The organism is Pseudomonas sp. ACM7 (assembly GCF_004136015.1).
In the GTDB taxonomy this organism is placed as follows: Bacteria; Pseudomonadota; Gammaproteobacteria; order Pseudomonadales; family Pseudomonadaceae; genus Aquipseudomonas; species Aquipseudomonas frigoris.
On sequence record NZ_CP024866.1, the window covers coordinates 4824705 to 4880512 of the forward strand.

Sequence of the window (55808 nt, forward strand, 5' to 3'; positions counted from 1 at the left end):
CGGGCTCCTCTGGAAGCCGCCCTTTTTTGTGCAAGAGCATTATGCAAAGCAGCAGCAACCTATTTCCTGTCGCCCTGATCAGCGCCGAGCGGCGCGGCGATCTGAGCGAAGACGTCTATCGTCTGAAACCCGGCAACAGCCCTGACGGCACCGTCGAACTGGCTGTGACGCGCCTGGGCATGGCGGATGGCTCAGACGCGCGTGGCGTTCCGGTTATTTTGCTTCACGGCAGCTTTTCCAATCGCCGGTTCTGGTTTTCCCCGAAGGGGCTTGGACTGGGCGCCTATCTGACGCGTCTGGGATTCGATGTATGGATTCCCGAAATGCGTGGCCACGGCCTGTCCCAGCGTAACCAGAACTACCGCAAGAACCGCGTCGCCGACTACGCCCGTTACGATTTGCCGGCCATTGGCGCGTTCGTGCGCGAGCAGAGCGGCCAGATCCCGCACTGGATCGGTCACTCGCTGGGCGGGATTACCCTGGCGGCGGCGCTGGGTGGTGAGTACATCGGCGAGCCGGTGGTGGCCTCTGCGGCGTTTTTCGGTACGCAAGTCAGCCGCACCTACTGGCCGCTGAAGATTCCACCGGTGGAGTGGAGCGGGCGCTTCATTCTCAAACGTTTTGCCCAGCTGTCCGGTTCACGGCTCAAGCGCGGTCCGGAGGACGAGCCCATTGGCCTGGCCCTGGAAAGCATGCGCTGGTATGGCCTGTTCGGGCGCTTCGGCGATGCCGACAAGGATTGGTGGGCCGGATTGGCCGACGTTCAGTTACCGGTATTGGCCGTGAGTGCCGCAGGTGACCATCAGGACCCGACCTGGGCTTGTCGCAAGCTGTTCGATCAGGTGGGTTCCGAGCATAAGCAATTCATCAGCCTGGGTCGTGAGCAGGGTTTCGCGGATAATTTCGGTCACGTTGAAATGCTGGTCAGCAAAGCCGCGCAGGTTGAAGTCTGGCCGTTGGTGGCGCGCTGGTTGGCAGATCAGCAAACGCCATTGCTGGGTGAAAAACCGGATCTGGCTGCGGCGGTCTGAGCCTGATGCTCTAACAAGGGCATTTCGCTCTGTTCGGCTTGCGGCTAAGATATGACGCATTGAGCTGTTCTGGTCACGTTTCGACACCCTCGATTGTCTTCCTCTTTACAGGAGTTTCTCGATGAATCATTACCTCACGCCTGACCTGTGCGACGCCTATCCGGAGCTGGTGCAGGTGCTGGAACCGATGTTCAGCAATTTCGGTGGCCGTGATTCTTTCGGCGGGGAAATCGTGACCATCAAGTGCTTCGAAGATAACTCGCTGGTCAAGGAACAAGCCGAGCTCAAGGGCAATGGCAAGGTGTTGGTGGTCGACGGTGGCGGTTCCCTGCGTCGTGCGCTGCTGGGCGACATGATCGCCGAGAAAGCCGCGAAAAATGGTTGGGAAGGGCTGGTGATCTACGGTTGCATCCGCGACGTCGACGTCATCGCGCAAACCGATTTGGGGGTTCAGGCCCTGGCCAGCCACCCGATGAAAACCGACAAGCGTGGCATCGGCGATCTCAACGTAGCGGTGACCTTTGCCGGCGTGACGTTCCATCCTGGCCATTACATCTATGCGGACAACAACGGCGTGATCATCTCGCCAAGCCCGCTGAAAATGCCTGAATAAACAGAAACCAACAAAGGGATGCGGATGTTCGAGGAAGAAAACGCGCAGTGGGGGCTGGTGCATGCCCTGGTGCTGGACGGTAAAGGCGGTGCGCGTTCGATAGCCCGGACTGAACTCGATGACTTGCAGCTGCAGGCCCATGAAAGCCTGTGGCTGCACTGGGATCGCAGTCACCCGCAAACCCAGACCTGGTTGCGAACATCCAGCGGTCTGAGCGAATTCAGCTGTGATCTGTTACTTGAAGAAAACACCCGGCCGCGTCTTTTACAGCTTTCGGACAGCGAACTGCTGCTATTTTTGCGTGGGGTCAACCTGAACCCGGGCGCCGAGCCGGAAGACATGGTCTCGGTGCGGATTTTTGCGTCGGCCCAGCGTGTTATTTCTCTGCGTTTACGTCCGTTGCGCGCCACCGATGATTTGCTGGTGCAGCTCGCCGAAGGCAAAGGACCGAAAACTGCGTCAGAACTCATCCTTTATATGGCGCAATACCTCACCAATAAGGTGCAGGATCTGGTCAGTTGCCTCTCGGAAGTGGTCGATGAGGAAGAAGAAAAGCTGGATGCCGACGAACGGTATACACCCGAGCACGGAGCCGTTTTGCAGATCCGTCGCAGGGCCGCTGCGCTGAAACGTTTTCTTGCGCCGCAGCGGGAAATATTCGGTCAGCTGACACGGATAAAACTGCCTTGGTTCGTCGAAGGCGACGGTGATTACTGGAACGAATTGAACAACAGCCTGACCCGGTATCTCGAGGAGCTGGAATTGACCCGGGAGCGGGTGGGGTTGGTCCTTGAGGCCGAAGATAGACGTTTGAGCGTGCGAATGAACCGCACGATGTACCGTTTCGGGATCATCACCGGGATCTTTTTGCCGATGAGTTTTCTGACGGGTCTTTTAGGTATCAATGTCGGCGGGATTCCGTTTTCTGCAAGCCCCTATGGCTTCCTGATTGCGTGCGTGATGATGATCTCGGTGGCGTTGGGGCAGTGGTGGTTATTCCGACGTTTGCGCTGGGTCTGAGGGTGAAGCATGTGACCCGAGCAAATTTGATCGCGTCTTTCACTGACATCACGAGAGGTGCGTATGCACGATCCGTTTGAACAGTCTTTGCGTGACATGCTCAATGCATCACCGTCCACCCGGGACGACGATGCGTGCCTTGGGCGTGTACTGAAAACCGCCAACCGCCAGGTCGGCGCCGGTGATCTGTTCAGCCTGCTGGGCCGCTGGCTGCCCGCGCTGATGATCGCCCTGAATAACGGATCGGCCCATGTCGCTCCGGTTTCCCGTCACCGTAAACCTACCGTTCGCACTGCTGATAAGGCTGATTGAATATGGAACTTGATCTCTGGACTCAGAGCCTCGTCACTGCAATGACTGCGTTATGGACCAAGGTTGCAAATTTCATCCCGAACCTGTTCGGCGCACTGGTTGTGTTGCTGTTGGGTTTCGTCGTTGCGAAACTTTTGGATACTTTGTTGTCCAAGTTGCTCGCCAAGCTGGGGCTCGATCGCCTGATGGGCGGCACCGGACTGACCAAATTGCTGTCCCGGGCCGGCCTTCAAGTACCGATCTCGACCTTGATCGGCAAGATCGTCTATTGGTTCGTTCTGCTGATTTTTCTGGTTTCTGCCGCAGAATCCCTTGGACTTGAGCGAGTTTCGGCTACGCTGGACATGCTTGCGCTGTATTTGCCGAAGGTATTCGGCGCCGCGCTGGTGCTGCTGGTGGGTGTATTGCTCGCGCAACTGGCCAATGGGCTGGTGCGGGGTGCGGCAGAGGGCGTAGGGCTGGATTACGCTGCGGGCCTGGGGCGAATTGCCCAGGGCCTGGTGATTATCATCAGTATTTCGGTCGCAATCAGCCAGTTGGAGGTCAAGACTGACCTGCTCAACCATGTGATTGTGATCGTATTGATTACCGTTGGTCTGGCGGTTGCGCTGGCCATGGGGTTGGGAAGCCGGGAAATTGCCGGTCAGATTCTTGCGGGAATCTATGTGCGTGAGTTGTATCAGGTTGGGCAACAAGTGCGTGTTGGCGAGGTCGAAGGCCAGATCGAAGAGATCGGCACGGTTAAAACCACATTGCTGACCGATGAGGGTGAGCTAGTCTCTCTCTCCAATCGGATTCTCCTGGAGCAGCATGTGAGTAGCCGCTAACCCGGCAAACCCTGCTAATGTATGCCGCCGCAAAATGCCCTGTAAGGGCTGCGGCGGACATTGACCTGACTGTCGGCCCGACTTGTTTTGAATAAAGCTCAATCGCTGTCCACGCGCTACGACCCCCGCGAGCTCTCTGATGAGGAGTTGGTCGCGCGCTCGCATACCGAGCTGTTTCACGTAACTCGCGCCTATGAAGAACTGATGCGGCGTTACCAGCGAACATTATTTAACGTCTGTGCACGGTATCTTGGGAACGATCGAGACGCAGACGATGTCTGTCAGGAAGTGATGTTGAAGGTGCTGTATGGCCTGAAGAACTTCGAGGGCAAATCGAAGTTCAAGACATGGCTATATAGCATCACGTACAACGAGTGCATCACGCAGTATCGGAAAGAACGGCGAAAGCGTCGCTTGATGGATGCTTTGAGTCTGGACCCCCTCGAGGAAGCGTCTGAAGAAAAGGCGCCGAAACCTGAAGATAAGGGTGGACTCGATCGCTGGTTAGTGTATGTGAACCCGATTGACCGTGAAATTCTGGTGCTACGATTTGTCGCAGAGCTGGAATTTCAAGAGATCGCGGATATCATGCACATGGGTTTGAGTGCGACAAAAATGCGTTACAAACGTGCTCTAGATAAATTGCGTGAGAAATTTGCAGGCATTGCTGAAACTTAGTTCGGCGCAAATATCTCTTACGTGTAGGCAAGTTCTGATAGACTTGCCGCCGAGTTGTCCCCCGGTTTGCGGGACTGCTTCACAATCACCAGATGGGGATTTAACGGATGAAACTGAAAAACACCTTGGGCTTGGCCATTGGTTCTTTGATTGCCGCCACTTCGTTCGGCGCTCTGGCACAAGGCCAAGGCGCAGTTGAAATCGAAGGCTTCGCGAAGAAAGAGCAGTACGACAGCGATCGTAACTTCAAGAACAACGGCAACCTGTTCGGCGGTTCGGTTGGTTACTTCCTGACCGACGACGTTGAACTGCGTCTGGCTTACGACGAAGTGCACAACGTACGTTCCGATGACGGTCGTAACGTTAAGGGCGCTGATACCGCTCTGGACGCTCTGTACCACTTCAACAACCCAGGCGACATGCTCCGTCCATACGTTTCTGCCGGTTTCTCGGACCAGAGCATTGGCCAGAACGGCGGTGGCGGTCGTAACCGTTCCACTTTCGCCAACGTTGGCGGCGGTGCCAAGCTGTACTTCACCGAGAACTTCTACGCCCGTGCTGGCGTTGAAGCTCAATACAATATCGACCAGGGCGACACCGAGTGGGCTCCAAGCGTCGGTATCGGTGTGAACTTCGGTGGCGGCTCCAAGCCTGCTGCTGCTCCAGTTCAAGCACCCGCTGAAGTCTGCTCCGACAGCGACAACGATGGCGTTTGCGACAACGTTGACAAGTGCCCGGACACTCCAGCCAACGTAACTGTTGACGCTGATGGCTGCCCAGCAGTTGCTGAAGTTGTTCGTGTTGAGCTGGACGTGAAATTCGACTTCGACAAGTCGGTAGTCAAGCCTAACAGCTACGGCGACATCAAAAACCTCGCTGACTTCATGAAGCAGTACCCATCCACCAGCACTACTGTTGAAGGTCACACTGACTCCGTCGGTCCTGACGCTTACAACCAGAAACTGTCCGAGCGTCGTGCAAGCGCCGTTAAGCAAGTTCTGACCAACCAGTACGGTGTTGAATCGTCCCGCGTTCAGTCTGTTGGCTACGGCGAATCCCGCCCAGTTGCTGACAACAAAACTGAAGCTGGTCGCGCTGTAAACCGTCGCGTAGAAGCGCAGGTTGAAGCTAAAGCTAAGTAATTAGCTCGTAGCTCTGAAAAGCCCGGCTCAGGCCGGGCTTTTCTTTGTCTGCGATTTGGGTTTTAGCGGGAGATTTGCGTTGCGGCGAAAAGATCGTCCGAACGCGGCCCGAGCCTTCGGCAGCTCCTACGGGATTGGATTTGCACACGGTCAATATAGGAGCTGCCGAAGGCTCGGGCCGCGTTCGGACGATCTTTTGATCTCATCACACCCCGCGACGGCACCGATCACCAGGATCGCCGGGCTTTTGAGCTCGAAGCTGCAGGCGTCTTCTTCCATTGCCGTCAGGTCGCTCCGACATTCCCGCTGGTGTGGCAGGGAAGCGTTTTCAATCATTGCCACCGGTGTATCCGCCGCCATTCCTCCGGCGAGCAACTGCTCACGAATCTCGCTCAGTTTTGCGACCCCCATATACACCACCAGCGTCGTGCCACCTTGGGCCAGGGCTTGCCAGTTCAGACTGCTGCCATCCTGAGTGTGGGCGGTGACCAGCGTCACGCCACGAGCAATACCCCGCAGGGTCAACGGAATATCGCATTGCGTTGCGCCAGCAAGCCCGGCAGTGATGCCGTTGACCAGTTCCACTTCGACCCCATGTTCACGTAGCCACTGCGCCTCTTCGCCGCCCCGGCCAAAAATGCACGGGTCGCCACCCTTGAGCCGCACCACGCATTTACCGTGGCGGGAATAACGCAGCATCAGCCGATGAATGAACGCCTGAGGTGTGGAGCGACAGCCGCCGCGTTTGCCCACGGGAATGATCCGCGCCTGCGGGCAATGTTCCAGCACCGCGTCGTTGACCAGGTCATCGATCAGCACCACATCCGCTTCGCTCAGCGCCCGCACGGCCTTGAGGGTCAACAATTCCGGATCGCCAGGACCCGCACCCACCAGCCAGACTTTTGCGCTCATAGTGTTTTTCCTCACGAGGTGACGGCGACCGGCTGCGCAGTGGCGGCCAGCAAGCGCTTGATTTCCGGGACGCAGGAGCCGCATTGCGTGCCGCAGCCCAATTCTTGTTTCAAACCCTGCAGGTCCAGGCCGCGGCTAATGCCGGCGCAGACCGCGCTTTGGCTGACGTTTTTGCAGTTGCACAGGGTTTTGTTACCGATAGCCGGCGTACTGGTGTTGCCCGGCGGTGCGCTCAGCGGTGCCAGTAACCAGCGCCGCAGCTGTTCGTCAGCGCGACCTTCCAGCCACAGGCTTTGCAGCCAGTGTTGGGCAAGGGTTTCACCGGCCAGGCGAATTGCAGTGATCCGGCCGTTCTCGATCCGCACCCGTTTACCGATGGAGCGCCGTGGGTCGTCGTAGGCCAAAACCGGGCCATCGTTGAGTCCCAGGCATTGATCGATATCACGCAGCAATTGCGGGTCGGGCGCGACGGCGCTGGCAGCGCGTATCAGCAGCGCGGGGCGTTCGCGGCCGGCCAGGCTGAGGCTGACGTAGGAAAACGCCTCACAGAGCGGTCGTAGCGTCTCAAAATTCTGTTGAACATTGCCCTCGATCAGGGCGAACAGGTTCCACGGCAGTTGCACCGGTTCCAGGCGTACGCCGCTGTGCTTGAGTTCGGGTTGTTTCGACAAAGGGTCGAAAGCCGGTTGGGTGAGCGCATTTACGCCGCCCTTGAGGAAGCGGTCACCCCAATGCATGGGCAGAAAGGCCTGACCAGGTCGCACGCTGTCGTCACTGCCAACGGCGACAATCACTGCGCCACGGCGACTTTTCAGACTGACCAGGTCGCCCGATTGCAGCCGATGCCGACGCAGTTCATCCGGGTGCAAACTCAACACGGCTTCGCTGACGTGGCCGAATAGTTGTGCGGCAGTGCCGGTGCGGCTCATGCCATGCCATTGATCCCGCAGGCGGCCGGTGATCAGAGTCAGCGGGAAGCGCGCGTCGCGCTGTTCCTTGGCGGCGCGATACGGGTCGGCCACGAATTGCGCACGTCCGCTGGCCGTCGGGAAAATTCCGTCCAGGTACAGCCGGGCCGTGCCTTGGCTGGCGCCAGTGGGGAAGGGCCATTGCTGCGGGCCGAGGCGGTCGATCAGTGCATGACTGATGCCGGACAAGTCCAGATCACGCCCGCGGGTCAATTGCTTGTATTCGTCGAAGACCTGCGCCGGGTTTTCAAAGGCAAACAGGCTGGTTTGCCCGGGACGCAGATATTTTTCCAGACGCTGTGCGAAATCCACCGTGATCGCCCAGTCAGAGCGGGCTTCACCGGGTGCGATGATCGCCCGGCGAACGTGGGAAATGCGACGTTCAGAGTTGGTCACCGTGCCGTCCTTTTCGCCCCAACTGGCTGCAGGCAGCAGCAGGTCAGCGAAGGCCGCGGTTTCTGTGGTCCGGAACGCTTCCTGCAACACCACGAACGGGCAGGCTTCCAGTGCCGCGCGCACGGCGGTTTGATCCGGCATTGATTGCGCCGGGTTGGTGCAGGCGATCCACAGCGCCTTGATCTTGCCGCTGCGCACCTGCTCAAACAACTCGATAGCGGTGAGCCCGGTGTTTGCAGGCAGTTGATCCACGCCCCAATACGCCGCCACTTCCGCGCGATGTTCGGCATTGGCGGCTTCGCGATGGCCGGGCAGCAGGTTCGACAAGCTGCCGGTTTCGCGGCCACCCATGGCATTTGGCTGACCGGTCAGGGAGAAAGGTCCTGCACCGGGGCGGCCGATTTGCCCGGTGGCCAGGTGCAGGTTGATCAGTGCGCTGTTTTTCGCGCTGCCGGCGGTGGACTGGTTCAAGCCCATGCACCACAGCGATAGGAAGCTGGGTGAAGTGCCAACCCATTCGGCGCATTGCTGCAGTTGCTCGACACTGATCCCGCAGAGCTGCGAAACCATCTGCGGCGTGTAATCACGCACCAGGTTTTTCAGTTCGGCCAAGCCTTCGGTGTGGGCCTTGATGAAGTCGCGGTCAACCCAGTCTTCCCACAGCAGCAGGTGCAAAATCCCATGGAACAAGGCGACATCGGTGCCTGGCAGAATCGCCAGGTGCAGGTCGGCCAGATCGCAGGTGTCGGTACGACGCGGGTCGATGACGATGACTTTCATCTGCGGCCGGCGGGATTTCGCTTCCTCCAGGCGACGGAAAAGTATCGGGTGGGCGTAGGCCATGTTGCTGCCGACGATCATCACGCAGTCGCTCAATTCCAGGTCTTCGTAGTTGCACGGCGGTGCGTCGGCGCCCAGGCTGCGCTTGTAACCGACCACTGCCGAAGACATGCACAGGCGCGAATTGCTGTCGATGTTGTTGGTGCCCACCAGCGCTCGCGCCAGTTTGTTGAAGGCGTAGTAATCCTCGGTCAGCAATTGTCCGGAAATGTAGAACGCCACGCTGTCCGGGCCGTGTTCGGCGATGGTCTCGGCAAAAACGCTGGCGGCGTGATCAAGGGCGGTGTCCCAGTCGGTGCGACTGCGGGCCAGGCCTTTGCCCAGGCGCAGTTCGGGATACAACGCCCTGGCTGCGAGATCGCCGGTCAGGTGCAAGGTAGAGCCTTTGCTGCACAGTTTGCCGAAGTTGGCCGGGTGGGCCGGATCGCCGCTGACGCCGAGAATGCGCTCGCCGTCATGCTCGATCAGCACGCCGCAGCCGACCCCGCAATAGCAGCAGGTGGAAGCGGTGATCTGGTTCATCAGCTTGCTTCCCGCAGGGCCAGCAACACCCGGCCATTCTCGACCCGTGCTGAATGGTGGTGAGCGCAACCGATGTCCGGGGCCTGGGCTTCGCCGGTCTCCAGGTCGATCTGCCAGTTATGCAGCGGGCAGGCGACCCGTTTGCCGTAGATCAAACCTTGGGACAGCGGCCCGCCCTTGTGCGGGCAACGGTCGTCGAGTGCGAAAACCTCATCGTCGCTGGTACGAAAAATCGCGATGTCACCTTTCGGGCCGGCGATGATCCGCGAGCCCAGGGCATTGATTTCTTCCAGTGCGCAGATATCCAGCCAGTTCATGCCGGCACCTCCAGGTTCTTCACTGTGATGACGTCGAATTCTTTCTTCAGCAGCGGTTGTTCCAGGCGTTCCTTCCACGGGTCCTGTTCGAACGACAAGGAGAATTGCAAGCGATCGTTGAGCGCCTTGCGCCGCTCCGGGTCCTCCAGCACGGCTTTCTTGATGTGTTCCATGCCGACCCGTTGCAGGTAGTGCACGGTGCGTTCGAGGTAGAAAGCTTCTTCGCGATAGAGCTGCAGGAACGCGCCGTTGTATTCACGCACTTCTTCGGCGGTCTTGAGCTTGACGAAGAATTCCGCGACTTCGGTTTTGATCCCGCCGTTGCCACCGATGTACATCTCCCAGCCCGAATCCACGCCGATAATTCCGACGTCCTTGATGCCCGCTTCCGAACAGTTGCGAGGGCAACCGGAGACGGCCAGTTTCACTTTGTGCGGCGACCACATGTTGAACAGGTCGTGCTCAAGCTCAATGCCCAGTTGCGTGGAATTCTGGGTGCCGAAGCGGCAGAACTCGCTGCCGACACAGGTCTTCACGGTGCGGATGGATTTGCCGTAGGCGTGGCCGGACGGCATGTCGAGGTCCTTCCAGACGCCCGGCAGGTCCTGCTTCTTGATCCCCAGCAAATCGATACGCTGGCCGCCGGTAACCTTGACCATGGGCACGTTGTATTTGTCGGCTACATCGGCAATGCGCCGCAGCTCCGAAGGATTGGTCACACCGCCCCACATCCGTGGGACTACAGAGTAAGTGCCATCTTTCTGAATGTTGGCGTGGGCACGTTCGTTGATCAGGCGCGATTGCGGATCGTCCTTGGCTTCGCCCGGCCAGGTGGAAATCAGGTAGTAGTTGAGCGCCGGGCGGCACGTGGCGCAGCCGTTCGGCGTGCGCCAGTTCAAATAGCTCTGGGTGCCTGCGATGGTCAGCTGATGCTGCTCGCGGATGGCCTGGCGGATTTGCCCATGATTCAAGTCGCTGCAACCGCAAATGGCTTTCTCGCTTTTCGGTTTGACGTCTGCTGCGCCGCCCACGGTGTTGATCAGGATCTGTTCCACCAACCCTGCGCAGGAGCCGCAAGAGCTGGCAGCCTTGGTGTGTTTCTTGACGTCGTCGACGCTGAACAACCCGTGTTCCTGAATCGCCTTGACGATGGTGCCTTTGCACACGCCGTTGCAACCGCAGACTTCGGCGGTGTCGGCCATGCTCATGGCTTTGTCCTGGCCCTGATGTCCTACATCGCCGAGAGCCAGCTCCATGGATGAAGAGCCGCCGAACATCAGGTGATCGCGGATCTGCGCGATGTCGTGATTCTCACGTATCTGCCGGAAATACCAGCCACCGTCTGCCGTATCGCCGTACAGACAGGCCCCGACCAGCACGTCATCCTTGATCACCAGTTTTTTGTAGACCCCGCCGATAGGGTCGGAGAGGGTGATGGTTTCGGTACCTTCGCCGCCCATAAAGTCGCCGGCGGAGAACAGGTCGATGCCGGTCACTTTCAATTTGGTCGACGTCACCGAACCTTTGTAGGTGGCGAAGCCCAATTGAGCGAGGTGATTGGCGCAGACCTTGGCCTGTTCGAACAGCGGTGCTACTAGGCCGTAAGCGATACCTCGGTGGCTGGCGCATTCGCCGATGGCGTAGATGCGTGGGTCGTAGGTTTGCAGGGTGTCGTTGACCAGGATCCCGCGGTTACAGGGAATGCCGGATTTTTCCGCGAGCTCGGTGTTAGGTCGAATACCGGCGGCCATCACCACCAGGTCGGCGGGGATGATGTCGCCGTTCTTGAACTCAACCGAGCCGACCCGGCCATTGCCTGCATCGTGCAGGGCCTGGGTTTGCTCGCAAAGACGAAAGTGCAAGCCGCGGGCTTCCAGGGCAGTTTGCAGCAACTGGCCGCTGGTTTTATCCAGTTGCCGTTCCAGCAGCCATTCCCCGATGTGCACCACGGTGACGTGCATGCCGCGCAGCATCAGGCCGTTGGCGGCTTCCAGGCCGAGCAGGCCGCCACCGATCACCACGGCGTGCTTGTGGGTTTTCGCGGTGTCGATCATTGCCTGGGTGTCGGCGATGTCGCGGTAGCCGATCACGCCGTGCAAGGTGTTGCCGGGGATCGGCAGGATGAACGGAGTCGAGCCGGTGGCGATCAGCAGGCGATCGTATTCGGCCTCGCTGCCGTCTTCGGCGATCACGCGGCGTTTGACCCGGTCAATCTCCACCACTTTGCGGTTGAGCAGCAGCTTGATGTTGTTGTCCAGGTACCAGTCCAGATCGTTGAGCACGATCTCTTCGAAGGTCTGTTCACCGGCCAGCACCGGTGACAGCAGGATGCGGTTGTAGTTGGTATGGGGTTCGGCGCCGAAGACCGTGATGTCGTACAGCTCATTGCTCAGCTTGAGCAGTTCTTCCAGGGTGCGAACCCCGGCCATGCCGTTGCCGATCATCACCAGTTTTAGTTTTTTCATCAGGTTCTCCGGGGAGCTCGGACCCGCCTCATCAGGGCTTACAGGTCTTGCTCGACAAAATTTGCGCAAACAAAAAAAGGCGTCCCGCTAGTTGCCTAGCGAGGACGCCTTTGTCCTGGTCCCGTTCTCTCGGGCAGCGCATCCTTCGTCGTTGAAGGCTGGGCTTTATGTATGGTGAGAAAGGTAATGCAGTGGTTGTGCCAAGTCGCACAAATGCCGAATTTATGGGCTCTTGTCATGGGAGGAGGTATTTCCGTGCACCGGTTCAATGCGCGATGCCCGGTTTTGAAGCAGAAAAGTCAAAAGATCGCAGCCTACGGCAGCTCCACAGGAGATCGTGGGCACCCGTAGGAGCTGCCGCAGGCTGCGATCTTTTGATCTTTTGGGTGCAGTGAAAAACTCAGCCATGAAACAGTAAAAACAGCAGCACCAGATTCACCAGCAACGACACCAGCGCCAAGGTTCGCCAGACCTTCAACGGTTCGCGCTCCAGCAACGGTCTGGGTCGCACGCTCAAACTGCGCCGCTCGCCCTGTTCCACTAGCAGCAACCATTCTTCCGCCGTTTCAAAACGTTGACCCGGATCCGCCGCCACGGCGCGCTCCAGACTTTGCGCAATCCATTCCGGCAGGTCGGGTCGATAGCGACTGGCGCTGACAGAAACCCCGAACCGTGGGCGCTGGAAGGCTTCGATTTCGCCGTAGGGATAATGCCCGGTGAGCAGGAAATACAGGGTCACGCCGACGGCATACAAATCCTGTTGCGGTGTCGGTGCTTCCCCGCGAAAGGCTTCCGGCGCGATATAGCTGGGCGTTCCGGGCAAGGCAGAAGGTTGGTCTTCGGACAGGCCTGGGCAGTAGGCGAGTCCGAAGTCCAGCAGGCGTAATTCGCCGTCGTCCCCCAGTAGCAGGTTCTCCGGTTTGATGTCTCGATGGAGAATCTGCCGTCGATGCAGCATGCCAACGGCTCGCAGCAGGCGTTCGGCCAGATCCTGCCATTGAGGCAGAGGCAGCGGTCCGACATCGGCGTGCAGCTCCGCCAACGTAGATCCGGAATATTCCCGCATCACGTAGTACAAATGCTGACGCTGACTGCTGGCATGGACTTCAGGGAAATGCCGCCCGGCCACGCGCTTGAGAAACCATTCTTCCGACAGCAACGCCTGCCCGGCCAAGTGATCGTCGCGCAGCGCGCCTGGCAAGGTTTTCAGCAGCCAGGGTTGTTGTTGCCCATCGCGTACCCGATAAAGCAACGACTGCTGGCTCTGACCGAGTATCCCTTCGACCTGCCAACCTTCGAAAGTCTGGCCTGGTTTCAAGGCTGGCGGCAGCGGCCATTGCTGCAAATGAATCAATGCATCGCCGATGCTCGTTTCACCGAGGGCATCGACCCGCACCAACAAGGCGCTGGCGTTGTCCTGGCTGCCGGCCAGATGCGCCGCGTTGACCAAGGTCTGCGCAGCGCTGTTCAAATCCGGTTGATCGCGCAGAATTGCCGCAATCGCGGTGTCGCCCAGCACGGCCCAAATGCCGTCGCTGAGCAGTACGAAACTTTCGTTCAACCGCAGTTCGCCATCGAGAAAATCCAGCACCAAATGCTGATCGAGCCCAAGTGCCCGTTTGAGCACATGCTGCATGCCCGGCTGGTCCCAGACGTGATCTTCGCTGACCCGTTGCAAGGTGTCAGCGTGCCAGCGATAAACACGGCAATCGCCGACATGGGCCAAGGTAAATCGCCTACCGCGCATGACCAAAGCACTGACAGTGGTGAGCAACGGTTGCCCACCGCCATTGGCCTGCAACCAGCGATTTTGTGCCAGTAGCAGGCGATCCAGTGCCTGCGCGACGCCCCAGGTTTCCGGCGTGGCGTAGTAATCCAGCGCCAGAGCCTGCAGCGTCGAGCGGGCGGCGAGGCCACCATCGGCGCACTGGCTGACGCCATCGGCGATGGCGAACAGGTAACCCTTGCTCGCCGCCAGCGCCGGGGCTGGAGTCACCAGACGCAGGGCGTCCTGATTCTCCTCGCGAGGGCCAATGGCGCTCGCTTCGGCAAAACTCAGTTGCAGGCTCATTGAGGCCTCAGACTCGAGCAGCGGTCACGGCTGCCGAACCCCAAGTGGTTCTCCAGCGACGTTTCACGCCGTGCAGACCGAACCAGGCCAGAACGCCAAGACTGGCGAACAACCACAAGGCCAGTTGATAACTGCCGGTGCTTTGCTTGATCGCGCCCATGCCTGCTGCCAGCGCAAACCCACCGATACCGCCGGCCATGCCGATCAAACCGGTCATCACACCGATCTCCCGACGAAAACGCTGCGGCACCAATTGGAAAACAGCGCCGTTACCGGCACCCAAACCGAGCATGGTGCAGACGAAAAGTGCCAGCGCCGCGTAGGAGCTCGGCAGATTGAAACCCACCGCAGCGATGCAGACTGCCGCCACCGTGTACATCCCCAAGAGGGTGCGAATGCCACCGAAACGGTCGGCCAGAGCGCCGCCCAACGGACGCATCAAGCTGCCACCGAACACGCAGGCCGCCGTGTAGTAACCGGCGGTCACCGGGCTCAGGCCATATTGGTCGTTGAAATAGCCAGGCAGGGCGCTGGCCAGGCCGATGAAGCCGCCGAAGGTCACGCTGTAGAAAAACATGAACCACCAGCTGTCGCGGTCGCCCAGGGCCTTGAAGTAGTCGGACACGGACTTGGCTTTCGGCCGCTCAGGCGCGTTTTTGGCCAACCAGGCGAAGACGATGATGGTCAGAATCAGCGGGATCAGGGCGAAGCCGAACACGTTGCTCCAGCCAAACGCAGCCGCCAGCACCGGGGCGATCAGTGCCGCGAGCACGGTGCCCGAGTTACCGGCACCGGCGATACCCATGGCTTTGCCTTGGTGTTGGGGTGGATACCATTGCGACGCCAGCGGCAGGGCGACGGCGAAGGATGCGCCGGCCATGCCGAGGAACAGGCCCAGCACCAACGCTTGTTCATAACTGTGGATGCCGAGCTTCCAGGCACCAAACAGTGCGCAGATGACGATCACCTGGCCAATCAGCCCGGCGGTTTTCGGCGACAGGCGATCAGCCAGCAAGCCCATTACAAAGCGCAATACCGCCCCGGCCAGAATCGGCGTGGCCACCACCAGCCCGCGCTGCTGGGTGGTCAGGTGCAGGTCGGCGGCGATTTGCACTGCCAGTGGGCCGAGCAGGTACCAGACCATGAAACTCAGGTCGAAATAGAGGAAGGCCGCGAACAATGTCGGGGTATGGCCAGATTTCCAGAAGCTTGATTTCATCGCGCACCTCAGCTGTTAGGAGTCTCGAGAAGGAGTCATGAGCTTGCAGGTGGGGCGCCGCATCGGCCGCACCACCGGCCCCGGTCTGTGGGGCCAAAACAAAAAAACGCCGCCACCGGATTCGCCAAAGGGCAAATGAGGTGAGCGACGTCTTTGTCGTAGGTGGGGCAACCGCCGTTGGTTACCTGTAGTGATTACCTAGCGAGATCTGTGCCACATCTAGAGTTTGTGCCGAGACGAAAAGATCGCAGCCTTCGGCAGCTCCACAGGTGTACGCGATACCAAGTAGGAGCTGCCGAAGGCTGCGATCTTTTTGCTCTTCAGCCCAACAACTCACTCATGGCGATGATCTGCTCCGCCACCTGAATCAGCTTCTGCTGACGGCTCATGGCCTGGCGGCGCATCAGGGTGTAGGCCTCTTCCTCGTTGCAGTCCTTCATTTTCATCAGCAGCCCTTTGGCCAGCTCGATGCGTTTGCGCTCGGCCAGTTGCTGGTCGCGGGCATTGAGTTGGGCGCGCAGGGCCTGGTCGCTTTCAAAGCGCGCCATGGCCACGTCGAGAATCGGCTGCAAGCGCTGTGCGTGGATGCCTTCGACGATGTAGGCACTGACGCCGGACTTGATCGCCTGACGCATCACATCGGGGTCATGTTCATCGGTAAACATCACGATTGGCCGCGGTTGATCGCGGCTCACCAGCACCACTTGTTCCATCACATCGCGGCTCGGTGACTCGGTATCGATCAAAATCACGTCTGGACGCACCGTTTCGACGCGCGCGGGCAGGTCGATGGTCAGGCCCGACTCGTCGATCACCTCGAACCCGGCTTCGGTCAGGGCCGCCTTCAGGCGACCGACTTTCTTCGCGGTGTCGTTGATCAGCAGGATACGCAACATATTCGCAGTCTCCTGTCAGCGGCTGGCGAGAAGGGGCGAGCTGTCGCTCATGGCGTGCAGCTTGAAACTGCGGGCATAGCCGGCGGGGTCCAGGGCATCCCAGACCTTGCCGTCGATCAACTGGCTGCTGCGCATTGGCTGATCACTCGCGGCCACACCGACAGCGGTGGCGGCCTCTCGATACAAGTCTAGTTGCTGGACCTGACGGGCCACGCCCAGGTAGTCCGGGTCGTCGCGCAACAAACCCCAACGGCGGAACTGGGTCATGAACCACATGCCATCGGACAGATACGGCAGATTGACCTCGCCTTCACCATGGAAGCGCAGCGCGTGCGGATCTTGCCAGCGATTACCCAGCCCATCGGCGTAGTCACCGAGCAATCGCGGCTCGATGCAGTCGAGCGGTGCGTCGAGATATTCGGGCGCGCTCAAGAGCTTCGCGGTGCTGCGGCGATTCTCGGTGCTTTCTTCGATGAAGCGGCTGGCCTCCAGAATCGCCATCACCAGCGCCCTTGCGGTGTTGGGGTATTGCTCGACAAAGGCGCGGGTGCAACCGAGGACTTTTTCCGGATGATCGGGCCAGATGGTCTGGGTGGTTGCCATCGTGAACCCCAGATTTTGCTGCACCGCGCTGGCGGACCATGGCTCGCCGACGCAGAAACCATCGATGCGTCCGGCTTGCAGGTGCGCGACCATTTGTGGCGGCGGCACCACCACACTGTCGACGTCCTGCAACGGATGAATACCCTGACTCGCGAGCCAGTAATACAGCCACATGGCGTGGGTGCCGGTAGGAAATGTCTGGGCGAAGGTGAGTTTTGGGCGACTTTGGTGCACGTGCCGGTCCAGTGCTTCAGGACTGGTCACGCTCAGCGCCTGTAAGCCATGGGAGAGGTTGATGCTCTGGCCATTCTGATTCAGGCCCATGAGCACCGCCATGTCGGTCGACGCGACACCGCCGATGCCCAAATGCACGGCGTAGATCAAACCGTACAGACTGTGGGCGGCGTCGAGTTCGCCACTGACCAGTTTGTCCCGCAGGTTGGCCCAGGACGACTGGCGCTTGAGGTTCAGCGTCAGGCCATAAGGTTGGGCAAAGCCCTGCGTGGCCGCGACAACCACGGAGGCGCAGTCACTCAGGGCCATGAAGCCGAGGTTGATTTCGGTCTTTTCCGGGGCATCGCTGCCGTTGACCCAGGCCAGAGGGTTGGCTGGAACTTCAATCATCAGTAAACACCTTCCATAAAAAAGCGCCGGACCGGCTGCTTGCCAGGGCAAGGCCAAGTGACGACGCCTTTGTCTTTCGACTCATCCCGCCGTTGGCATGAGTGCTGATGTCAGTGACGGTGCAAGGCATATGCCATCGCTCGCTGATTTTGTCGTGCGCCTCGCCTGCAACCCCGATGCCCGGCTATAATCGCCGCCACTTTTCGTAGCCCAGAGTCAAACCCGCCCATGTACACCCTGGCCCGTCAGCTGTTGTTCAAACTTTCCCCGGAAACCTCCCACGATCTGTCCCTGGACCTGATCGGCGCGGGCGGGCGTTTGGGCCTCAACGGCTTGCTGTGCAAGGCCCCGGCGAAAATGCCGGTGACCGTCATGGGCCTGGACTTCCCGAATCCGGTGGGTCTGGCGGCCGGTCTGGACAAGAACGGCGCGGCCATCGACGGTTTTGCGCAACTGGGTTTTGGTTTTGTCGAAATCGGCACCATCACCCCGCGTCCGCAGCCGGGCAACCCGAAACCACGCATTTTCCGTCTGCCGGAAGCCGAGGCGATCATCAATCGCATGGGGTTCAACAACCTCGGCATCGATCACCTGCTGGCTCGAGTGGCGGCGGCCAAGTTCAAGGGCGTGCTGGGTATCAATATCGGCAAAAACTTCGATACCCCGGTTGAGCGGGCGGTCGACGACTACCTGATCTGCCTGGACAAGGTCTACGCCCACGCCAGCTATGTGACGGTCAACGTCAGCTCGCCGAACACCCCGGGCCTGCGCAGCCTGCAATTCGGCGATTCGCTGAAGCAATTGTTGGCCGACCTGGCGACGCGCCGCGCAGAACTGGCGCTGCGCCATGGCAAACATGTACCACTGGCGATCAAGATTGCGCCGGACATGACCGACGAAGAAACCGCTCAGGTCGCGCAAGCGCTGATCGAAACCGGGATGGACGCGGTGATCGCTACCAACACCACCCTGAGCCGCGTCGGCGTAGAAGGCATGGAGCACGGCGACGAGGCGGGCGGTCTGTCCGGCGCACCGGTTCGTGACAAGAGCACCCACACCGTGAAGGTGCTGGCGGCCGAGTTGGCCGGTCGCTTGCCGATCATCGCCGTGGGCGGCATCACCGAAGGCAAGCACGCGGCTGAGAAAATCGCTGCGGGTGCCAGCCTGGTGCAGCTCTATTCCGGCTTCATCTATAAAGGCCCGGCGCTGATTCGTGAATCCGTAGACGCCATCGCCGCCCTGCGCTGATCCCCCGTAGGAGCTGCCGAAGGCTGCGATCTTTTGATATTGATCTGATTACCAGGAAGCAAGATCAAAAGATCGCAGCCTTCGGCAGCTCCTACAGTGAGAGGGTGTTTAGTCAGTGCCGCAGGCATGAAGTTGTGTTTAGCCAGAGAGCAGGCATAAAAAAGGGCTCCTCGAAGGAGCCCCTGGGCCGAAGCCCGCCGCCCGGATGGGGCGTGCGTGGTAAGTCGTTACGTAATCAGATTGTCGTGTCGGAGTGTGTGCCCTGTGTTAGCCGACGGCGTGAAGTTCGTTGAGTCTATGGATTCCCGCAGTGCCGGTCATACCGTCCCAGTTGTCGCCGCGTCCTTCTCGCCAGCCGTTAATCCAGGCTTGGCGTACCGACGGTAGAGTAAATGGGCAAAGCTCACGGGATTTGCCACCAACGCCATATTGATATCCGCGCAAAAATGCTCTTTCCAACGGATCACGCTTAAGTCTTCTCATAGGGTGTTGCCCTCACTTGTTGACTGTATTAATCGTGTCGACCTCAATCGAGGTCTGGCAGAAAAACTCCTGCCGTTGGGGCTCGCTGCCGGCGTCGCGAGCCAAGGTGTTGACGTCATTGCGGCGTCAACCTGTATTGAGTTCTAACCAATGCGTCACATCGAGGGAATGATCGTTTTGTCATAAGGACGTAACGAAAAAGATGGTATGGCGATAAGTAACACGATGTTGTCCCGTGTCTATTGGCAAAACCCCGGTATGATCAGCCCCGCGCTGCATGATGGGGTTAATCCTTTAGTGAGAATGTCTCCTGTTGAGCAGGGGGACTATTCGACGAAGGGTCGACTTATGACATTTTGTTGCATCAACTTTTTTATCTGTCTTTGCATCTAAGCTCTTTTAACCCGAGCTTGCAGGGGTGGGACGGCACACCTTCGTGCCACGCGGGCGCTCTTTTAGAAAAGCGCCTGATTGAAAACCGGGCCGGCAATGCGTTGCCGGTTCACTTAGCTAAAGGCTCTGGAATTACCATGTCCGATCGTTTCGAACTCTTCCTCACTTGCCCCAAAGGCCTTGAAGGCCTGCTCATCGAGGAAGCCATCGGGCTTGGCCTTGAGGAAGCGCGTGAGCACACCTCTGCCGTGCGCGGCATGGCCACCATGGAAACCGCTTATCGCCTGTGCCTGTGGTCGCGTTTGGCGAACCGGGTGCTGCTGGTGCTCAAGCGTTTTCCGATGAAGGACGCCGAAGACCTTTATCACGGCGTGCTGGATATCGAGTGGCAAGACCACATGCTCAACGATGGCACCTTGGCCGTTGAGTTCAGCGGTCACGGCTCGGGCATCGACAACACCCACTTCGGCGCCTTGAAGGTCAAGGACGCCATCGTCGACAAACTGCGCACGCCGCAGGGCGATCGTCCTTCCATCGACAAGCTCAACCCGGATCTGCGCATTCACCTGCGCCTGGACCGTGGCGAAGCCATCCTGTCCCTCGACCTGTCCGGCCACAGCCTGCACCAGCGCGGTTATCGCTTGCAGCAAGGCGCGGCGCCGCTGAAGGAAAACCTCGCGGCAGCGATCCTGATCCGTTCCGGCTGGCCACGCATTGCGGCCGATGGCGGCGCGCTGGCTGACCCGATGTGCGGTGTCGGTACGTTCCTCGTCGAAGCCGCGATGATCGCCGCCGACATGGCGCCGAACCTGCGTCGCGAGCAGTGGGGCTTCACCGCCTGGCTCGGTCACGTCCCGGCGCTGTGGAAAAAACTTCACGAAGAAGCCACCGAGCGTTGCGCGGCCGGCCTGGCCAAGCCACCGCTGTGGATTCGCGGCTACGAAGCCGACCCGCGCTTGATTCAACCGGGCCGCAACAACGTCGAGCGTGCCGGCCTGAGCGAGTGGATCAAGATCTACCAGGGCGAAGTCGGTACGTTCGAGCCGCGTCCGGACCAGAACCAGAAAGGCCTGGTGATCTGCAACCCTCCGTACGGCGAGCGTCTGGGCGACGAGGCGAGCTTGCTCTACCTCTACCAGAACCTCGGCGAGCGTCTGCGTCAGGCCTGCCTGAACTGGGAAGCCGCGGTGTTCACTGGTGCCCCGGACCTGGGCAAGCGCATGGGCATCCGCAGCCACAAACAGTATTCGTTCTGGAACGGCGCGTTGCCGTGCAAGTTGCTGCTGATCAAGGTCACGCCAGATCAGTTCGTCACTGGCGAACGCCGCACCCCGGAACAGCGTCAGGTCGAGCGTGAACAAGTTCAAGCCGAAGTCGAAGTCGCAGACAACGACGTAGCACCCGGCAAGTACGAGAAGTACAACAAGAACGGCAACCCGATCAAACCGGCGCCGGTGGTGATCGAGCAGCCGCGCTTGAGCGAAGGCGGGCAGATGTTTGCCAACCGTCTGCAAAAGAACCTCAAGGCCCTCGGCAAGTGGGTCAAGCGTGAAGGCATCGACTGCTACCGCGTCTACGATGCCGACATGCCGGAATACTCGATGGCCATCGACCTGTATCAGGATTGGGTCCACGTCCAGGAATACGCCGCGCCGAAGTCCATCGACCCGGAAAAAGCCTCGGCGCGTATGTTCGATGCCCTGGCGGCCATTCCGCAGGCCTTGAACATCGACAAGAGCCGCGTGGTGGTCAAGCGTCGCGAGCGTCAGAGCGGCACCAAGCAGTACGAGCGCCAAGCGGCACAGGGCAAGTTCGTCGAGGTCAACGAAGGCGGTGTGAAGCTGCTGGTGAACCTCACGGATTACCTCGACACCGGGCTGTTCCTCGATCACCGGCCGATGCGCATGCGGATCCAGAAAGAGGCGGCCGGCAAGCGCTTCCTCAACCTGTATAGCTACACCGCAACCGCCAGTGTTCACGCAGCCAAGGGCGGCGCGCGCAGCACCACCAGCGTCGACCTGTCGAAAACCTATCTGGACTGGGCGCGTCGCAACTTGTCGCTGAACGGTTTCTCCGAGAAGAACCGTCTGGAGCAGGGCGACGTGATGGCTTGGCTCGATGCCTGCCGTGACGAGTACGACCTGATCTTCATCGATCCGCCGACGTTCTCCAACTCCAAGCGCATGGAAGGGATCTTCGACGTGCAGCGTGACCAGGTGCAATTGATCGACCTGGCCATGGCGCGTCTGGCCCCGGGCGGCGTGTTGTACTTCTCCAACAACTTCCGCAAGTTCCAGCTTGAGGAAAACCTCACCGAGCGTTATGCGGTCGAGGAAATCACCGCCCAGACCATCGATCCGGATTTCGCTCGTAATGGCAAAATCCACCGTGCCTGGAAAATCACGGCTCGTTGACGCTCGAAGGGATTGGATCCACAGAGCCTTGATTTTTAAAGGCTCTTGGCTTCTTTCTGTGCTGGTCAAATTGATGGCTAATAGCTATAACTCAACGCATGGCCAATGGGCTTTCCCGCACCTGGCGATGTGAGTTGCGTCTATGTCGTTGCACGCCGTGCGCCCGAAGATCCTGGGTTTTATCAGTGAAGATGTCTCGGCCTGGCTGGTCGCACTGCTGGTATTGGTCGTCGGCGGGATTCTCACGGGATTGCTGGCGTGGTCGACGCTGAATCTGTTCCACCATCAATTGCGGCAACGTTTCCAACTGCTGGCCAGTGAACGTTACAGCCGTATCGAAGAACGCTTCGAAGATCAGGAGCAGCGCCTCGATGGCCTGCGCCGGTTCTTTGCCAATTCCGATTCGGTCTCCCGAGCGCAGTTCGACGGTTACACCCAACCGCTGCTGCACCGGACTCAGGCCTACTCCTTCGCCAAGCGGGTAACCGGTGCCGAGCGGGCGGTATTTGAACGCCAGGTGCGTGCAGAGGGTTTACCCGAGTTCACCCTGCGCGAAATCAATGCCGACGGCCAACTGCAACTGGCGGCCGAACGGGATGAGTACGTGGCGGTGCTGTATAGCCAGACCCAAAGCAAACTGGGTTCGCCGCTGGGCTACGACTTGTGGGCTCAACCCTTGCGCCGTTCCACCCTTGAACGGGCCGATCAGCACGGCGGCATGGCGGTATCGCAGCCGATGCATCTGGTCAGTATCGAACCGGCCTATGCGCGCGGCGTGCTGTTGGTCGCACCGGTGTTGCTGCGCAATAGTCCGGCTACGGCGGGGGTGAAATCGTACGGTTATGTCATGGCCGTGATCAGCATGCATCAGTTGCTGGCGGACGGGCTGCCGGACGCTGGCCGTGACTATCTTTCGGTGCGCATCCTCGACTTATCCACAGACGATCAGCACGAAGTGCTTTATGAGTCCCCCAACACGCCGGCGCCCAGTGAGTTGTCCGCGACCCAGCTGTTGCGGCTTGCCGACCATGACTATCAAGTCGACATTCAGCCCAGCGATGCCTTCCTGCGAGCCAATCACTCTTCGGTGACCACCTTGGTGGTGCTGGGCGGCTTGCTCAGTCTGTTGCTCAGTGCCTTGCTCTATGTGCTGGTCAGTCAGCGTCGACGGGCGCTGAAAATGGTCGAGCAACGGACCCAGGAACTGCGCGCCCGTGAGCAGGAGTTGCGCGGCACCCATGGTCAGTTGCGCGGCGTGCTGAATGCCGCGACCCAAGTGGCGATCATCGCCACTGACCTGCGCGGGGTTATCCGCACTTTTAATGCCGGTGCCGAGCAAATGCTCGGTTATGCCGGCGCTGAGGTGGTGGGCCACATGACCCTGGAAAACCTGCACCTGCCCCGAGAGCTCCTGGCACGTTCGGCGGAGTTGAGCGCGCGTTATGGCAAACCGATTCCGACCTGCCAGGCGATGTTGGTCGAGGGCGGCGAGGAGGGCGGTCACGAAGCGCGGGAATGGACGCTGCTGCGTAGCGACGGCAGCCATTTGACGGTGAACATGCTGGCGACCCCGGTCCTCGACGAGCAAGGCTTGTGGGTCGGGCACCTGGCGATCTGTATCGACATCACTGAACGTAAGCGGGTCCACGAGGCCCTGGCGGCACGGGACCTGTTGTTGAAGAAACTCAGCGCCCATGTGCCCGGCGGGATCTACCAATTCAAAATGGAATTCGATGGGCGCTTCAGTGTGATCTACGCCAGCGACGGTATTCGCGAAATCTACGAACTTGAACCGGATGTGCTGTTGTTCAACGCCGAAGCGATTTTCACGCGGATTCATCCGCAGGACACCACCCGGGTCCGCGCTTCGATCCGGGCGTCGGCGGACACCCTCAGCCCTTGGCGCGAGGAGTACCGCGTGCAGCTGCCCCTGCGCGGCCTGCGTTGGGTTCGTGGCGAGGCGACGCCGGAGGAATTGCCCGGTGGCGGCGTGCTCTGGCACGGCTATGTCTCGGACATCTCCGATTTGAAACGGGTGGAAGAAGAACTGCGGGCGCTATCGATCACCGACTCGCTGACCGGGATCCACAACCGCCGCTATTTCCAGGAACGCCTGACCACCGAAATGGTCCGGGTCGAACGCGGTGGCGGCGAGCTGTCGGTGATCATGCTCGATATCGACCATTTCAAACGCATCAATGATCAGCATGGCCACGCGGTTGGCGATCGGGTGTTGCAGATCGTGTGCGAACGCATCGGCCATCGTCTGCGCCGCACCGATGTGTTCTGTCGCCTGGGTGGCGAGGAGTTCATGGTGCTTTGCCCGGATATCAACGGCGAGCACGCCCATGTCCTGGCTTTGCAGCTGTGGCAAGGGTTGCGCAGTTCCCCGATCGAAGGCGTCGGGACAGTGACCGCCAGTTTCGGGATTGCCAGTTGGCGAGTCGGGGAGGGCGCGGATGCGCTGCTGCTGCGGGCGGATTCGGGGGTGTATGCGGCGAAACTGGCAGGACGGGATCGGGTAGAAGGGGAGATGAACTAGGCGATTCTGCGGTGAATTGAAAAGATCGCAGCCTTCGGCAGCTCCTACGGGGTCATGTGTACACCTGTAGGAGCTGCCGAAGGCTGCGATCTTTTGATTTTAAAGGTTAGAGCACCGAAGCCGTTTCCGGCAGTTTCGGCTGGCGATACAGGTCCAGCAGCACCTGATCCAGCACCGACGACGCGCCAAACGGTGCCTTGTCGTTGAGGATCGCCACTACCGCCCAGGTATTGCCGTTGATGTCACGGCTGAAACCGGCAATTGCCCGCACCGTATTCAGGGTGCCGGTCTTGATGTGCGCTTCACCGCGCATCGCCGTGGTCTTCAGGCGTTTGCGCATGGTGCCGTCGGTGCCGGCAATCGGCATCGAGCTGATGAACTCGGCTGAATACGGGCTTTTCCAGGCCGCTTGCAGCATGCCGGCCATTTCACGCGCACTCACCCGTTCGGCACGGGACAGGCCGGAACCGTTTTCCATCACCAGGTGCGGCGCGGTGATGCCTTTCTTCGCCAGCCACTGACGCACCACACGCTGTGCAGCCTTGGCATCGTCACCGTCGGCTTCGGTGCGGAACTGCGCGCCCAGGCTCAGGAACAGCTGCTGGGCCATGGTGTTATTACTGTATTTGTTGATGTCGCGGATGATTTCCGCCAGGTCTGGCGAAAAGGCCCGAGCCAGGACCTTGGCATCTTTAGGTGTTGGCGCCAGACGGTCCACGCCCTGAATGCTGCCGCCCAGTTCTTTCCAGATCGCTCGCACGGCGCCTGCGGTGTAGGTCGCGTGGTCGAGCAGCGACAGGTAAGTCTGGGAGCTGCAACCCTCGCCCAACTGGCCGCCGACCGTCACGGTCACGCTGCCATCGGCCTGGGTCACCGGGTTGTAACGCACGCCACCGGTGCATTGCTTGGAGTTGACGGCTTTGACCTGGTTTTCGATGCGAATGGTGGCAATCGGCGGTTCCACCGACACCAGCACCCGGCCGTTGTCGTTACGCGCCACAAAGCGCAAGGCCTTGAGGTTGACCATCAGCGCGTCAGGTTTGACCAGGAACGGCTTGTTATCGTCATTGCCGTCGTCGTTGAACTGCGGCAATTGCGGTTGTACGAAGAAATTGCGGTCCAGCACCAGGTCGCCGGTGATTTGCGTCACACCGTTGGCGCGCAGGTCACGCATCAGCAACCAGAGCTTTTCCATGTTCAGCTTCGGATCGCCGCCACCCTTGAGGTAGAGGTTACCGTTGAGGATGCCGCCGCTGAGGGTGCCGTCGGTGTAGAACTCGGTTTTCCACTGGTGGTTCGGGCCGAGCATTTCCAGCGCCGCGTATGTGGTGACCAGTTTCATGGTCGAGGCCGGATTGACGGAGACGTCAGCGTTGAAAATCGTCGGGGTGCCAGGGCCGTTGAGCGGGATCATCACCAGCGACAGGGCGTTGTCCTGCATCTTGCTGGCCTTGAGGGCTTTTTCAACGTTTGGCGACAGCGCGGTGTTGATCGGGGCGGCGGAAACAGAGAAGGCCAGAGGGAGCAGAAAACCGGCCAGTAACAATGGACGCAAAGATTTGATCATGTGAAATAAAACCCTACAGCCGAGGGGAAAAAGACGAGGGCATGAAGATAAATTCCCTCAGTGGTCATAAAAGTGTCGGCATTATGCCCCAAGGTGTAGCGGCTTGTGCCGTACCCTGGTCCTCTAATTCGCTATTTTTTTACCGACGGTAGGGCCTGCAACCCAGAGAGACGGGCAATCGGCGCCTTAAACTGCTAAAGTGCCGCCCGTTATTACTTATGAGGATTGTTCCAATGGCGACTAACCGTTCCCAGCGTCTGCGCAAAAAACTGTGCGTCGATGAATTTCAAGAGCTGGGTTTCGAACTGAACCTGGATTTCAAAGAAGATTTGGCTGATGAAGCCATTGATGCTTTCCTCGACGCGTTCCTGAAAGAAGCCATGGAAGCCAACGGTCTGGGTTATGTTGGCGGCGACGACTTCGGTCTGGTTTGCCTGCAGAAGCGTGGCTCGGTGTCCGAAGAGCAGCGTGCCGCTGTTGAAGCCTGGCTCAAAGGCCGCAGCGAACTGACTGAAGCAACCGTCAGCCCGCTGATCGACGTCTGGTACCCGGAAAAGCCGATCAATCCGGTAGCTTAATGTTGTAAAAAACGGCGACCCAAAGGTCGCCGTTTTTTTTGTGAAGATCAAAGGATCGCAGCCTCGTTTCACTCGACAGCTCCTACAGGATGAACGCAATCGATGCGGGAGCTGTGTAGGAGCTGTCGAGTGAAACGAGGCTGCGATCTTTTGCTTTTCAGGCTTTACGCCAGTTCAGAATCACCAGCGTCAACACCCCCGCCACAATCCCCCAGAACGCCGAACCGATGGAAAACAGTGTCAACCCCGACGCCGTGACCATAAAGGTAATCAGCGCCGCTTCACGCTCCTTCACTTCGCTCATGGCGATGCTCAAGCCATTGATGATCGAGCCGAACAACGCCAGTGCCGCAATCGACAGCACCAACTCTTTCGGCAGCGCGGCAAACAGCGCCGCCAGTGTTGCGCCGAACACCCCGGCAATCCCGTAGAAAATCCCGCACCAGACGGCCGCCGTGTAGCGCTTGTTGCGATCCTCATGGGCATGCGGCCCGGTGCAAATCGCTGCGCTGATGGCTGCCAGGTTGATCCCGTGGGAACCGAACGGCGCCAGCAGCAACGAAGCGATGCCGGTGGTGGTGATCAGCGGCGAGGCCGGCACGGTGTAACCGTCGGCGCGCAGCACTGCGATGCCGGGCATGTTCTGCGAGGTCATCGCCACGACAAACAGCGGGATGCCGATGCTGATGGTCGCAGCCAGGGAGAAGTGCGGCGTGGTCCAGACCGGCGTCGCTACTTCCAGGTGGAAACCGCTGAAATCCAGCAGGCCCATGAACCCGGATAGCGCCGTCCCGATCAACAGCGCGGCCAGTACGGCATAACGCGGCGACAGACGTTTGACCACCAGATAAGTGAAGAACATGCCCAATACCAGCGCGGTGCGATGCTGCGCGGCGACGAAGATTTCGCTGCCGATCTTGAACAGAATCCCCGCCAACAGCGCCGCTGCCAATGAAGCCGGAATCTTTTTCACCAGCCGCTCAAAGCTGCCGGTCAAACCACAAATCGTCACCAGCACCGCGCAGGTAATGTAGGCGCCAATGGCTTCGCCGTAGGTCACACCGCCCAGACTGGTGATCAGCAACGCCGCGCCGGGGGTCGACCAGGCAATGGTGATCGGCGTGCGGTAACGCAAAGACAGGCCAATCGAACACACCGCCATGCCAATCGAGATCGCCCAGATCCACGACGATATCTGCCCGCTGGTCAGACCCGCCGCTTGCCCGGCCTGAAACATCAGGACCAGCGAGCTGGTGTAACCGGTCATCATCGCGATGAAGCCGGCGACGATCGCAGAAGGCGACGTATCGGCAAAAGGGCGGAGCTGCGTGTGCGTGACGTCGTTCATGACAGCGGTGTTCCTTGTTCTGATGAAGATGTCCGAAACGCCGCTGAACCCTGTGGGAGCGGGCTTGCTCGCGAAGGCGGTGTGTCAGTCAAAGCAGATGTCGACTGATACACCGCCTTCGCGAGCAAGCCCGCTCCCACAGGGCGGCGGATTCTGCGTTCAAGCCTAAACTCAAAAGTAACCAGTCGTTGCAATACAGCGGAAGTGACAAACAGCCGTACAGTCGTGTTGCCACCCTCCATTGTGTACAATCGCAGTGTTTTTTACGCGATACTTGCCAGCGACCCGCTGTGCCGTATTACAGTCACGGTCAATTCGCCGCAGTTCTTCCGACTCGAGTGCCCATGAACGAACAGTTGCAACCCCTAAAGAAACAACCGCGAGCAGGCAAAGCCGGCCGCAGCGGTACCCAGGACGATATTGTCTATGCGCATATCTTCGAGGCCATCCTCGAACAGCGTCTGGCGCCCGGTACCAAGTTGAGCGAAGAAGCGCTGGGGGAAATTTTCGGGGTCAGTCGCACCATCATTCGCCGCGCGCTGTCGCGCCTGGCCCATGAAGGCGTCGTGCTGCTGCGGCCGAACCGTGGCGCTGTCGTCGCCAGCCCGAGTGTCGAAGAGGCTCGCCAGGTGTTCATGGCCCGGCGTCTGGTGGAGCGCGCGATCACTGAATTGGCGGTGCAGCACGCCACTGCCGAGCAGATTGCCGAGTTGCGCCAGATGGTCAACGACGAGCGCGACAGCTTCTCCCGTGGCGATCGCGGCGCCGGTATTCGTCTGTCGGGCGAGTTCCACTTGAAACTGGCTGAAGCGGCGAAAAATGCGCCGCTGATCAGCTTCCAGCGCAGCCTGGTGTCCCAGACTTCGTTGATCATTGCCCAGTATGAAAGCGGCAATCGCTCCCACTGTTCCTACGACGAGCACACCCAGCTGATCGACGCCATCGAAGCGCGCAACGCTGAGCTGGCGGTGGACCTGATGATGCATCACATGGATCACATCGACAGCAAACTCAACCTCGACGAGGAAAGCGCGTCGGATGATTTGCATGCGGTGTTCTCGCATTTGTTGCAGACCAAGAAACCAGGGCGGCCAGCGGTCAAGCTCTGATTGTTGGTTGTTGGTTGTTGGTTGTTGAAAAGTTCGCAGCCTCGTTTCACTCGACAGCTCCTACAGGGGTACGTTTTCCAATGTAGGAGCTGTCGAGTGAAACGAGGCTGCGATCTTTTGATCTTCTGACAGGCAACAAAAATCCCCCGGGGCTGTAGAGCTGCGGGGGATTTTTTTGTGCCCGGAAGAACCTAGCGCTGATGCACCTGATTCCCCGCCGCATACGTCTGCAACACCGTCCGGTCATCCCCCAGCGTCATCAATACAAACAACGTCTCGGCAATGTTATTGGCCTGCTTCAAGCGATAGCTGAGCAGCGGTGTGGCGTTGTAGTCCAGCACCAGGAAGTCCGCATCTGTGCCCGGTTGCAGGGTGCCGATCTTGTCTTCCAGACGCAGCGCGCGAGCGCCACCGAGGGTGGCCAGGTACAGCGATTTGAACGGGCTCAACCGTGCGCCTTGCATCTGCATGACCTTGTACGCTTCGTTCAAGGTTTGCAGCAGTGAGAAACTGGTGCCGCCACCAACGTCCGTACCGAGGCCGACATTCAACTTGTGCTTCTCGGCCATCGGCAGGTTGAACAAACCGCTGCCGAGGAAGAAGTTCGACGTCGGGCAGAAGGCGATCGCCGAGCCGGTTTCTGCCAGTCGCGCGCATTCGTCGTCGCACAGGTGCACGCCATGGGCGAATACCGAGCGCTCGCCGAGCAGCTTGTAATGGTCGTAGACGTCCAGGTAACCCTTGCGCTCCGGGAACAGCGCCTTGACCCACTCGACTTCCTTGAGGTTTTCGCTGATGTGGGTCTGCATGTACACGTCAGGAAATTCGCTGAGCAACTGACCCGCGAGAGTCAGCTGTTCCGGGGTGCTGGTCGGGGCAAAGCGCGGGGTGACCGCGTAGTGCAGGCGACCCTTGCCGTGCCAGCGCTCGATCAGCGCCTTGCTTTCGACGTAGCTGGATTCGGCGGTGTCGGTCAGGTAGTCCGGCGCGTTGCGGTCCATCATCACCTTGCCGGCGATCATCCGCAGGTCCAGCTGTTCGGCGGCTTCGAAGAATGAGTTCACTGATTGCGGGTGCACGCTGCCGAACACCAGCGCGGTGGTGGTGCCGTTGCGCAGCAGTTCCTTGATGAAAATGCCCGCGACTTCGTCAGCGTGAGCCTTGTCGGCGAACTGGCTTTCGCACGGGAAGGTGTAGGTGTTGAGCCAGTCCAGCAGCTGCTCGCCGTAGGCGCCGACCATGCCGGTTTGCGGCAAGTGAATGTGGGTGTCGATGAAGCCTGGAGTGATCAGCGCGTCCTGATAATGGGTGATCTCGATGTCGGCCGGCAGTGTCGGCAGCAAGTCGCTGGCGTGACCAAGGGCGCTGATCTGGCCGTTATCGACCACCAGCAGGCCATCTTCGAAATACTCGTAAGAGGCTTCGATACCGACTTCGGCAGGATCGGCGATGCTGTGCAGAATGGCGGCGCGGTAGGCTTTGCGAGTCAGAGGCATAAAATTTCTCAATTCGTGGCTTGGCTGCGGCGTGAAGCAGGCAGCAGTTTGGCGATCGATGATCCGGCGCTGGCGGTGTGCTGGCCGAAATTGGCGTTATAGGTGGCGATGATTTCGCCGGCGATGGAAATGGCGATTTCCACAGGCAACTTGCCTTTGACTTCGCCGATACCCATCGGGCAGCGCATGCGTTGCAGCACGGCGCTGTCGAAACCACGATCACGCAAGCGGTGTTCGAATTTCACCCGTTTGGTCTTCGAACCGATCAGGCCGAAGTAGGCGAAGTCGTTGCGTTTGAGGATCGCTGCGGTGAGTTCGAGGTCGAGCTGGTGATTGTGGGTCATGACGATGCAGTAGCTGCCGGCGGGCAGGTCATCGATTTCGTCCACCGGTTCTTCGGCGACGATTTTACGGACGCCGTGGGGGATCTGTTCCGGGAATTCTGCTTCCCGCGAATCGATCCAGCGCACCCGGCAGGGCAGGCTGGCGAGCAGCGGCACCAGCGCCCGACCGACATGGCCGGCACCGAACACGGCAATCTGCGCCTGGACCTGGCCCATCGGTTCGAACAGCAACACCGTCACGCCGCCGCAGCACTGGCCCAGGCTGGCGCCGAGGCTGAAGCGCTCCAGGTGCGTGTCCTGCTTGCCGCTGGCCAGCATCTCGCGGCCGATTTGCATGGCCTTGTATTCCAGATGCCCGCCACCGATGGTGTCGAAGGTCTGGCTGGCGCTGATGACCATCTTCGAGCCGGCGTTACGCGGCGTCGAGCCGAGCTCTTCGATGATGGTGACCAACACGCAGGGTTCACCCTGGGATTGCAGGTCGGCGAGGGCGTCGATCCAGTTGTACATGTTTCACCTCGACATCTGTGTTGTCTGTTCGGCCGCCTTCGCGAGCAAGCCCGCTCCCACATTTTGAATGCATTTCAATGTGGGAGCGGGCTTGCTCGCGAAGGCCGCGCCTCGGTCTAAAGCGAAGCCAGCTCGGTTTCAGCTTCCACGGCTTTCGCCACCTTCAACTGGCGCATCTGCTCACAGCCCCACAACACCCGCTCCGGGGTCGCCGGTGCGTCGATTTTCGGTTGATGCTTGTAGTCGCCAAGGCTCGCCACGGCGTCCTTGATCGCACACCACGACGCGATGCCGAGCATGAACGGCGGCTCGCCCACGGCCTTGGAGTGGAACACCGTGTCTTCCGGATTTTTACGGTTTTCCACCAGCTTCACCCGCAGGTCCAGCGGCATGTCCGCCACCGCCGGGATCTTGTAGCTGGCCGGGCCGTTGGTCATCAGTTTGCCTTTGTTGTTCCACACCAGTTCTTCCATGGTCAGCCACCCCATGCCCTGAATGAAACCACCCTCGACCTGACCGATGTCGATCGCCGGGTTCAGTGAGTCGCCGACGTCGTGGAGGATGTCGGTGCGCAGCATTTTGTACTCGCCGGTCAGGGTGTCGATGATCACCTCGCAGCACGCTGCGCCGAAGGCGTAGTAATAGAACGGCCGACCACGTGCCTGGCTACGGTCGTAGAAGATTTTCGGGGTCTTGTAGAACCCGGTGCTCGACAGCGAAACCTGAGCGAAATACGCCTGTTGGATCAGCGATTCAAACGTCAGGATATGATCGCGAACCCGCACGTGTCCGTTGTGGAATTCCACGTCCTCTTCGCTGACCTTGTACTGCCGCGCGGCGAATTCAACCAAGCGCTTCTTGATAATCTCAGCTGCGTTCTGTGCGGCTTTACCGTTCAGGTCGGCACCGCTGGAAGCGGCGGTCGGCGAGGTGTTCGGCACCTTGTCAGTGTTGGTCGCGGTGATCTGCACGCGGTCCATTTCCACCTGAAACACTTCAGCCACGACCTGCGCGACTTTGGTGTTCAGGCCCTGGCCCATTTCGGTGCCGCCATGGTTCAGGTGGATGCTGCCGTCGGTGTAGATATGGATCAGCGCACCGGCCTGGTTGAGGAAGCTGGCAGTGAAGGAAATCCCGAATTTCACCGGGGTCAACGCCAGGCCTTTTTTCAGGATCGGGCTGTTGGCGTTGTAGCGCCGAATCGCTTCGCGGCGCTCGGCGTACTGGCTGCTTTCTTCGAGTTCGGCGGTCATTTCCTCGAGCATGTTGTGCTCGACGGTCTGGTAGTAATGGGTGACGTTGCGCTCGGTCTTGCCGTAGTAGTTAGCCTTGCGCACCGCCAGCGGATCGAGGGCCAGATGGCGGGCAATCGCGTCCATGACTTCTTCAATGGCGACCATGCCTTGCGGGCCACCGAAACCACGGTAAGCGGTGTTCGACGCGGTGTTGGTCTTGCAGCGGTGACCGTTGATGGTCGCGTCACCCAGGTAGTACGAGTTGTCGGCGTGGAACATTGCGCGGTCGACAATCGACGCTGACAGGTCCGGCGAGCATCCGCAGTTACCGGCCAGTTCCAGGGCGATGCCGTGCAGCCGACCGGTGCTGTCGAAGCCCACGTCGTATTCGACGTAGAACGGGTGACGCTTGCCGGTCATCAGCATGTCTTCGACGCGCGGCAGGCGCATTTTGGTCGGCTGGCCGGTGAGGTGCGCGATCACTGCGCACAGGCACGCCGGGCTCGCGGCCTGGGTTTCCTTGCCGCCGAAACCACCGCCCATGCGGCGCATGTCGACCACGATTTTGTTCATCGACACATCGAGCACTTCGGCGACGAGCTTCTGCACTTCGGTGGGGTTCTGCGTCGAGCAGTAGACGATCATCCCGCCATCTTCAGTCGGCATCACCGAAGAGATTTGGGTTTCTAGATAGAAGTGTTCCTGGCCGCCGATGTGCAACGTGCCCTGGATACGATGCTCGGCGGTTGCCAAGGCGCCGGCCGAATCGCCGCGTTGGTGAGTGTGGCTGTCGAGCACAAAGTGGCGTTTGCGAAGGGCTTCGACCACGTCCAGCACCGGCTCCAGATCTTCGTATTCGATGATCGCGGCCATGGCGGCTTTGCGTGCGGTTTCCAGATCTTTCGCAGCGACGGCGAGCACCGGTTGGCCGACGAATTGCACGTCGTCGATGGCCAGCAGCGGGTCACCCGGCAGCAATGGGCCGATGTCTTTCAGACCCGGCACGTCTTCGTGCGTAATGGCGATGCGTACGCCTTCGAAGGCGTAACAAGGCTTGGTATCGATGCTGATGATTTTCGCGTGGGCGCGGTCCGACAGCCGGGCGTAAACGTGCAACTGGTTCGGAAATTCCAGGCGGTCATCGATGTACTGCGCTTCACCGGACACGTGCTTGGTGGCGCTGTCGTGCTTGACGCTGCGGCCGACACCGGTGGTCAGGTCCTTGGCGAACAGTTCAGCCAGTTCGGCCTGGGTCTTCTCTACGGCGTGATGATTAGACATAAGCGGTCACCCGAGTCTCGATGTGCGGTGTTTGCAGTTCGATGAAGTATTTACGCAGCAGGTTTTGCGCGCTGAGCAGGCGGTATTCCTTGCTGGCGCGGAAGTCCGAGAGCGGCGTGAAATCTTCGGCCAGCGCAGCGCAGGCACGTTCGACGGTGTCGTTGTTCCAGGTGGCGCCGAGCAATACGGCTTCGCAGCTTTTGGCACGTTTTGGTGTAGCAGCCATGCCACCGAAGGCGACGCGGGCGTCGGCGATCACGCCGTTGTCGATGCGCAGGTTGAACGCGGCGCAGACGGCGGAAATGTCATCGTCCAGACGCTTGGAGACTTTGTAGGCGCGGAACAGTTGTTCGGCGCTGGCACGCGGCACGATGATCTTTTCGATGAACTCGCTTTCCTGACGCGCGGTGACCCGGTAATCGATGAAGTAATCTTCCAGCAACAGGGTGCGGCGGGTTTCGCCTTTGCACAAAACGATCTGCGCGCCGAGTGCAATCAGCAGGGGCGGGGAGTCACCGATCGGCGAAGCGTTGCCGATGTTGCCGCCGAGGGTGCCCTGGTTGCGGATCTGCAGGGAAGCAAAGCGTTGCAGCAATTCGCCGAAGTCCGGGTACTCGGCTTTCAAGGCCTCATAGCAATCGGAGAGGGCGGTCGCGGCGCCGATTTCCAGGCGATCGTCGAAACGCTCGATGCGCTTCATTTCGGCGACATTGCCGACGTAGATCATTACCGGCAGGGTGCGGTGGAACTGGGTGACTTCCAGCGCCAGATCCGTGCCGCCGGCCAACAGGCGGGCTTGTGGATAAGCATCGTAAAGGTCAGCCAGATCGGCGACGGTCAGCGGCACCAGGCAGCGTTTGTCGCCGCTGTTGAGTTCGCCGATGTCGGTAGGGGCAATGGCCTTCAGGCGAGCGATGGTGTCGGCTTCACGGGCGTCGAACTGGTCCGTTTGCTTGCCGCAGCAGGATTGTTCGGCGGCAGCCAGAATCGGCCTATAGCCGGTGCAGCGGCAGAGATTGCCGGCCAGCGCTTCGTGAGCTTTGTGAGCATCCGGTTGATCGCTGTTCTTTTGCAGCGCAAACAGCGACATCACGAAGCCCGGTGTGCAAAAACCGCATTGCGACCCGTGGCACTCAACCATGGCTTTCTGCACGCTGTGCAGCTCGCCTTGGTGCTTGAGGTCTTCGACACTGATCAGTTGTTTGCCATGCAGTGACGAAACGAACGTCAGGCACGAGTTGAGGCTGCGATAGCGAATGTGTTCGCGGCCATCGTCATCCGTTTGCAGCTCGCCGACCACCACGGTGCAGGCGCCGCAGTCACCGCTGGCGCAGCCTTCTTTGGTGCCGGGTTTGCCCACATGGTCGCGCAGATAATTGAGCACGGTCAGGTTTGGGTCCAGGGCGTGCTCGCTACGGAGTTCCTGGTTAAGTAAAAACTGGATCACGGAAGGCCTCGCAGACTCATTATTGTTGTTAACCGACTTGAACCGAATTTATCAGGTCTGACTTTGCGGTCAATGATTTTCTGACTTAAAGGTCAGGAAATGGCATTTTGTCGATCAACGACTCGTTCCTTCATTATTGACCCTCACGGGATAGTCTGCTTTTTGCTTGAATCGTGCCAAAAACCGCCGAGTGGGCACTCCGCCATGACCCTTCATGTGCGCTACACTGCGCCGCTTGTGCAGATCGAAGAGTTTGAAGGACAACCATGACGTTCAAGGCGCCGGACAGCCTCGCCGAGCAAATTGCTCACCACCTCGCCGAGCGCATCATTCGTGGCGAAATGAAGCCCGGGGAGCGCATCCAGGAACAGAAGGTCACGCTGGCCCTCAATGTCAGCCGCGGTTCGGTCCGTGAAGCCTTGCTGATCCTCGAGCGCCGCCACTTGATCGCGATCCTGCCGCGACGCGGCGCCCACGTGACCGAGCTCACGGTTCACAAGGTCCAGAGCCTGTGCACGCTGATGAGCGAGCTTTACATCCTGCTGGGCAATGCAGTGGCCAGCGGCTGGCAAGTCCAGGCCGACATGGCGCCGTTCGTGCAAATCCAGCAGCGTCTGACCGCCAGCTACGAGCGCCAGGACATTCGCACCTTTGTCGACGACAGCTTCAGTGTGATGCGAGCCGCGTATCCGTTCGCCAACAACCCGTACTTGCAGGAAACCGTCGAGAATCTGCAACCGGCCATGAGCCGCGCGTATTTCCTCGCCCTGGAACAGCGCAAGGCCTCGATGAGCGAGTTCCTCGAACTGTTCGAACGCTTGCTCGCCGCCGTGCTGGCCCGTGATTTACCGCAGATCCGCATCGTGCTGACGGCGTATGCCCAGCGCAGCTGCGATCTGGTGGTTTCCGCCCTGACGGACGCTTAAGCGTGCGGCTAAAGTGCATCAAGCTGGCGGGGTTCAAATCCTTCGTCGACCCGACCACGGTGAACTTCCCCAGTAACATGGCGGCGGTGGTCGGGCCCAATGGTTGCGGCAAGTCGAACATCATCGACGCCGTGCGCTGGGTGATGGGCGAGAGTTCGGCCAAGAACCTGCGCGGCGAGTCGATGACCGACGTCATCTTCAACGGCTCGACCAGCCGTAAACCGGTGAGCCAGGCGAGCATCGAGCTGGTGTTCGATAACTCCGACGGCACCCTGCTCGGCGAATACGCGGCCTACGCGGAAATTTCCATTCGCCGCAAAGTGACCCGCGACAGCCAGACCACCTACTACCTCAACGGCACCAAGTGCCGCCGTCGCGATATCACCGACATCTTTCTGGGTACAGGCCTGGGCCCGCGCAGCTACTCGATTATCGAGCAGGGGATGATCTCCAAGCTGATCGAGTCAAAGCCCGAAGACCTGCGTAACTTCATTGAAGAAGCGGCGGGCATCTCCAAGTACAAGGAGCGCCGGCGCGAGACCGAAAACCGCATTCGCCGCACCCACGAAAACCTGGCCCGCCTGACCGACCTGCGCGAAGAGCTCGAGCGTCAGCTTGAACGCTTGTACCGCCAGGCCGAGGCCGCCAAGAAGTATCAGGAATACAAGGGCGAGGAGCGTCAGCTCAAGGCCCAACTGTCGGCCCTGCGCTGGCAGGCGTTGAACGACCAGGTTGGTCAGCGCGAAGCGATCATCGGCAATCAGGAAGTCACCTTCGAAGCGCTGGTGGCCGAGCAGCGCAATGCCGATGCGGCTATCGAACGCTTGCGTGACGGGCACCACGACCTGTCCGAACGCTTCAATCTGGTGCAGGGGCGCTTCTATTCGGTCGGCGGCGACATCGCCCGGGTCGAGCAGAGTATCCAGCACGGTCAGCAGCGTTTGCGCCAATTGCAGGACGACCTGAAAGAAGCCGAGCGCGCGCGACTGGAAACCGAGTCTCACTTGGGCCACGACCGCACCTTGCTGCTCACCCTCGGCGAAGAGCTCGACATGCTCACCCCCGAGCAGGAAGTCACCAGCGCCGCCGCCGAAGAAGCTGCCGCCGCGCTGGAAGAATCCGAAACCACCATGCACGCCTGGCAAGAGCAATGGGACACCTTCAACCTGACGGCCGCCGAGCCGCGTCGCCAATCCGAAGTTCAGCAGTCACGGATCCAGCAGCTGGAAACCAGCATGGAGCGCCTGGCCGATCGCCAGAAGCGTCTCGGTGAAGAGCGCGCCTTGCTCTCGGCGGACCCGGAAGACGCGGCGATCATGGAACTCAGTGAGCAATTGGCTGCGAGTGAAGCGACGCTGGAAGATTTGCAGGCCAGCGAAGAAGCCCAGGTCGAACGCCTTGAGCAACTGCGTCAGGAATTGCAATTAGCGCTGCAAAATCAGCAGCAGGCTCAGGGCGATTTGCAGCGTCTGAACGGTCGCCTCGCCTCCCTTGAAGCCTTGCAACAAGCCGCACTCGATCCGGGCACCGGCACCGCTGAATGGCTGCGCGAACAACATTTGGCGGACCGTCCGCGTTTGGCCGAAGGCTTGAAAGTTGAAGCCGGTTGGGAGCTGGCGGTGGAAACCGTGCTCGGCGCCGACCTGCAAGCGGTGCTGGTAGATGACTTCGGCGATTTCGATCTGGCCGGTTTTGCCCAAGGCGATTTGCGCTTGCTCAGCCCGGCCACTGATGGCGTGCGCGTGCCCGGCAGCTTGCTCGATAAAGTTGAAGCGCAGATCGATCTGGCGCCATGGTTGGGGCAGGTTAAACCGGTCGACAGCCTCGAACAGGCGTTGGCCCTGCGCAACCAATTGACCGCCGGCCAGAGCCTGATCAGCCGCGATGGTTACTGGGTCGGTCGACACTTTCTGCGTGTGCGCCGGGCCAGCGAAGCAGAGAGCGGTGTGCTCGCCCGTGGTCAGGAAATCCAGCGTCTGGGCCTTGAGCGCGAAGAGCGCGAAGCCACGGTCGAAACCCTGGAAACCCAGCTTCAGAATCTCAGGGCGCAACAGCGTCAGCAGGAAAACGGTCGCGAACATCTGCGCCGTCTGCTGCAAGACGAAGCCCGTCAGCAAGGTGAGTTGAAAGCCCAGTTGTCTGCCGGCAAAGCCAAGGCCGAACAACTGACCTTGCGCCGTACACGCCTGGACGAAGAACTCACCGAGTTGGCTGAGCAGCGCGCTCTGGAACACGAAAACATCGGCGAAGCGCGCCTGCAATTGCAGGAAGCCCTCGACAGCATGGCGCTGGACACCGAGCAGCGCGAGTTGCTGCTGGCTCAGCGCGACAGCTTGCGCGAGCGACTTGATCGGGTGCGGCAGGAAGCCCGGCAGCACAAGGATCACGCGCATCAACTGGCGGTGCGTCTGGGTTCGCTCAAGGCACAACACGACTCGACGCGTCAGGCGCTGGAACGTCTGGAAATGCAGTCCGAACGCCTGACCGAGAAGCGCGAACAGCTCAGCCTCAATCTGGATGAGGGCGAGGCGCCACTTGAAGAGTTGCGCCTCAAACTCGAAGAGTTGCTCGACAAGCGCATGACCGTCGACGAAGAACTCAAGACTGCGCAGATCGCTCTGGAAGACGCTGACCGTGAATTGCGTGATGCGGAAAAACGTCGCAACCAGGCCGAGCAGCAATCGCAATTGATTCGCGGCCAGATGGAAACCCAGCGCATGGAATGGCAAGCCCTGACCGTGCGCCGCAAGGCGCTCGAAGATCAGTTGCTGGAAGACGGCTACGACCTTCATGGCGTACTCGCCACGCTGGTGGCCGAGGCCAACGAGAAGGACGCCGAAGAAGAACTCGAACGCATTGCTGCGCGCATTCAGCGTCTCGGTGCGATCAACCTGGCGGCCATCGACGAATACCAGCAACAATCCGAGCGTAAACGTTATCTGGATGCGCAGAACGACGATCTGGTGGAAGCGCTGGATACGCTCGAGAACGTGATTCGCAAGATCGACAAGGAAACCCGAAACCGCTTCAAAGATACCTTTGATCAGATCAATGGTGGTTTACAGGCCCTTTTCCCAAAAGTTTTCGGTGGAGGACGCGCCTATTTGGAACTGACGGGCGAAGATCTACTCGATACAGGGGTAACGATCATGGCGCAGCCGCCAGGAAAGAAGAACAGCACCATCCATTTGCTCTCCGGTGGCGAAAAAGCCCTGACCGCCTTGGCTCTGGTTTTTGCCATCTTCAAGTTGAATCCGGCGCCGTTCTGCATGCTCGATGAAGTTGACGCGCCATTGGATGACGCTAACGTTGGACGCTACGCACGGCTGGTCAAAGAGATGTCGCAGACGGTGCAGTTCATCTATATCACCCACAACAAGATCGCCATGGAAATGGCCGAGCAACTGATGGGGGTGACGATGCACGAGCCGGGTTGTTCGCGTCTGGTGGCAGTGGATGTAGAGGAGGCGATGGCGATGGTGGATGCCTGAGTCGGCGCTTGTAGGAGAGGTATTTTTGAGTTGTAGGACTTATTTACCTGCCCTGACTTGCTGGCCAATCGACATATTCGCGCAAGCCGTTGTGACAGACGGTGTAAAGTTGCCTTTGGTCGTGCTAGTTTAATGTCAATTTTTCGTATACGTGGGCAAAACGCCTGTCAGAACATAGAGTTGGCGCCACGTTTTAAAGCGGTTTACGAGTTGTAAACCTCTTATTTTTCAGCATTTTTTATAGAGGCACGGGATTACATGGAAATCGGTCTGCGCGAGTGGCTGATCGTCATCGGCATTATTGTCATTGCCGGTATTCTTTTCGATGGCTGGCGTCGCATGCGCGGCGGCAAGGGGAAATTGAAATTTCGTCTCGACCGAAGTTTGTCCAACTTGCCGGACGAGGACACCAGCGCCGAGCTGTTGGGCCCGCCCCGCGTGCTGGATACGCATAAAGAACCGCAACTGGACGAGCACGATCTGCCGTCGGTGAGCATGCCTGCCCGTGAACCGCGTGAGTCGGGTTCCAAGCGCGGCAAGCGTGGCCATGGCGAGCCTTCCCAGGGCGACATGAACCTCAGCCTGGACCTGGACGGTGGCCCGAGCTTCAGCAGCCGTGACGACGATTTCCCGGATGACACCAAGGCTTCGAGTTCGGCCAGCGACAAGGAACAACCGCAAGCCGAAGAAGTGCTGGTGATCAGCGTGATCTGCCGCGACGTCGCCGGCTTCAAAGGCCCGGCGCTGTTGCAGAACATTCTGGAAAGCGGTCTGCGTTTCGGCGAGATGGACATCTTCCACCGCCACGAAAGCATGGCCGGCAACGGCGAAGTCCTGTTCTCGATGGCCAATGCGGTCAAGCCAGGTGTCTTCGATCTGGACGACATCGACCACTTCAGCACACCGGCAGTGAGCTTCTTCCTCGGCCTGCCAGGCCCGCGTCATCCGAAGCAAGCCTTCGATGTGATGGTGGCCGCGGCGCGCAAACTGTCCCAGGAGCTGAACGGCGAACTGAAAGACGACCAGCGCAGCGTGCTGACTGCCCAGACGATTGAGCATTACCGTCAGCGCATCGTTGAATTCGAACGTCGCGCCCTGACCCAGAAGCGCTAAGGTCAAAAGATCGCAGCCTCGTTTCACTCGACAGCTCCTACAGGGGTCGCGATTTTCTGTAGGAGCTGTCGAGTGAAACGAGGCTGCGATCTCTTGACCCTGATGATATGAGATTGAGCAGCCTCGGCTGCTCTTTTGCTTTATGAGAGAACACCCATGACCGCCGTCAAAAACCGCATTCTAGAGCTGCGCGCTGAGCTGGATCAGCACAACTATCGCTACCACGTGCTGGACGAACCGAGCATTCCGGACGCCGAATACGATCGGTTGTTCCACGAGCTCAAAGCCCTCGAAGCGGCCAATCCCGAACTGATCACCAGCGACTCGCCAACCCAGCGCGTCGGCAGTGCGGCGCTGTCGGCGTTCACTCAGGTGCGTCACGAAGTACCGATGCTCAGCCTCGGCAACGCCTTCGAAGAAACCGACATGCGCGAGTTCGATCGCCGGGTAACTGAAGGCCTCGACTTGCCGGCTGGCGACTTGTTTGGCGGCGGTGCGGCGGTGGAATACAGCTGCGAACCCAAACTCGATGGCCTGGCGGTCAGCTTGCTGTATCAGGACGGCGTGCTGGTGCGCGGCGCGACTCGCGGCGATGGCACCACCGGCGAAGACATCAGCGTCAACGTCCGTACCGTGCGCAACATTCCGCTCAAGCTGCACGGTACCGGCTGGCCGGCGACCCTGGAAGTGCGCGGCGAAGTGTTCATGTCCAAAGCCGGTTTCGAACGCCTCAACGCCACGCAGCTGGAAGTCGGCGGCAAGACCTTCGCTAACCCGCGCAACGCGGCGGCCGGCAGCTTGCGCCAGCTCGATTCGAAGATCACCGCCAACCGTCCGTTGGAATTTTGCTGCTACGGCATCGGCCAGATTTCGGCCGATATTGCTGATACGCACATTGGCAATCTCAAGCAGCTCAAGGCTTGGGGCATGCCGATCAGTCATGAGTTGAAACTGGCTCACGGCATCGTTGAATGCCTGGATTACTACCGCGACATCGGTGAGCGCCGCAATGCGCTGCCCTACGAAATCGACGGCGTGGTGTTCAAGGTCAACAGCATCGCCTCTCAGCGTGAGCTGGGCTTCCGTGCTCGTGAACCGCGCTGGGCGATCGCGCACAAATTCCCGGCGATGGAAGAACTCACTGAATTGCTTGATGTGGAATTCCAGGTCGGTCGTACCGGTGCGGTGACGCCGGTGGCGCGCTTGAAGCCGGTCAAGGTGGCCGGCGTGACCGTGGCCAACGCGACGTTGCACAACATGGACGAAGTGGCGCGTCTGGGCCTGATGATCGGCGACACGGTGATCATCCGTCGCGCCGGCGATGTCATTCCGCAGGTGGTGCAAGTGGTCATCGAGCGCCGTCCGGACAGCGCACGGCCAGTACAGATTCCTGAGAAGTGCCCGGTCTGTGGCTCTCATGTGGAGCGCACGCAACTGGTTAAACGCAGCAAAGGTCGCGAGACCGTCAGCGAAGGCGCGGTGTACCGCTGCGTCGGTCGACTGGCCTGCGGTGCGCAACTCAAGCAGGCGATCATTCACTTCGTCTCCCGTCGCGCCATGGACATCGAAGGCCTGGGCGAGAAGAGCGTCGAGCAATTGGTGGATGAAGGCCTGGTGAATTCGCCGGCCGATCTGTACGCCCTGACGTTTGAGCAAATCGTCGATCTGGAAGGCTTTGCCGAGCTGTCGAGCAAGAACCTGCTCGGCGCCATCGAAGACAGCAAGCAGCCGAGCCTGGCACGCTTCATCTACGCCCTCGGGATTCCCGATGTCGGCGAAGAGACGGCCAAAGTGCTGGCGCGTTCTCTCGGCTCGCTGGAGCGGGTTCAGCAGGCGTTGCCGCAAGTGCTCACGTACTTGCCGGATGTCGGCCTGGAAGTGGCTCATGAGATTCACAGCTTCTTTGAAGATGCGCATAACCAGCAGGTGATCAAGGATCTGCTCAAGCACGGTATGCAGATTCAGGATCAGGGCGAGCTGGGTGCCGAGTTTGCTGCCAGCACCACGTTGGGTGGTTTCCTTGACAAGTTGCACATCCCTTCGGTGGGGCCGGGAGGGGCGCAGAAACTGGCGGACAAGTTTGGTTCGCTTGAAGGGGTTTTCAGCGCCGACTGGCTGGATATGCGTCAGGCGCTGCCGGAGAAACAGGCCACTTCAGTTCGCGAGTTCTTTGCGGTTGCGCAGCATCGTCAAATTGCTGAAGCCGCCGAGAAACAGCTGCGTGAATTCGGCATGCACTGGCAGAGCGAGAAGAAAGTCGTTGAAGGATTGCCGCTGGCTGGGCAGACCTGGGTGCTGACCGGTTCTCTGGAGTTGATGAGCCGCGACATCGCCAAGGACAAACTTGAAAGCCTCGGTGCCAAGGTGGCGGGCTCGGTATCGGCCAAGACCCATTGTGTGGTCGCTGGACCGGGTGCAGGTTCCAAGTTGACGAAGGCTAATGAGTTGGGATTGAAGGTTCTGGATGAAGAGGCGTTTGTCGACTTCCTGAGTAAGCACGATATTTCGGTGTGATGCCATTCGCGAGCAAGCCCGCTCCCACATTCGACCGCATTCCCTTGGGAGAACCGGGTTAAATGTGGGAGCGGGCTTGCTCGCGAAGGCGATAGTTGCCGTTGCGCTAAAAGCAGGAACGATCTTCGCGCAGGGATGATCTAGTCTTGGCAAGCCCCAGGGAGAGATCGTCATGTACCGCTTCTTCGAACAGCTCAGTTCACGCATCGCCGCGCCCTTCATCGGCGAAAGCTCGCGCAACAGCAAGGTCTGGCAGTGCCGCTGCGGGCAGTCGCTGTTTTTTCGCAACAGCCAGTGCCTGGCGTGTTCGGCGGCGTTGGGTTATCAACCGGAGGAGAGTCGCCTATCGTCGCTGCAGCCCGGCATGCAGGCTGATACCTGGTTACTCGACGCCGATCCCGAAGCCGGTGTCTTGCGCCGCTGCGCCAACCTCGATTCCCCGGCCGCGTGCAATTGGCTGCTGCCCGCCAATGACCATGATGCGTTATGCATCGCCTGTAGCCTGAACCACACCATCCCCGACCTGTCGATTGCCGAAAACCACGAACGCTGGCGCAAGGTCGAAATGGCCAAGCGGCGTCTGGTCGCACAGTTGGTCAGCCTGGGTTTGCAGGTGATTCCCAAAACCGTGGACGAAGAGACGGGGCTGGCTTTCGATTTCATTGGTGTCGACCTCGAAGGCAAACCGCCAACCACCGGTCACTCTAACGGTCTGATCACCCTCGATATCAAAGAAGCCGACGACGCCCATCGCGAGCAGATTCGGGTGCAAATGCACGAACCTTATCGCACGCTGCTCGGGCATTTTCGGCATGAAGTCGGGCATTACTACTGGGATCGGTTAATCGCCAACGGCCATTGGCTGGAACCGTTCCGCGGCCTGTTCGGCGACGAACGCGCCAACTACACCGACGCTCTCGAACGGCATTACCAGCAAGGCGCACCGCTTGACTGGCAGCAACATTACGTCAGCGCCTACGCGACCATGCATCCGTGGGAGGATTGGGCCGAAACCTGGGCTCACTACCTGCACATGATGGATGCGGTGGATACGGCGTTGGGGTTCGGAATGAGTGCCAGGGAGATGGACTTCGACTATCAGCCGTTTCCCCCAAGCAGCCTCTACGATCCACAGCATCCCGGTGGCGCGGCCTTCCTGTCGTTCGTCAATGCGTGGATCGAACTGGCCGGCATGCTGAATGAACTGTCACGCAGCATGGGGCAGCCGGATTTCTATCCGTTCGTCCTGCCGCCGGCAGTGATCGCCAAGCTGCACTTCATCCACCTGGTGATCCAGCAGGAGGGCGGCCGGGCGGATGAGGTGTTGCGAGACCTGTAGCCGCCTGCGTCCGCTTGTAGCAGCTGTCGAGCCTGCGAGGCTGCGTTCGGCTGCGAAGCAGTCGTGAAATCAGGCAACGCGGTTTGTCAGGTAAGCCGCGTGCGACGGGTTTACGACTGCTGCGCAGCAGAACGCAGGCTTCGCCAGCTGCTACAGGTCGCGATCATTTCCAGGATCTGCATGTCCTTGAAGCAGCACATATTTTTTAATCCGCCCGAACGGTTGTAACTTCGTCTCAGATAGGTACAATGGCGCGGCTCGCCGTCAGGCGGGCGTCGTTATGGTGACCCCATCGGTCCCCCCGCAACGATTACCCGTGAACCTGGTCAGATCCGGAAGGAAGCAGCCACAGCGGGAACATTGTGTGCCGGGGTGTGGCTGGTGGGGTTGCCTCCATAACGCCACGTCCTCAGAGTCGAGGACTTGAGCGCGCAACATCCTCCGATACCTCTCGTTTTTAAAAACCTTATTTTTGTTCGTCTGCTGCGCTGTCCTGTAGCGGGTTTGTCATGCCTGCAGATCCTGCGCTGCCAGCGTCACCCGGCAGCACGGAAGGGCCAGAACCTTAAGGTTTTCGGCTGAACAGCTTGCGGACAAAGCCTGATATCACGACCAGCCCCACAATCAAGAACTTCTTCGCGGCCAGCAGGAAAATGCCGATCTTGGCAAATAACCCCGCCTTGGCAGCCAGACCGCCACCCACCAGTGCCGCCAGGCCATAAGACGCCAGTTTGTCGGTTCCAGGGTTGTAGTCGGTGTACAGGTTGCCCTCAGTGAAGTTGGTGAAGGCGATGACTTTGGGTAATTCCTGCTTGATCATCGGCATGTCTGCCATTGAAGCGACAGCGTTCAATTCCAGGACACCTTTGCGGCCCAGCACTCGAATGCTGTAGTTCAGCGTGCTGTCCTCGGCGTCGTCGGCTTTCAGTTCGCGGGCCCAGTACATTTTGTGGCTGGTTTCGTCGTAGTGCGGTTGCTCGGCCCAGCCCAGCAGGTGCAGGCCGGCATAGCCCTGCTTCTGCCGCTCCTTATTGTCTTCCTCATCCTCTTCCTGCATTTGTTTGAGCAGGTCGGCATAGTCGATTTTTGCCGCATCTTCGTCGGAGATATGCCCGTCATCCTTGTAGCTGACAATCACGCCCCAGCCGCTGGCAGTCAGTGGGTTCACGGCTTTTGGAATGATCATGCCCAGGGTCTTGTGGCCGGGTGGGTTGCCCCAACCGTCGGTCAGCAAGCGCTCAGTGTCATTCGGGTCCAGGTAATAAAACTCTTCATTGAGTTTCAGCGTTGCAATACCGGAGGGTAGGGTGATGGTGCCGTGCTGCTGCTTCAGGGTGGCGAGAAATTGTTCGGGCGTTTGCTGCGCCTGGGCAACTTCGGGGGATGTCGGTGGAGGGGTACTGGCCGCTTGCGCGGGCGCGTGAAGTGCGCACAGCAGCGCTGCCATGAGGATCGGGCGGAGGTGTTTCATCGTAGTCCCTTACATTTTGAATTAATTTCATACGAAGAGTATCGGATGGCCACTATCGATGCACGATCTTCAATACCGGATGGGGCGGTTTTCAGGCACCTGAATGAGCAAAAGGCAGATGTGTCGATTCGACAAATCTGCCTTTTTTATTTCTGGCACTAAGGCTTGGACAAGGCCTGGTCAACCGCTGCAATCAGCTTTCCCAGATCCTTCGGGGTGGCTTTATGTATGACACCGAACAGATACGCCCGCTGTTCATCTTCATCGCCTAAATCTGCGAAAAAGGCTTTCAGCTTCACACCCAGCACATCGGCAAACAGGAACAAGGCTTCCACGCTGGGGGTGTAGGTGCCGGTTTCGAAGCGGCTGATGGTTTTGGGGTCAAAACCGGTTTTTTCACCGAGTTCAGCCTGAGTAAGCCCAGCGACCTTGCGGTAGCGCCGAATGGCCGCACCCAAACTTGAAATTTGCATCGCTTAATTCCCATTTAGAATCAAGAACTTAACGATAGATTTTTGCATTAGACAACTGCATTATCCATCACCTTGCTTTGCAAAATGTGATGCGTTTCGTAGAATCGCTGCACAAATAAGGTATTTGGGGTCTTTAAGGTTAGTTGATCTCTGCTTTCAGGAGGCCATCAAACGCTGTTCATGGAGTGATATCGTGTTGCTGCGCATTACCTATAAAAACATCTCTTCCGGGCATCCTGCACGGGTCGAGCGGTACCACCGCTAGCCACAGCGAGCCTGACTCATGGATGAGAAATACCGCAGGGCCGTGGATGCTGCCGCGATTTTTTCCGAGACCGATCTGAGCGGCCGGATCACCCACGTCAACGATCAGTTCTGTGCTGTCTCCGGCTATAGCCGCGAAGAACTGCTCGGACAGAACCATCGTCTCCTCAACTCCGGTCTGCATTCCCCCGATTTCTTCGCGGCTATGTGGCGCACCATCGCCTTGGGCAAGGTCTGGAAAGGCGAAATTTGTAATCGCGCCAAGGATGGCAGCCTGTATTGGGTCGACAGCACCATGGTGCCGGTGCTCGATAACACCACCGGACGGGTTGACCGTTATCTTTCGATTCGTTTCGACATCAGCGAAAAACACCAATTGCTGCATTCATTGCAATGGCGGGTGGGGCATGACGTGCTGACCGGGCTGCCGAATCGCGCGTTCCTCTCGGATTTGCTGGATCAGGCGCTGGAGTTCTCCCGTCACGAAAACATCCCGCTGGCGGTGTGCATGCTCGACCTCGACGGCTTCAAAGCGGTCAACGATGGTTACGGACATGCCAGTGGCGATCTGCTGTTGATCGAGGTGGCCAAGCGTTTGCGCACTATTGTGCGCGGCGAAGATGTGGTGGCACGGTTGGCCGGTGACGAGTTTGTGCTGGTGTTGCGATACGTGCGAGATCTGCCGGAACTGCGTGCGGCGTTGAACCGGGTGCTGGGCGCCATTTCGGCGCCGTACTCGCTGCATGGCAAGGGCATCAATGTGTTTGCCAGTATCGGCGTCACACTGTTCCCCGACGACAATCAAGATGCCGAAACCTTGTTGCGTCATGCCGATCAGGCCATGTACGTGGCGAAACAACGCGGTCGCAATCGCTTTCATTTGTTCGACGTGTCCCGGGACCAGGAGGTCAAGGCCACTCACCAGACGGTCGAGCGCGTGCGCCAGGCGCTGGCTGCCGGTGAGTTGCGTGTGCATTTCCAGCCCAAGGTGAACATGCGTCGTGGCGAGGTTGTCGGCTTCGAGGCGTTGTTACGTTGGGAGCATCCGCAACACGGCATGATGCCGGCCCGGGAGTTTTTGCCGCTGGTGGAAGAAACGGACCTGATCATCGACATTGGTGAATGGGTGATGGATCAGGTCCTGTCGCAGTTGCACCATTGGCAGCAAGCGGGGCAGGGCTGGCCCGTCAGCATTAATATCGCGGCACGACATTTCCAGCGCGCGGATTTCGTCGACCGGCTCAAGCACGTGCTCGCCCGGCATGCCCAGGTGGCCCCGCAGATGCTCGATCTGGAAATCGTCGAGTCGGTGGCAATCGAGAACATTCAGCATGTCAGTGCCTGTTTACAGGCCTGTCAGGCGTTGGGGGTGCAGTTTTCACTGGGGGACTTTGGCACCGGCTATTCGTCCCTGAGCTACCTCAAGCGTTTACAAACCCAAACCATCAAGATCGACAAATCGTTCGTGCGCGACATCCTTAATGATCGGGATGATCTGGCCCTGACCATGGCCGTCATTGGCCTGGCTCGGGCCTTTGGTCGGCAGGTGATCGCCGAAGGGCTGGAAAGTATCGAGCACGGTGAATTGCTGCTGCGCCTGGGCTGCGAAGTTGCTCAAGGCTATTTCATTGCCCGGCCGATGCCGCCCGCAGAAGTGCCGGGCTGGGTCGAGGGTTTTGTAGCGCCGCCGCAATGGCAGGCGCTGGATAAGACGGCCTGACCTCGTTTGTCAGGCCAATGAAGATCAAATGTGGGAGCGGGCTTGCTCCGGGCTCGCCACCAATGTAGAGCCGGATAATGTCGTCGATTTCCCCGGACATTTTCATCCGCACCAAGGTGCGCAAAATGCGCTGCACGGGCACCTTGGGATCGTTGCGCACATAACAACCGACACTCTGCTCCTGCAAAACCGCCACGCCTTGCAGTTGCCGGCCAGGCAGCAGGCGCTGATTGAACCAGTCCAGCGTCCATTGATTGCTCACGGCGTAGTGGTAGCGTCCGGCCAGGAGTTTTTCCAGCACCTGTTCCTGGTTGCGCGCGTCTTCGCGATGCAGTCGGTCGGCGTCGAACAGCGGTTGCAGGGTCGGGTAGGTGTAGCCGAGTACCGTGCCGATGGATTGTCGCGACAAGTCCGCGGGCGTCACTGAGGTCAGCGGATCTGGCCGGCTGATCAGCATGTCGCGCTGAAACCAAAGTGGAATGCTCCAGATGTAGTCCCCGGACTGATTCGGCTGCCAGGACTGCGCCGCATAGCAGCGGATATCGACTTCGCCGTGCTCCATGGCATTTTGCACTCGCGTGCGAGGCAGCACGTGAAATTCGGCCGGCACGCCGACCTGGGTCGCGAGGCTGACCATCACGTCGTGCAGGATGCCTTGGGTGGGGTGGCCGCGGTCCAGTTGCACCATTGGCATCGCCCAACTGTCGGGCACCACGAAGCGTAGCGGCAGCTCGGCGCCAGCGACATTCAGGCTGATCAACAGCAGTGCCCCCAAGGCCAGCCGCATAAACGCTCCGGTGCTGATAAAACCCGAGCCAAAGCCCCCCAAAGACCATCTTAGCCAGATTAGACGAGCGCACCGGATGCAATTTTGGCCTTGCTCCGCTAGCATTAGCCGCTTCTGTTCCTTCGTTGCGACGGTTTTCGATGAGTTATCAGGTTCTTGCACGTAAATGGCGTCCGCGCTCGTTCCGCGAAATGGTCGGCCAGACCCATGTGCTCAAGGCTCTGATCAATGCCTTGGACAGCCAGCGGCTGCACCACGCCTATCTGTTTACCGGTACCCGCGGGGTCGGCAAGACCACCATCGCGCGGATCATCGCCAAATGCCTGAACTGTGAAACAGGTATCACTTCAACGCCTTGCGGCGAGTGCTCGGTGTGCCGCGAGATCGATGAAGGCCGCTTCGTCGACCTGATCGAGATCGACGCCGCGAGCCGGACCAAGGTCGAAGACACCCGCGAACTGCTCGACAACGTTCAGTACGCACCGAGCCGTGGGCGCTTCAAGGTCTACCTGATCGACGAAGTGCACATGCTCTCCAGCCATTCCTTCAATGCGCTGTTGAAAACCCTTGAAGAGCCGCCGCCCTACGTCAAGTTCATCCTGGCGACGACCGATCCGCAGAAACTTCCTGCAACCATTCTTTCGCGGTGCCTGCAGTTCTCTCTGAAGAACATGACGCCGGAGCGTGTGGTCGAGCATTTGACCCACGTGCTGGGTGTCGAGAACGTGCCGTTCGAAGACGACGCGCTGTGGCTGCTGGGGCGTGCTGCCGACGGTTCGATGCGCGACGCCATGAGCCTGACCGACCAGGCGATTGCCTTCGGTGAAGGCAAAGTCATGGCCGCCGACGTACGGGCGATGCTCGGCACGCTCGATCACGGTCAGGTCTACGACGTTCTGCATGCGCTGATCGAAGGCGACGCCAAGGCTTTGCTCGAAGCCGTTCGTCATCTGGCTGAACAAGGCCCGGACTGGAACGGCGTGCTCTCGGAAATTCTCAACGTGCTGCACCGTGTCGCCATCGCCCAGGCCCTGCCTGAAGGCGTCGACAACGGTCATGGCGACCGTGACCGAGTGCTGGCACTGGCTCAGGCTCTGCCAGCCGAAGACGTACAGTTTTATTACCAGATGGGCCTGATCGGCCGTCGCGACTTGCCGCTGGCGCCAGACCCGCGCGGTGGCTTCGAAATGGTCCTGCTGCGGATGCTCGCATTCCGACCGGCAGACACCACGGACGCTCCGAGGCAACCGCTAAAGCCAGTGGGGATCAGCCAAGCCACAGTTGATTCCGCAAATTCAGTGGCTGCCGCGCCCGTTGTTGCGCCGGTAGTCGCTGCGGCAGTTGCACCCGTCGCGCCTGCGCCGGTTGCGGTGGTGGTTGCTCCTGTGCAAGCGCCCGAGCCTGAGCCGGTTGCGCCCGTCGTTGCGCCAGAGCCTGTCGTTGAGGCAGTACCGGTCGAAGCCGTCGTCGATCTGCCCTGGAACGACCCGATCGAACCCGAAGTCGTTCAGCAACCCGCCGTCGAGCCGGTGCTGGAAACTGCCAGCGAACAACCCGAATTGGCGCCGATGCCGTTGCCGGCCCCCGACAGCGTGGTGCCGGACGCACCCGAGTGGGCCGCTGCGCCGATGCCGGAGCCGTCGGTGGCCGAAGTCGATGCCGCGACGCCGGGCATGGACCTGGACGATGAGCCGCCGCTGGACGAGGACTACATCGAGCCGGACATGGAATCGGCCTACAGCTACCTCGATGAACTGGCCAGCGAACACACCGCCGAGCCAGTGCCGGAAGCCGAGCCCGAGCCGGCCGCCATGCCGGCCACCGGTCTGGCGTTGCAATGGCTGGAGTTGTTCCCGAAACTGCCGATCTCCGGCATGACCGGCAGCATTGCCGCCAACTGCACGCTGATCGCCGTCGAGGGTGACCACTGGCTGATGCACCTGGACCCGGCCCACAGCGCGCTGTTCAACGCGACTCAACAGCGTCGCTTGAACGATGCGTTGAACCAGTTTCACGGGCGTACGCTGACCCTGAGCATGGAACTGATCAAGCCCGAGCAGGAAACCCCGGCCCAGGCCGCGTCCCGGCGCCGTGCGAACCGTCAGCGCGAGGCCGAAGAGTCGATCCACGGTGATCCGTTCATCCAGCAAATGATGCAGCAGTTCGGTGCGGTGGTCCGTAACGATACTATTGAACCTGTCGAGACCCTGGTCACTCAGGGCTAATAACTGAAGGTGTTCGGCCGAAAGGGCCGGACGCTGTATTTATCCAAGTACTTTTGAGGTGATTCCCATGATGAAAGGTGGCATGGCCGGCCTGATGAAGCAGGCACAGCAGATGCAGGAAAAAATGGCCAAGATGCAGGAAGAACTGGCCAACGCCGAAGTCACCGGTAAAGCCGGTGGCGATATGGTCACCGTGGTGATGACCGGTCGTCACGACGTCAAGCGCGTGACCATCGATCCAAGCCTGGCCGAAGGCTTGAGCGAAGACGACAAAGAGATGCTGGAGGCTGTGTTCGCCGCCGCCGTCAACGATGCCGTGCGCAAGATCGAAGCCAACAGCCAGGACAAAATGTCCGGCATGACCGCTGGCATGCAACTGCCACCGGGTATGAAACTGCCATTCTGATTCGCCAAAGCGCGTCGGATGGGCTACAAAAAAATGCCAGGCATCGCGCCTGGCATTTTTGTTTCTGCCAGTTGGAAATGTGCTGCCTTAAAGGCAGCCATCGCGGGCAAGCCCGCTCCCACAGGGATCACCTAAATCCTGTGGGAGCGTGGCTTGCCCGCGATGAAGTCACCTCGGTACAACTGACGAAACATCGAACGCCACACCGTCACAACGGTCTGCTCCCTATACCGCCGAATTCATCGATCAAAAGGAGAAGCTCACATGCCACAAGCATTGACCCTCAACCAACGTATCGTCCTGGCGTCCCGCCCGGTAGGCGCGCCGACGCCGGAGAATTTCCGCCTGGAGCGCGTTGCGCTGCCGGACCTGGCCGACGGTCAGGTGCTGCTCAAGACCCTTTACCTGTCACTCGATCCCTATATGCGCGGACGCATGAGCGACGCGCCGTCCTACGCCGCACCGGTTGAAATCGGCGAGGTGATGACCGGTGGCGCTGTCAGTCGGGTCGAGCGCTCGCTGAATCCGAAATTCCAAGAAGGTGATCTGGTGGTCGGTTCTACCGGTTGGCAGAGCCACAGCCTCAGCGACGGTCGCGACATCATTCCGGTGCCGTCCGGGCTGCCGAGCCCGTCAATGGCGCTGGGCGTGTTGGGTATGCCCGGCATGACCGCGTATATGGGCCTGATGGACATCGGCCAGCCCAAGGCCGGCGAAACCCTGGTGGTTGCGGCCGCATCCGGCGCCGTGGGTTCGGTGGTCGGTCAGGTCGCGAAGATCAAGGGCTTGCGCGTGGTCGGCGTGGCCGGTGGCGCGGACAAGTGCCGTTATGTGGTCGAGGAGCTGGGTTTTGATGCCTGCATCGATCACAAGAGCCCGAACTTCGCCGAAGAATTGGCCAAGGCGTGCTCCGAGGGCATCGACATCTATTACGAAAACGTCGGCGGCAAGGTGTTCGATGCCGTGCTGCCGCTGCTCAAGCCCAAGGCGCGAATTCCACTCTGCGGCCTGATCGCGTCCTACAACGCTCACGAAGCACCGACCGGCCCGGATCGTCTGCCGCAATTGCAGCGTACGCTGCTGACCAAACGCTTGCGAATCCAGGGCTTCATCGTGTTCGACGACTACGGCGATCGTCAGCCGGAATTCGTCAGCGCCATGGCGCCGTGGGTGCGCGACGGCAAAGTGAAGTTCCGCGAAGACGTGGTCGATGGCCTGGAGCAGGCACCTGAAGCGTTCATCGGTCTGCTGGAAGGACGCAATTTCGGCAAACTGGTTGTGCGGGTCGCCCAGGACTGAGTAATTGACGCTAAACAGAGGCGCGGGTATAAACCGCGTCTCGTTGTTTTGTCGGACTTTTCCCCATGAGCTTCAGCCCTTTGATTCGCCAACTGATCGACGCCCTGCGAATTTTGCCAGGTGTGGGTCAGAAAACCGCCCAGCGCATGGCGTTGCAGTTGCTCGAACGTGATCGCAGCGGCGGCTCGCGATTGGCCTTGGCGCTGAGCCAGGCCATGGAAGGGGTGGGCCATTGCCGGTTGTGCCGCACGCTGACCGAAGATGACCTCTGCCCGCAATGCGCCGATACCCGTCGCGACGACACCTTGCTCTGCGTGGTGGAAGGGCCGATGGACGTCTACGCGGTGGAGCAGACCGGTTTCCGTGGTCGCTACTTCGTGCTCAAGGGTCATCTGTCGCCACTCGATGGGCTAGGGCCGGAAGCCATCGGCATTCCGCAACTGCTGGCGCGGATCGAAGAGGCGGGCACGTTCACTGAAGTTATTCTGGCGACCAACCCGACCGTGGAAGGTGAGGCGACGGCGCATTACATTGCTCAGTTGCTCAGCAACAAAGGCCTGATCGCCTCGCGCATCGCCCACGGCGTGCCATTGGGTGGCGAGCTGGAATTGGTGGATGGCGGGACGTTGGCGCATTCGTTTGCCGGGCGTAAGCCTATTGCTCTGTAATTGTTAAAAGCAAAAGATCGCAGCCTGCGGCAGCTCCTTGGTGTACGCATGCCAATGTAGGAGCTGCCGAAGGCTGCGATCTTTTGATCTTCGAACACTCCTTTACTTGAAAACCAAGCAAGCGCTCGGTAAGTTCGCTGAACCTTCAGTGGAGTTCGCCGATGCCTGCCTTTCAGGAATACTTCGACCCCAGCCACCAATTGGTCCGCGACAGCGTCAAACGTTTCGTCGAGCGCGAGATCTTGCCGGACATCGACCAGTGGGAAGAAGCCGAAAGCTTTCCCCGCGAGCTCTACCTCAAGGCCGGCGCGGCGGGGATTCTGGGGATCGGTTATCCCGAAGCCTTGGGTGGCAGTCACGAAGGTGATCTGTTCGCCAAGGTCGCCGCCAGCGAAGAGTTGATGCGCTGTGGCTCCGGCGGTCTGGTGGCGGGGCTCGGCTCGTTGGACATCGGCCTGCCGCCGATCCTCAAGTGGGCCAGGCCTGAAGTTCGCGATCGCGTTGTGCCGCAGGTGCTCGCCGGCGACAAGATCAGCGCCCTGGCCGTGACCGAGCCCAGTGGTGGATCCGACGTCGCCAACCTGCAAACCCGCGCCGTGCGCGACGGCGAGTGCTACCGGGTCAGCGGCAGCAAAACCTTTATCACCAGTGGCGTCCGCGCGGATTTCTACACCGTCGCGGTGCGCACCGGTGCGCCGGGTTTTGGTGGCATCAGCCTGCTATTGATCGAGAAGGGCACGCCCGGTTTCACCGTAGGCCGTCAGTTGAAGAAAATGGGTTGGTGGGCGTCGGACACTGCCGAACTGTTCTTCGACGATTGCCGGGTGCCAGTAGGAAATCTGATTGGCGCCGAAAACATGGGCTTCGCCTGCATCATGGGTAACTTCCAGAGCGAGCGCCTGGCGCTGGCGCTAATGGCCAACATGACCGCGCAACTGGCGCTGGAAGAGAGCCTTAAATGGGCTCGCCAGCGTGAAGCATTTGGTAAACCCATCGGCAAGTTTCAGGTGCTCAAGCATCGCCTTGCCGAAATGGCGACGGCGCTGGAGGTGTCACGGGAATTCACCTACCGCCAGGCAGCGAAAATGGCGGCGGGGCAGAGTGTGATCAAGGAGATTTCCATGGCCAAGAATTTTGCGACTGACACGGCTGATCGGATTACTACGGATGCTGTGCAGATTCTGGGTGGCCTTGGCTACATGCGCGAGAGCCTGGTGGAGCGGCTGTATCGGGATAACCGGATCTTGTCGATCGGCGGCGGTACGCGGGAAGTGATGAACGAGATCATCAGCAAGCAGATGGGGCTTTAACAGACATTGAGATAGGTGGTGCTGCCATTCGCGAGCAAGCCCGCTTGTGTCTTGCGTAGGGATTAGGATGAGGATGAGAGCGGTGAGTGGCAAGCTGAATGCCCGGAGTGCCTGAAGCACGTGTGGGAGCTCATGCTGCCATTCACCTCTCTACTCTGGTTATTGAGCCCGGACAGTTGAACGAGCCTACCTCGAACAGTACAAGCGTGGTGCCCAGCCAGAGTGCTCTCACCTTTGAGTGTAAGAGGATTTGGTTATGTTTTCCTGCGCAGGCATCGATGTTTCCAAAGACAATCTTGAAATCCGGATCAACCCGCAAGACGTTGGCGCAAGCCACCCCAACACTGCCGG

At 59.6% G+C, this 55808-nt stretch carries 40 protein-coding genes, 1 other RNA gene and 1 pseudogene; 24 read left to right on the plus strand and 18 right to left on the minus strand.

What is annotated here, in order from left to right; translation table 11 throughout:
- Positions 1 to 41 precede the first annotated feature (41 nt).
- The 7 genes from CUN63_RS22960 to CUN63_RS22990 all read left to right on the plus strand — a co-directional run bounded on the left by CUN63_RS22960 (position 42) and on the right by CUN63_RS22990 (position 5623).
- Positions 42 to 1031: an alpha/beta fold hydrolase gene (locus CUN63_RS22960; RefSeq protein WP_129442795.1), complete on the plus strand. Its 990-nt coding sequence runs from the start codon at positions 42 to 44 to the stop codon at positions 1029 to 1031.
- Positions 1032 to 1152: 121 nt separating this feature from the next.
- Complete coding sequence (gene rraA, locus CUN63_RS22965; protein ID WP_027922555.1) at positions 1153 to 1644, plus strand: ribonuclease E activity regulator RraA; 492 nt, start codon at positions 1153 to 1155, stop codon at positions 1642 to 1644.
- 24 nt (positions 1645 to 1668) lie between these two features.
- Positions 1669 to 2664, plus strand: a complete 996-nt coding sequence (locus CUN63_RS22970; RefSeq protein ID WP_129442798.1) for a zinc transporter ZntB — start codon at positions 1669 to 1671, stop codon at positions 2662 to 2664.
- Between the two features lie 63 nt (positions 2665 to 2727).
- Positions 2728 to 2976, plus strand: a complete 249-nt coding sequence (locus CUN63_RS22975) for a hypothetical protein (RefSeq protein WP_027922557.1) — start codon at positions 2728 to 2730, stop codon at positions 2974 to 2976.
- Between the two features lie 2 nt (positions 2977 to 2978).
- Entirely contained in the window at positions 2979 to 3803 is an 825-nt protein-coding gene (locus CUN63_RS22980) for a mechanosensitive ion channel domain-containing protein (RefSeq protein WP_008027407.1), read from the plus strand.
- An 87-nt stretch (positions 3804 to 3890) separates the two neighbouring features.
- Entirely contained in the window at positions 3891 to 4481 is a 591-nt protein-coding gene (gene sigX / locus CUN63_RS22985) for an RNA polymerase sigma factor SigX (protein ID WP_008146300.1), read from the plus strand.
- Positions 4482 to 4588: 107 nt separating this feature from the next.
- On the plus strand, positions 4589 to 5623 hold the full coding sequence (locus tag CUN63_RS22990; RefSeq protein ID WP_129442801.1) for an OmpA family protein: 1035 nt from the start codon (positions 4589 to 4591) through the stop codon (positions 5621 to 5623).
- 150 nt (positions 5624 to 5773) lie between these two features.
- Here CUN63_RS22990 and cobA read toward each other — a convergent pair whose 3' ends face one another.
- From cobA to CUN63_RS23030, 8 genes are all read right to left on the minus strand, one after another.
- A complete protein-coding gene (cobA, locus tag CUN63_RS22995; protein ID WP_129442804.1) occupies positions 5774 to 6535 on the minus strand; it encodes a uroporphyrinogen-III C-methyltransferase in 762 nt (253 codons plus the stop codon).
- Positions 6536 to 6546: 11 nt separating this feature from the next.
- Complete coding sequence (locus CUN63_RS23000) at positions 6547 to 9261, minus strand: nitrate reductase (protein WP_165353271.1); 2715 nt, start codon at positions 9259 to 9261, stop codon at positions 6547 to 6549.
- On the minus strand, positions 9261 to 9578 hold the full coding sequence (gene nirD, locus CUN63_RS23005; protein ID WP_008146292.1) for a nitrite reductase small subunit NirD: 318 nt from the start codon (positions 9576 to 9578) through the stop codon (positions 9261 to 9263). The genes CUN63_RS23000 and nirD overlap by 1 nt, the downstream gene beginning before the upstream one ends.
- The gene (gene nirB / locus CUN63_RS23010) at positions 9575 to 12043 is read right to left on the minus strand and encodes a nitrite reductase large subunit NirB (protein WP_129442806.1); all 2469 of its coding nucleotides are present in this window, start codon (positions 12041 to 12043) and stop codon (positions 9575 to 9577) included. The genes nirD and nirB overlap by 4 nt, the downstream gene beginning before the upstream one ends.
- Positions 12044 to 12443: 400 nt before the next feature.
- The gene (locus tag CUN63_RS23015) at positions 12444 to 14114 is read right to left on the minus strand and encodes a bifunctional protein-serine/threonine kinase/phosphatase (RefSeq protein ID WP_129442809.1); all 1671 of its coding nucleotides are present in this window, start codon (positions 14112 to 14114) and stop codon (positions 12444 to 12446) included.
- 7 nt (positions 14115 to 14121) lie between these two features.
- Complete coding sequence (locus CUN63_RS23020; protein WP_129442812.1) at positions 14122 to 15333, minus strand: NarK/NasA family nitrate transporter; 1212 nt, start codon at positions 15331 to 15333, stop codon at positions 14122 to 14124.
- Positions 15334 to 15653: 320 nt separating this feature from the next.
- Positions 15654 to 16229 (minus strand): ANTAR domain-containing response regulator, encoded by a 576-nt coding sequence (locus tag CUN63_RS23025; RefSeq protein ID WP_008146285.1) that lies wholly within the window; start codon positions 16227 to 16229, stop codon positions 15654 to 15656.
- 15 nt (positions 16230 to 16244) lie between these two features.
- A complete protein-coding gene (locus CUN63_RS23030) occupies positions 16245 to 17456 on the minus strand; it encodes a CmpA/NrtA family ABC transporter substrate-binding protein (RefSeq protein WP_129442814.1) in 1212 nt (403 codons plus the stop codon).
- A gap of 228 nt (positions 17457 to 17684) precedes the next feature.
- On the opposite strand from CUN63_RS23030, the gene CUN63_RS23035 reads away from it, so the two are divergent.
- Complete coding sequence (locus CUN63_RS23035; protein WP_129442816.1) at positions 17685 to 18704, plus strand: quinone-dependent dihydroorotate dehydrogenase; 1020 nt, start codon at positions 17685 to 17687, stop codon at positions 18702 to 18704.
- A gap of 267 nt (positions 18705 to 18971) precedes the next feature.
- Here CUN63_RS23035 and rmf read toward each other — a convergent pair whose 3' ends face one another.
- Entirely contained in the window at positions 18972 to 19187 is a 216-nt protein-coding gene (rmf, locus tag CUN63_RS23040; RefSeq protein ID WP_003223300.1) for a ribosome modulation factor, read from the minus strand.
- A gap of 530 nt (positions 19188 to 19717) precedes the next feature.
- Between rmf and rlmKL the strand changes: the two genes are divergently transcribed.
- Together rlmKL and CUN63_RS23055 are read left to right on the plus strand one after the other, a co-directional pair.
- The gene (gene rlmKL / locus CUN63_RS23050; RefSeq protein WP_129442819.1) at positions 19718 to 21994 is read left to right on the plus strand and encodes a bifunctional 23S rRNA (guanine(2069)-N(7))-methyltransferase RlmK/23S rRNA (guanine(2445)-N(2))-methyltransferase RlmL; all 2277 of its coding nucleotides are present in this window, start codon (positions 19718 to 19720) and stop codon (positions 21992 to 21994) included.
- A 142-nt stretch (positions 21995 to 22136) separates the two neighbouring features.
- Complete coding sequence (locus tag CUN63_RS23055) at positions 22137 to 24536, plus strand: GGDEF domain-containing protein (RefSeq protein WP_129442822.1); 2400 nt, start codon at positions 22137 to 22139, stop codon at positions 24534 to 24536.
- A gap of 106 nt (positions 24537 to 24642) precedes the next feature.
- Here CUN63_RS23055 and dacB read toward each other — a convergent pair whose 3' ends face one another.
- Entirely contained in the window at positions 24643 to 26103 is a 1461-nt protein-coding gene (dacB, locus tag CUN63_RS23060) for a D-alanyl-D-alanine carboxypeptidase/D-alanyl-D-alanine-endopeptidase (RefSeq protein WP_008146279.1), read from the minus strand.
- A gap of 233 nt (positions 26104 to 26336) precedes the next feature.
- Between dacB and CUN63_RS23065 the strand changes: the two genes are divergently transcribed.
- Positions 26337 to 26681, plus strand: a complete 345-nt coding sequence (locus CUN63_RS23065; RefSeq protein ID WP_007896965.1) for a YggL family protein — start codon at positions 26337 to 26339, stop codon at positions 26679 to 26681.
- Between the two features lie 157 nt (positions 26682 to 26838).
- Here the strand turns inward: CUN63_RS23065 and CUN63_RS23070 are convergent, their stop codons facing one another.
- On the minus strand, positions 26839 to 28029 hold the full coding sequence (locus CUN63_RS23070; protein WP_129442825.1) for a benzoate/H(+) symporter BenE family transporter: 1191 nt from the start codon (positions 28027 to 28029) through the stop codon (positions 26839 to 26841).
- 344 nt (positions 28030 to 28373) lie between these two features.
- On the opposite strand from CUN63_RS23070, the gene CUN63_RS23080 reads away from it, so the two are divergent.
- Positions 28374 to 29138 (plus strand): GntR family transcriptional regulator, encoded by a 765-nt coding sequence (locus tag CUN63_RS23080; RefSeq protein ID WP_129442830.1) that lies wholly within the window; start codon positions 28374 to 28376, stop codon positions 29136 to 29138.
- Between the two features lie 191 nt (positions 29139 to 29329).
- Here CUN63_RS23080 and guaD read toward each other — a convergent pair whose 3' ends face one another.
- From guaD to xdhA, 4 genes are all read right to left on the minus strand, one after another.
- Positions 29330 to 30634 carry a guanine deaminase gene (gene guaD / locus CUN63_RS23085; RefSeq protein WP_129442833.1) on the minus strand — a complete coding sequence of 435 codons (1305 nt, stop codon included), beginning with the start codon at positions 30632 to 30634 and terminating at the stop codon, positions 29330 to 29332.
- Between the two features lie 8 nt (positions 30635 to 30642).
- A complete protein-coding gene (xdhC, locus tag CUN63_RS23090; protein WP_129442835.1) occupies positions 30643 to 31488 on the minus strand; it encodes a xanthine dehydrogenase accessory protein XdhC in 846 nt (281 codons plus the stop codon).
- Positions 31489 to 31604: 116 nt separating this feature from the next.
- Positions 31605 to 34004, minus strand: coding sequence for a xanthine dehydrogenase molybdopterin binding subunit (gene xdhB / locus CUN63_RS23095; RefSeq protein WP_129442837.1), 2400 nt, complete (start codon positions 34002 to 34004; stop codon positions 31605 to 31607).
- Positions 33997 to 35451, minus strand: a complete 1455-nt coding sequence (gene xdhA, locus CUN63_RS23100; protein WP_129442839.1) for a xanthine dehydrogenase small subunit — start codon at positions 35449 to 35451, stop codon at positions 33997 to 33999. The genes xdhB and xdhA overlap by 8 nt, the downstream gene beginning before the upstream one ends.
- 266 nt (positions 35452 to 35717) lie before the next feature.
- Here xdhA and CUN63_RS23105 point away from each other — a divergent pair, with 266 nt between their 5' ends.
- The 6 genes from CUN63_RS23105 to ffs all read left to right on the plus strand — a co-directional run bounded on the left by CUN63_RS23105 (position 35718) and on the right by ffs (position 45221).
- Entirely contained in the window at positions 35718 to 36377 is a 660-nt protein-coding gene (locus CUN63_RS23105) for a GntR family transcriptional regulator (RefSeq protein ID WP_129442841.1), read from the plus strand.
- A 2-nt stretch (positions 36378 to 36379) separates the two neighbouring features.
- Entirely contained in the window at positions 36380 to 39868 is a 3489-nt protein-coding gene (gene smc / locus CUN63_RS23110) for a chromosome segregation protein SMC (RefSeq protein WP_129442843.1), read from the plus strand.
- Positions 39869 to 40126: 258 nt separating this feature from the next.
- On the plus strand, positions 40127 to 40981 hold the full coding sequence (zipA, locus tag CUN63_RS23115; protein WP_129442845.1) for a cell division protein ZipA: 855 nt from the start codon (positions 40127 to 40129) through the stop codon (positions 40979 to 40981).
- 156 nt (positions 40982 to 41137) lie between these two features.
- Positions 41138 to 43495, plus strand: coding sequence for an NAD-dependent DNA ligase LigA (gene ligA, locus CUN63_RS23120; protein ID WP_129442847.1), 2358 nt, complete (start codon positions 41138 to 41140; stop codon positions 43493 to 43495).
- Between the two features lie 172 nt (positions 43496 to 43667).
- A complete protein-coding gene (locus CUN63_RS23125; protein WP_129442849.1) occupies positions 43668 to 44834 on the plus strand; it encodes a putative zinc-binding metallopeptidase in 1167 nt (388 codons plus the stop codon).
- A gap of 290 nt (positions 44835 to 45124) precedes the next feature.
- An RNA gene (gene ffs, locus CUN63_RS23130) (signal recognition particle sRNA small type) lies at positions 45125 to 45221 on the plus strand.
- Positions 45222 to 45399: 178 nt separating this feature from the next.
- Here ffs and CUN63_RS23135 read toward each other — a convergent pair.
- Both CUN63_RS23135 and CUN63_RS23140 read right to left on the minus strand, forming a co-directional pair.
- A complete protein-coding gene (locus CUN63_RS23135) occupies positions 45400 to 46305 on the minus strand; it encodes a DUF2167 domain-containing protein (RefSeq protein ID WP_129442851.1) in 906 nt (301 codons plus the stop codon).
- Between the two features lie 158 nt (positions 46306 to 46463).
- On the minus strand, positions 46464 to 46778 hold the full coding sequence (locus CUN63_RS23140) for a helix-turn-helix domain-containing protein (protein ID WP_008146799.1): 315 nt from the start codon (positions 46776 to 46778) through the stop codon (positions 46464 to 46466).
- 283 nt (positions 46779 to 47061) lie between these two features.
- On the opposite strand from CUN63_RS23140, the gene CUN63_RS23145 reads away from it, so the two are divergent.
- Entirely contained in the window at positions 47062 to 48762 is a 1701-nt protein-coding gene (locus tag CUN63_RS23145; RefSeq protein ID WP_129442853.1) for a bifunctional diguanylate cyclase/phosphodiesterase, read from the plus strand.
- A gap of 58 nt (positions 48763 to 48820) precedes the next feature.
- Here CUN63_RS23145 and CUN63_RS23150 read toward each other — a convergent pair.
- Positions 48821 to 49549: pseudogene (locus CUN63_RS23150) on the minus strand (substrate-binding periplasmic protein); the annotation flags it as partial.
- Positions 49550 to 49689: 140 nt separating this feature from the next.
- Between CUN63_RS23150 and dnaX the strand changes: the two are divergent.
- The 5 genes from dnaX to CUN63_RS23175 all read left to right on the plus strand — a co-directional run bounded on the left by dnaX (position 49690) and on the right by CUN63_RS23175 (position 55457).
- On the plus strand, positions 49690 to 51774 hold the full coding sequence (gene dnaX / locus CUN63_RS23155) for a DNA polymerase III subunit gamma/tau (protein WP_129442855.1): 2085 nt from the start codon (positions 49690 to 49692) through the stop codon (positions 51772 to 51774).
- A gap of 67 nt (positions 51775 to 51841) precedes the next feature.
- Positions 51842 to 52180: a YbaB/EbfC family nucleoid-associated protein gene (locus CUN63_RS23160; protein WP_129442857.1), complete on the plus strand. Its 339-nt coding sequence runs from the start codon at positions 51842 to 51844 to the stop codon at positions 52178 to 52180.
- Between the two features lie 264 nt (positions 52181 to 52444).
- A complete protein-coding gene (locus CUN63_RS23165) occupies positions 52445 to 53479 on the plus strand; it encodes an NADP-dependent oxidoreductase (RefSeq protein ID WP_129442858.1) in 1035 nt (344 codons plus the stop codon).
- 65 nt (positions 53480 to 53544) lie between these two features.
- Complete coding sequence (gene recR, locus CUN63_RS23170) at positions 53545 to 54147, plus strand: recombination mediator RecR (RefSeq protein ID WP_033055661.1); 603 nt, start codon at positions 53545 to 53547, stop codon at positions 54145 to 54147.
- Between the two features lie 161 nt (positions 54148 to 54308).
- On the plus strand, positions 54309 to 55457 hold the full coding sequence (locus tag CUN63_RS23175) for an acyl-CoA dehydrogenase family protein (RefSeq protein ID WP_129442860.1): 1149 nt from the start codon (positions 54309 to 54311) through the stop codon (positions 55455 to 55457).
- Positions 55458 to 55808 lie beyond the last annotated feature (351 nt).

Coding starts and splice junctions, on each gene's coding strand:
- CUN63_RS23080 (WP_129442830.1), top strand. CDS start 28,374: ATGAACGAACAGTTGCAACCCCTAAAGAAACAACCGCGAGCAGGCAAA.
- CUN63_RS22970 (WP_129442798.1), top strand. CDS start 1,669: ATGTTCGAGGAAGAAAACGCGCAGTGGGGGCTGGTGCATGCCCTGGTG.
- CUN63_RS23165 (WP_129442858.1), top strand. CDS start 52,445: ATGCCACAAGCATTGACCCTCAACCAACGTATCGTCCTGGCGTCCCGC.
- CUN63_RS23135 (WP_129442851.1), bottom strand. CDS start 46,305: ATGAAACACCTCCGCCCGATCCTCATGGCAGCGCTGCTGTGCGCACTT.
- xdhB (WP_129442837.1), bottom strand. CDS start 34,004: ATGTCTAATCATCACGCCGTAGAGAAGACCCAGGCCGAACTGGCTGAA.
- CUN63_RS23105 (WP_129442841.1), top strand. CDS start 35,718: ATGACGTTCAAGGCGCCGGACAGCCTCGCCGAGCAAATTGCTCACCAC.
- CUN63_RS22990 (WP_129442801.1), top strand. CDS start 4,589: ATGAAACTGAAAAACACCTTGGGCTTGGCCATTGGTTCTTTGATTGCC.
- CUN63_RS23125 (WP_129442849.1), top strand. CDS start 43,668: ATGTACCGCTTCTTCGAACAGCTCAGTTCACGCATCGCCGCGCCCTTC.
- ligA (WP_129442847.1), top strand. CDS start 41,138: ATGACCGCCGTCAAAAACCGCATTCTAGAGCTGCGCGCTGAGCTGGAT.
- CUN63_RS23030 (WP_129442814.1), bottom strand. CDS start 17,456: ATGATTGAAGTTCCAGCCAACCCTCTGGCCTGGGTCAACGGCAGCGAT.
- rmf (WP_003223300.1), bottom strand. CDS start 19,187: ATGAGAAGACTTAAGCGTGATCCGTTGGAAAGAGCATTTTTGCGCGGA.
- CUN63_RS23140 (WP_008146799.1), bottom strand. CDS start 46,778: ATGCAAATTTCAAGTTTGGGTGCGGCCATTCGGCGCTACCGCAAGGTC.
- nirD (WP_008146292.1), bottom strand. CDS start 9,578: ATGAACTGGCTGGATATCTGCGCACTGGAAGAAATCAATGCCCTGGGC.
- zipA (WP_129442845.1), top strand. CDS start 40,127: ATGGAAATCGGTCTGCGCGAGTGGCTGATCGTCATCGGCATTATTGTC.
- CUN63_RS23175 (WP_129442860.1), top strand. CDS start 54,309: ATGCCTGCCTTTCAGGAATACTTCGACCCCAGCCACCAATTGGTCCGC.
- CUN63_RS23025 (WP_008146285.1), bottom strand. CDS start 16,229: ATGTTGCGTATCCTGCTGATCAACGACACCGCGAAGAAAGTCGGTCGC.
- recR (WP_033055661.1), top strand. CDS start 53,545: ATGAGCTTCAGCCCTTTGATTCGCCAACTGATCGACGCCCTGCGAATT.
- CUN63_RS23055 (WP_129442822.1), top strand. CDS start 22,137: ATGTCGTTGCACGCCGTGCGCCCGAAGATCCTGGGTTTTATCAGTGAA.
- CUN63_RS23065 (WP_007896965.1), top strand. CDS start 26,337: ATGGCGACTAACCGTTCCCAGCGTCTGCGCAAAAAACTGTGCGTCGAT.
- dnaX (WP_129442855.1), top strand. CDS start 49,690: ATGAGTTATCAGGTTCTTGCACGTAAATGGCGTCCGCGCTCGTTCCGC.
- CUN63_RS23070 (WP_129442825.1), bottom strand. CDS start 28,029: ATGAACGACGTCACGCACACGCAGCTCCGCCCTTTTGCCGATACGTCG.
- CUN63_RS23160 (WP_129442857.1), top strand. CDS start 51,842: ATGATGAAAGGTGGCATGGCCGGCCTGATGAAGCAGGCACAGCAGATG.
- CUN63_RS23145 (WP_129442853.1), top strand. CDS start 47,062: ATGGATGAGAAATACCGCAGGGCCGTGGATGCTGCCGCGATTTTTTCC.
- CUN63_RS23035 (WP_129442816.1), top strand. CDS start 17,685: ATGTACACCCTGGCCCGTCAGCTGTTGTTCAAACTTTCCCCGGAAACC.
- cobA (WP_129442804.1), bottom strand. CDS start 6,535: ATGAGCGCAAAAGTCTGGCTGGTGGGTGCGGGTCCTGGCGATCCGGAA.
- guaD (WP_129442833.1), bottom strand. CDS start 30,634: ATGCCTCTGACTCGCAAAGCCTACCGCGCCGCCATTCTGCACAGCATC.
- CUN63_RS23020 (WP_129442812.1), bottom strand. CDS start 15,333: ATGAAATCAAGCTTCTGGAAATCTGGCCATACCCCGACATTGTTCGCG.
- xdhC (WP_129442835.1), bottom strand. CDS start 31,488: ATGTACAACTGGATCGACGCCCTCGCCGACCTGCAATCCCAGGGTGAA.
- CUN63_RS22980 (WP_008027407.1), top strand. CDS start 2,979: ATGGAACTTGATCTCTGGACTCAGAGCCTCGTCACTGCAATGACTGCG.
- CUN63_RS23000 (WP_165353271.1), bottom strand. CDS start 9,261: ATGAACCAGATCACCGCTTCCACCTGCTGCTATTGCGGGGTCGGCTGC.
- rraA (WP_027922555.1), top strand. CDS start 1,153: ATGAATCATTACCTCACGCCTGACCTGTGCGACGCCTATCCGGAGCTG.
- nirB (WP_129442806.1), bottom strand. CDS start 12,043: ATGAAAAAACTAAAACTGGTGATGATCGGCAACGGCATGGCCGGGGTT.
- dacB (WP_008146279.1), bottom strand. CDS start 26,103: ATGATCAAATCTTTGCGTCCATTGTTACTGGCCGGTTTTCTGCTCCCT.
- CUN63_RS22960 (WP_129442795.1), top strand. CDS start 42: ATGCAAAGCAGCAGCAACCTATTTCCTGTCGCCCTGATCAGCGCCGAG.
- CUN63_RS23015 (WP_129442809.1), bottom strand. CDS start 14,114: ATGAGCCTGCAACTGAGTTTTGCCGAAGCGAGCGCCATTGGCCCTCGC.
- CUN63_RS22975 (WP_027922557.1), top strand. CDS start 2,728: ATGCACGATCCGTTTGAACAGTCTTTGCGTGACATGCTCAATGCATCA.
- rlmKL (WP_129442819.1), top strand. CDS start 19,718: ATGTCCGATCGTTTCGAACTCTTCCTCACTTGCCCCAAAGGCCTTGAA.